The following is a 57,047-nucleotide window of genomic DNA, read 5'->3' on the forward strand; positions in this document are numbered from 1 at the left end:
CCTGGAGTGCGGCGTCGCCGAGGGCGCGGTCGACCTGGTCGGTGCCGGCGATTTTGGCCAGCGTGACGGCTTCCGCCATTTTCACGTTCATCCGTGCGGTCCCGGCCGCGGCGGCCTCGATCAGCCAGGTCCTGGCTCCTTCGCCGATGGCCAGGAACGCTGCCTCGTCCGCGCTGCGGGCCCTGACCTCGTAGTCGCCGGGGACCTTTGCCCGGGTGCCGGGGAAGTGGTCATCATTGATGGCGGGGCTGCCGGGCCGTGCCCGCCCGTGGCGGGCGACTTCGACCGGCCCGGCGGTGCCGTGGTGGACGATGATGACCTGCTCGTCCGGTCCGGTCCCGTGGGCGCGGACAAACACCCGGGCCCCGAGCAAGTGGGCCGGGAGCGAGTATTGGCCGTTTTCGAAGGTGACCATCGGGGTGTTCTCCGGAACGGTGCGGGCCAGCCCGAACGCGACCGTGTGGGCGGTGTCCGGGATCCGGTGCAACCTGGGAGCTTCCTCGGCGAGCACCGCCGCGGGTTTGCGCCGCGTCACCCGGTGCTCACGGTTATTCACCTCATCCATGAACGCCAGGCAGGCCGCCTCGAGTTCGGCGAAGGTGCGGTAGTCGCCGCGGAGGTTGGTCTCTTTGGGCACGAGGTCGGCTTTGGCGAGTTTCACGGACGCTTCGACGCCGCCCTTGGTCGCCGGGTCTGCGGGCTGGCAGGTCAGCACCGTGATTCCGTAGTGCCGGGCGAAGTCCAGGGTCTGCTGGTTCCGGACCGGGACGCCGGCGACATGGGTAGTTGTGACGGTTTTTTCGTTGTCCGTCAGCACGTAGGTCGGTGCCCCGCCCAGGATCCGGAAGCACCGGTCCAGGGCCGCGAACACGCTCGGCACCGTCCGGTCCCGCAGCGGAATCACGATCCGGAAACGGGAGAACGCCAGCCAGGCCACGAACAGGATGGTCTTGACCCCGCCGATCCGAGGGCCGTCGCCGAAGTCGTACTGCAGCCACATCCCCGGCTCGGTGATCCAGGGCCGGTGAACGCGGGTATGGCCCAGCCGCCACGCGGCTTTAACCTGTGCGATCGCGCGGCGGGTGGACCGTTCCGAACCCGTGTAACCCAGAGCGAGGAGCTTCTCGTGGGCCTTATCGGCCCGGATCCGGCCCTTGGATCCTGCGATCCATTCCTCAATCTTGGGCAGAAACGCGTCGGTCACCCGGCCGCGGGCCGCGGGTTCCCCGATCGGCCGGCCTGCGTCGCGGGCCTGGACGTGTTTGGCAACGGTGTGGTGCGAGCAGCCCGTGAGCTCCGCAGTGGCGCGCAACGACCCGGTCAGATCGTAGGCAGCAAGAATTTCCATGATTTCTCCGTCAGACTTCATACAGGGCCTCTTCCTGGTTCGCTTTTGGTGCGCTTAGACACCGTCATCAAACCCCAGGGAGAGGCCCCCACCGCTTAAGACGCGGTCGGTTCAGTAAGGAAGTGGGCAGATCTCATGGCCACCGGCGGGCAGTTTTACTGGCCGTCAGTGGGCACTTTCGTGGCCGCCTATGGGCAGTTTTTCATGGCCGCTAACACCCCCGCCGGCACACCGCCACCGCGCACCGCCCTCGAACACCCACAACAACCGCGAGAGCGTCCCCCCGAAACCCGCAACAACCGCGAGAGCGTCCGGCAATAACGTGCGGCAACTGAGAGAGCGTATGGATGGGGCCGCGTAGAGTTGACGTCCATGGACAACCTTTTCAGTCACCCGGATGACGTCGCGCCCGTACCTTCGGACACAGCGGAGGGCCTCGACCCGGTGGTCTGTACGGTGACGGTACCCGGCCCGGTGGCGCAGGCGTTTGCCGGATTTACGGATCACACCCACCTGTGGTGGCCGCTTGAATCCCAAGGAGTCTTCGGGGCGGGTTCGTACGTCGAGTTCGAAGAGAACTTCATCATGGAAACGGCTGACGACGGCAGGACTGCGGTCTGGGGCACTATCGATGACTGGCAGCCGCCGCTGTCCTTCCACGCCTCCTGGTATCCCGGAACCACCGCCTTGTGGTCAACCGAGCTCAGGCTGGCCTTCAGGGCGATTCCGGACGGCACTGAAGTGCGCTTGGTACACGACGGCTGGGAGGGAGCCGAAGACCCGGCCGCCGCTCGGGCTTCCTATGTCGCCGGCTGGCCCCAGGTGTTGGACCGATTCGTCAGGTTCATGGGCGGGACCGGTAAATGACCGCGGACAGCCGCGTGGGCAGCCTGGTGTCGGATCTGCGGAACGCCGTCGGCGCCGAGCAGGTCAGCACCGAACAAGCGGTTCTGGAAGCCTACGCCGTGGACCAGGCCCCCGTCCTCGACTTCCAACTCCCTGCGGCCGTGGTCTTTGCCCGGTCGGTGCCGGACGTGCAGGCAGTGATCCGGTTGTGCAGCGCGCTGGGGGTTGCCGTTGTGGCCCGCGGCGCCGGGACCGGCGTTTCCGGCGGAGCGCACGCGAGCAGGGGCTGCATTGTCCTGTCACTGGAACGGATGAACCGGATCCTGGACCTGAACGCCGACGACGAGACGGCCGTCGTCGAACCCGGCGTCATCAACGCCACCCTCAACGAAGCCGCCGCCGGTCACGGCCTGATGTATGCGCCGGATCCGGCGAGCTTCCGCACCTCGACGATCGGTGGCAACGTCGCTACCAACGCCGGTGGCCTGCGCTGCGCCAAATATGGCGTGACCAGGGACTCTGTTCTTGCGCTGGACGTGGTGCTGGCGGACGGCTCCTTGATCCACACCGGCCACCAGACCTTCAAAGGCGTGGCCGGCTACGACCTCACGGGCCTGTTTGTTGGTTCGGAAGGGACGCTGGGGATCGTCGTCGGTGTGACGGTCCGACTCAAGTACCTGCCCCGCGACGTACACACGATCGCCGCGTTTTATCCGGACTTCAGGCAGGCCGCTTCCGGGGTGCTGGCCGTTGGCCGCGCCCGGGTGCAGCCGGCCATCATGGAACTGCTCGACGGCGGCACGCTGGCCCAGCTGGACGAACTGCACGGCTCGGACCTCAGTACCCGGGGCGGCTCGCTACTCCTGATCCAAACGGACGGATTCGGCGCCGCGGCGGAGGCCGCCGTCGTACGTTCTGTCCTGGCAGCCGGAGGAGCGCTGGTGAGTACGGAGGCCACGGCGGAAGCCGAGCGCCTTGTGGAACTCCGCCGGAACAGCAGGGGCGTGGAAGTGGACGACCAGTACCGCGTAGGGGAGGACGTCGCGGTGCCGCGTTCCCGCCTGGTGGACTACGTGGCGGCGCTCGAAGCGCTGGCGGCCAAGCATCTGGTGAAGCTGAAGGTGGTGGCCCACGCCGGGGACGGCAACCTGCACCCCACCTTCTGGATCGACCGAGTGGATAGCGCCGTCGACGCGGACGCCATGGCCCGGCTGAACCTGGCCCTGGATGCCTCTGTGGCCGCGGCGCTGGAAATGGGCGGCACCATCACCGGGGAGCACGGCATCGGCCAGTACAAACTGCGATGGCTGGGCATGGAACAGCCGGAGCCGGTCCGCGAACTACAGCGCCGGATCAAGGGACTTTTCGATCCGGCCGGCATCCTGAACCCGGGCAAGGCCATCTAGGGGCACCAAGCAACTGGGTAGCAGCAGGTGTCGTTCCGGGCGCTCATAACGTCATCTACTGCTACCCAGTTGCTTTTTAACACAGGCGCGCTAAAGTTCCCCGCCGGGTGCGGGCTAGTCGTCGACGTCGGGGTACTCGTCTTCGGACTCGTCCTCCCCGTACCGGGACTCCTCATTCTCCACTTCGAGGATCTTGAGCATTGCCGTGTCAGGGTTGAGCATGATGGCGGCCTCGTCGCGGCGGTGGCGCAGGACCGAATCAATGTAGGACTGCACAGCCTCCGCGAGCGGGATGTGGCGGGCCTGTTCCTCGGACATGTACCAGCGGTGCTCCAGGACCTCGTGGACGGCCTCAGCGGGCTCCAGCTTGCGGGACAGGTCGCGGGGGATGGAACGGACGATCGGTTCGAACACCTGGCTGACCCACAGGTGCGCGCTGTATTCCTCATCCATCCCCGGGTTGTTGTCCGCCCGGAAGGTGTCCATATCATTGAGCAGGCGCCTGGCCTGGTTTTCCTGGGCGTCCAGGCCGGTAAGCCGCAGCAGCCGGCGCATGTGGTGTCCGGCGTCGACCACCTTGGGCTGGAGCTGGATGGTGGTCCCGTTCTGGGTGGTCTTGATGGCGTATTCCTCGACGTCGAAGCCGAGCTCGTTGAGCCGCCGGATGCGTGCTGCCACGCGCCACCGCTCGCCGAGCTCGAAGGATTCCTTCTCGGTCAGTTCGGCCCAGAGCCGGCGGTAGCTCTCCATAATGAGTTCGCTGGTGGCCACGGGGTCCACCTTCTCCTCGATCAGGCCGCCGTCCAGGAGGTCCATCAGTTCACCGGCAATGTTGACCCGGGCGATTTCGAGATCGTACTCGCGCTGGCCCGTGGACAGGTCCGGGTACAGCTCGCCCGTCTCGGCGTCCACCAGGTACGCCGCGAACGCGCCGGCGTCACGGCGGAATAGTGTGTTGGACAGCGAAACATCGCCCCAGTAGAAGCCCACGAGGTGCAGCCGCACCATCAGGAGCGCCTGGGCGTCGATGAGCCGGGTCAGCGTGTCCTTTCGCAGCATCTGGGAAAAGAGGGCGCGGTATGGCATGGAGAACTTCAGGTGGCGGGTGACCAGCACCGGGTTCAGCGGCCGGCCGTCCAAGGTGGTGCGCCCGGTGATGACGGCCACCGGGTCAACGCACGGGACATCAAGGCGGGCCAGCTTACGGAGCATGTGGTATTCGTGCCGGGCTATGTGCTCGGACGTTTCCTTGATGGCGATGACGGAGCCGCCCAGGTGTGCGAAACGCACAATGTGCCGTGAGATACCGCGGGGGAGGGCCGCGAGGTTCTCGGCGGGCCAGTCCTCCAAGGCGACGTGCCAGGGCAGATCAAGGAGTTCTGGATCCGCGGCCGCGGCCGTGATGCTCAGCGAACTTGAGACCGCGGCGAGTTTGGAGTCGTTGGCGCTTGCCGCCTCGAACCGGGGCAGTTTGCCCACCTGCGCGTAGTCGGTGGGCTCGTCGTGCCACTGGGCGCTGTTTTCATCGGTCATGAGTCAATTCTTCCGTACATCAGGGGGCCAGGGGCAAAATGCCCGCAACGAACGACGGCGGCCCTCCCGTTGTGGGGGAGGGCCGCCGTCGTTCAGTGGATCTCGGGCCCCAGCCGGTGGGGAGCCGCTGTCACCGGGTGGTCAGGGCGCCGGGGTGGTCAGTCGCCCAGGCGCAGGCCGGTCTTGGTGTCGAACAGGTGCACGTGGCCCGACTGGGGACGGACGTAAATGGCCTCGCCCTTCATCGGAGGGCGGCGGCCGTCGACGCGTGCCACGATGTCGTGGTCCTTGCCGTCCAGCGTGGTGTGGCCGTAGACATAGGCGTCGGCGCCGAGTTCTTCAACAACGTCAACTTCGACCTTCAGGCCTTCGCCCTGCGGTGCGGCTTCAAGGTCTTCCGGACGGCTGCCCAGGGTGACGGTGCTGCCATGGGCTTCCTCGAGGACGTTGCGCGGCACGGGGTAAACCGTTCCGCCGAACTGGACGCCGCCGTCGACCACGGGCAGTTCAAGCAGGTTCATGGCCGGTGAGCCGATGAAGCCGGCAACGAAGACGTTCTTGGGCTTGTCGTACAGGTTGCGCGGGGTGTCCACCTGCATCAGCAGGCCGTCCTTCAGCACTGCGACTCGGTCGCCCATGGTCATGGCCTCGACCTGGTCGTGCGTGACGTAAACCGTGGTGACACCCAGTCGGCGGGTGAGGGACGCGATCTGCGTACGCGTCTGGACACGGAGCTTGGCGTCCAGGTTGGAGAGCGGTTCGTCCATGAGGAAGACCTGCGGATTACGCACGATGGCGCGGCCCATGGCAACACGCTGGCGCTGGCCGCCGGAGAGTGCCTTCGGCTTGCGGTCCAGGTACGGCTCAAGGTCAAGAAGCTTGGCTGCTTCGCGGACGCGCTCGGCACGCTCCTCCTTGGAGACGCCGGCGATCTTCAACGCGAAGCCCATGTTGTCCGCAACAGTCATGTGCGGGTAGAGCGCGTAGTTCTGGAAAACCATCGCGATGTCGCGGTCCTTCGGCGGAACGTCGGTGACATCGCGGTCGCCAATCAGGATCCGGCCGGCGTTGACGTCCTCGAGGCCTGCGAGCATGCGCAGGGAGGTGGACTTACCGCAACCGGAGGGTCCAACGAGGACCAGGAACTCGCCATCGGCGATTTCAATGTTGAGCTTGTCAACAGCGGGCTTCTCTGTGCCCGGGTACAGACGCGTAGCGTTATCAAAAGTAACTGTAGCCACAGTTATCAATCCCTTCACCGGCAGGTACGTGCCGGACGATCCGTAGTGAATGGTTCATGTAATTCAGTTATTCACGGCATTGCAGCCGTGTACTCCCCGGCCGAAGCTGTGCCGACACGGGGAGTATCGCGTGACGCCGCACGGTTCTGTGCGCCACATCACAACCAAGAGTATGTCAGACGACTTGCTTATTGTTGCAAATGTTACGGAGGTCACATGTGAGGTTGGGCATGCTGTCCTGTCAGTCGGCGGCCGGGCCCTCCTCGGCGACCACCAGGCTCCGCTCCTGCAGCAGCGCCTCCAGGAGCTCGGCCACGTGAACCGGCGCCTCCACCCGGAACTCCGCCTGGGTGAAGTCCAGGCCGACTTTGACGCCCACGTCCCCGGGCTCAAGGCGGGCCAGGGCGTCCTCGTCCGTGACGTCATCGCCAGCGAAAAGGACCGCGGTGGCCCCTGTGATCTGGCGCAGGAACGTCAGGCCCTCCCCCTTGGAAGCGTTCACCACGGAGGTTTCCAGGACGCGTTTGCCTTCCTTCAGGAAGACACCTTTGCGGTTCTGGAGGACCGAACGGGCTGCCGCGACCGCGTCCTCGGCAACATCGTCCTCAGCGAGCCGGGTGTGCAGGACCACGCCGGCGGGCTTGTCTTCGAGGAGCGTGCCCGGGGCCTGCTCCACGATGTCCTCGAGGACACCGCGTACCTGGGCAAGCAACAGGCGCTGGCCCTCATCCAGTGTCAGCTCCGCGGAGCCGGGGCCCAGCCAGGCCTCGGCCCCGTGGCTGCCGATCAGCAGAGTGTTCACCGGCGGCGAAGCCACCGCGCGCAGCGAGGCGAGTGCGCGGCCGGACAGGAGTGCCGTCGTCGTGCGTGGAAGGGCCGCCAGCCCGGCAAACGCGGTGGCTGAGCGCGGAAGGGGACGGGCATCCCCGGCGCGGTCGACGATCGGTGAAATGGTGCCGTCGAAGTCCAGGGCCACCAGGAGATGTTCAGTCCGGGCGATGCGGCGCACGGCCTCCCGGAGTTCCGGGGACAGGGCGAGGGGTTCCTTGGCGGGGCGGCTGTCAGGAGTCATCGCGGACAACCTTTTCGTTCAGGGCGGCGAGGAAATCGGCTGACCAGTGGTCGACGTCGTGCTCGAGGATCTGCTTGCGCATGGCGCGCATGCGGCGCGCGGCGTCCCGGGGTGACATGTTGACGGCGCGCATGATGGTGTCCTTCAGGCCGTCGATATCGTGCGGGTTGATCAGCAGGGCCTGCTTCAACTGGTCCGCCGCGCCGGCAAACTCGCTGAGCACCAGGGCGCCGTCGTTGTCCTTGCGGGCGGTGACGTATTCCTTGGCCACAAGGTTCATCCCGTCCCGGAGGGCGGTCACCAGCATGACGTCGGCGGCGAGGTACAGCGCCACCATTTCCTCCACGGGATAGCTGTGGTGCAGGTAGCGGACGGCCGTGTTCTGAATGGTGTCGTACGTGCCGTTGATGTGGCCGACCTTGCCTTCGATCTCTTCGCGCAGGAGCCGGTACTGCTCCACCCGTTCCCGGCTGGGGCTGGCCACCTGGATCAGCGTGGCGTCGGTTACGGCCAGCTTGCCCTCGTTGAGGAGCTCTTCAAAGGCCTTGAGCCGGTGCCGGATGCCCTTGGTGTAATCGAGCCGGTCAACCCCCAGGAGGATGGTCTTGGGGTTGCCGAGGTCCTGGCGGATCTGGCGGGCGCGCTCGATGATCTCCGGTTTGTGGGCCAGTTCGCTGATCTGGGCCACGTCAATGGAGATGGGGAAGGCCTGGGCCCTGGCGATGTGGGTGATTTCGCCGTCGGCCCCCTTCACATGCACCTGCTGCTGTTTGACGCTGGCACCAAGGAACCGGCGTGCGGACCGCATGAAGTTCCCGGCGTCACTGGGACGCTGGAAGCCAATGAGGTCGGCGCCCATCAGGCCGTCGATGATGGCCTTGCGCCATGGCAGCTGGGCGAAAATTTCCGGCGGCGGGAAGGGAATGTGGTTGAAGAACCCGATCTTCAGGTCCGGCCGGGCTTCGCGGAGCAGCCTCGGCACAAGCTGCAGCTGGTAATCCTGGACCCACACCGTGGCGCCCTTGTCCGCGTGGTGTACGACGGCGTCCGCGAACCTTTGGTTGACCTTGCGGTACACGTCCCACCAGGTCCGGTGGAACTCCGGCGGGGCGATCACGTCGTGATAGAGCGGCCACAGCGTGGCGTTGGAGAATCCCTCGTAGTAGAGCTCGACGTCGTCCGTGCTCAGCTGGACCGGGACCAGGTCCATGCCGCCGTGGCTGAACGGCTTGACGGTTTCATCGGGAGCGCCGTGCCAGCCCACCCAGGCGCCGTCGGTCTTGGTCATCATGGGTGCGAGGGCCGTCACCAGCCCGCCGGGGGAGCGGCGCCAGCCGGAGCCGTCGTCGCCGCTCTCGCCCGGCGTGCTGCGGTCAACGGGCAGCCTGTTGGACACCACCATGAAGTCGTACTTTGTGGGCGCCCTGTGGCTGTGCGAGTGCGGGCCTTCTTCTGGTGCGCCTGTGGGTTTTTCTTGGACGGGTGTTTGCATTGCGGCCCCCTGGGGTTGCTTGTGCCTTTAAGCCACCTTAATAGGATGGGTACGTTGGGGCCATTCGTGCGTTGGATTTCAGGCCCTGATACTTGAAAAGGCAAGCTCTCAGGTTTCTGTCCTAAAATGGGCGGAGTCGCCACAGAGTGGTCCCCCTATGTCGATCGACCCTAGGAACACATGAGCCCCGCAAATGAAATACGTAAGTCCAAGGCTGAGCGCACTTCGGAGGCGCGCGAGAAGGCCCGCCTGATCCGGGAGGCACAGGTGAAGAAGGACAAGCGCAACAAGATGCTGATCGGCTGGGGCATTGTTGTAGCTGTGGTGGCCATCCTTGCGGTGGTGGCCCTTGTGGTGACCACAACCATGCGCCAGAACGCCCCGATTGCCGACCAGGGACCGACGCCGGCCAACGGCAATGTCAACGGCGGCGTCACCCTGCTTGCCAACACGGACGTCGTGAAGCTGGATCCGGCCACCGTGGACGCCGCTTCCGTGGGGGATGCGCCGCAGAATCCCCCCGCCGAGGTAGTAGCGCCGGGAGCCCAGGCGGAAGCCGGCAAGCCCGTCAAAGTGGTCCTGTACGTTGACTTCATCTGCCCGGTTTGCAAGAACTTCGAAGCTCAGTACAACGACCAGCTGACGTCGCTGCGCAACGAGGGCAAAATTTCGGTCGAATACCGGGCCCTCGGCTTCCTGGACAGCCGGTCCTCCACCAACTACTCCTCGCGCGCGGCCAATGCAGCGGCCTGCGTTGTCAACGAATCCCCGGAAAAGTACGCGGAATTCGTTGATTCGCTGTTCGCCAAGCAGCCGGCCGAAGGCTCAGCGGGTATCTCTGACAACGACCTGAAGAAGATGGCCACGGACATCGGTGCCAAGCCCATTGACACCTGCGTCGATGACAAGACCTACCGCCCGTTCGTGAAGTTCACTACCAAGCAGGCCACCGCCATCGGCGTGACCGGCACACCCACCGTGTTCGTTGACGGCCAGCAGTGGGGCAAGGGCGCCAGCGCCCAGACCCCGTTCCCGGACTTCCTGCAGGCTGCGATCGCCGCAAAGGGCTGATCTGCCTGGGTTTCTGAAGATACAAAGATGGCCCGGCCCCGGATTCACTCCGGGACCGGGCCATTTTTTGTGGTCATTTCAGCGTCTGATTGGCGCCGGGGACGCCTCATTTTTACGAGCGGGCGGAGTTGGGCTAACCTTATCTAGCGCCGTTCAGGCGCACACCCTTCATAGGGTGCGCCTCCTTAGCTCAGTTGGCCAGAGCACCGCTCTTGTAAAGCGGGGGTCGTCAGTTCGAATCTGACAGGAGGCTCCACGGGTCAGAGATCCAAAACCAGCCTGGCGCCGCGGCAACGGGAAACACAGATCATCATGGTGGTCCCTTCGTCGCGTTCTTGGGGCGAAAGCAGCGTGTCCCGATGATCGATTTCTCCGCTCAGGACGGGTGTCTCGCACGTACCGCAAATGCCTTCACGGCAGGAGCTGACCGGATTGACGCCCGCCGATTCCAACGCTTCGAGAATGGACAACTCCGGCGGGACGGGCACTTCTGTTCCGTCGACCAGCTCGACGACGAACGTTGAGTTGGGCTGGACAGTGGCTGTCCCGGCGGGGCCAAGTGAAAACCTCTCGCAGTGGAGGGCTGCCGGATCGGCCCATCCGTGCGATGCCGTTTCAAGAGCGTCAAGGAGTTTCTGCGGTCCGCAAGCATAAACCGCCGTGCCGGAGGCGAGCTGGTCTACGAAGTCGATCAGGGGGTATGGTCCGGAATCCTCGCTGGTGTGGATCCGAGCGTTGTCCCCGAACGCGTTGATTTCGCTGACCAACGCCATGGAGTTCCGGGAACGGCCGAGGTAGACCAGATCCCAAGGGATTTTCTGTTGGACAGCGCTCCGGATCATGGACACAAGGGGTGTGATGCCGATGCCTCCGGCGATGAACAGGTACCGCTTAGCAGGGCGCAGAGGGAAGTTATTGCGGGGTCCCCGGACCTGGATTTTTGTGCCGGGTTTCAGTTCGTCGTGGACGTAGGCTGAACCGCCCCTCCCTTCGGACTCGCGAAGCACGGCGATGCGCCAGCTGCGTTCTTCCGCCGGGTCCGAACAGAGCGAGTACTGGCGAACCATGCCGTTGGGAAGCTGAACATCGACGTGTGCGCCTGGCTGCCAGCGGGGCAGGTCGTGTCCTAGAGGGTGTTCCAACGTGAGCGAGACGACATAACGGGACTGACGGTCCACAGAGCGGACCACAACATCAAAGAATCCCTTCTCCACGTCAGTTCCCTGCCTTGTCCGAAAGGACTGAGGCCAGGAAGGCTTTTGTTCGTTCGTTCGCCGGACGGGTGATCACATCGCGGGCAGGCCCTTGTTCGACCACATAGCCGCCATCCATAAAGACGACGCGGTCGGCGACGTCCCGCGCAAAGTTCATCTCATGGGTCACCACGATCATGGTCATCCCGGACAGGGCCAGGTCCTTCATGACCCTTAGTACTTCCCCCACCAGTTCGGGGTCCAGGGCTGATGTCGGCTCGTCGAACAGCATCAGCTTGGGCTCCATGCATAATGCCCTGGCAATCGCGACGCGCTGCTGCTGGCCGCCGGAGAGCTGGCGCGGGTAGGCGTTGGCCTTATCACTCAACCCCACCTTTTCGAGCAGATCCAGGGCGCGGGCCGTCGCAGTCGCTTTCTTTTCCTTCCGGACCAAACGCGGCGCCTCGATCAGGTTTTCCAGAACGGTCATGTGGGGGAACAGGTTGAATTGCTGGAAGACCATGCCGATGTCCATGCGCTGGCGGCACGCGTCGCGGTGGTTTTGTTCGTGGAGCCGGGTGCCTTTGAGGTCGTAGCCCACAATGGTCCCGTCCACCCACATCCGGCCGCCATCCACTGTTTCCAAGTGGTTGATGCAGCGCAGGAACGTGCTCTTCCCTGACCCTGAGGGGCCGATGAGGCACACCACCTCGCCGGGTGCGACTTCCATGTCGATCCCCTTGAGGACTTCGTTACCTGCGTAGCTTTTGTGGATTGAATTCGCTCTGACCATTGGTTCAGGCGCCGTGTGGGCCGTCATCGCGGACCGCCTTTCAAGGAGCTGCCCTTCAGCGCCAGGGCATCATGTGTGCGGAAGAACCTACTAAGCTGCTGAAGTGGCGTGGGCGGCAGGCTGCGCTGGTTGCCGCGTGCGAACCTGCGCTCCAGGTAGTACTGGCCGATGGTGAGGATGGAGGTGATGAGGAGGTACCAGAGGCTGGCAACGATAAGCATCGGAATGGTCTCAAACGTCCGGGCGTAGATGACCTGTGCCGAGTACAAGAGTTCGGGAACTGCTATGACGCTGACGAGCGAGGTCGATTTGAGCATGCCGATGGTTTCGTTGCCTGTAGGAGGGATGATGACGCGCATGGCCTGGGGCAGTACGATGCGCCGAATGGTCTGCAGGCGGGTGATGCCCAACGCCTCGGCAGCCTCTATCTGCCCGTTATCCACCGATAGGATTCCGGCCCGGACGATTTCCGACATATATGCGCCCTGGTTGAGTCCAAGGCCCAGGATGGCCGCAGTGAGGGGGGTTATGAGCTGGTTTGCGTCCAGCTCGACGCCCGGAATGCCGAGAGTGATGACGGGGTACAGTGCAGCCAGATTGAACCAGAACAGCAGTTGGACGAGCACCGGGGTTCCGCGGAAGAAGCTGACGTAGGTGAACGCAGCGGTACGCACCACAGGGTTGGGTGAGAGCCGCATGACGGCGAAAACCACTCCAAGAAGTGTCCCGATGATCATGCTCGTCGCGGTCAGTTCAAGGGTGACGATGATCCCCTGGCCGATGGAAGCTGCACTGAGGTAAGTCATGACCACATCCCAACCGAAGTTGGCATTGGTCAGCACCGACTGCAGAAGCAAGCCTCCGATGAGCGCGATCACGGCGGCAGAAGCCCAGCGCCCGGGGTGTTTGGCCTTGACGACCGTGTACTCGTCGCCGGTAGCCTGCGCGGCGAGCTGCGGTGTTGTTGTTGTCATGAACATGTCCGCCTACTTTTGCGCCAGCACGTCAGCCGTGACCAGGACGCTGGCGGGGACGCCCCACTTCTCGCTGATCTCCGGGTAGTGTCCGCTCTTGAGCACTTCCCGCACAGCCTCTGTAACTGCTGCCTTGAGACCGGATCCCTTGTTCAGCGCAAGCCCAATCGGTTCCGGGTTGTAGTCGTTACCCTCGGCCAGCACGAACTTGTCGTTAGCATGCTTGCCTTGATAGGAGAGCGTGACACTGTCCGCGACGACGCCGTCCACGCGACCGGAGACGAGGGCGAGATTGGCATCGGACTGCCCGGGGAAACTTTGGATGTCGACGGCCGCGTTGCCCGCCTCGATGCACTTGGCAGAGAACGCGGGCAGAACTTCCATTGCCTGGATGGAGCCCTTTTGCGCGCCAAGGGTCTTGCCGCACATCGTCAGGAAGTCCATGGTGATCCTTTTGGGGTTTCCCGCCAGCACGGCAACTCCGGAGCCGCTGCTGATGTATTGCACGAAATCAACGATCTTTTCGCGCTCGGGCGTTACGGAGAAAAAGGAGGCGGCCATGTCGTACTTGCCTGAGGCCAGCCCGGGCAAGATGGTGTCAAAGGATGCGGCGACGTGCTCGACCTTCAGTCCCAATGCCGCCCCCACTGCATCGGTGAAGTCAACATCCCAGCCGATCATAGTCTTGTTGTCCGTATCGAAGTACTCAAACGGCGCGTAGGTGGGATCCGATGCAACCCGGAGGACCCCCGCGCTGCGGTAGTTCTCGGGGAGAAGACCGCGGGCAGTGTCGTTAGCGGGTACAGCCGGGCTGCCCGGTGCACGTCCGGAGGCCCCGGCGGGGTTTTGCGGGGCGGCCTCTGAAGCTGCAGTGCAGGAGCTGGCGGACAGAGCCAGCGCTATGGCTCCGGCGAGAATGAGGGGAATGCGGTGGTGGCTCATGGTGATACCTTTCGACGCTGAAACGTATGTGGACCCGGCACAAGTCGGGCGGTCAGGGGACCCATCGGAGGACTTTGGCGCGCAAGGGGGAGAGGGTGATGACCTGCACGGCTGATTCGCCGGCGGTCAGGGAGAGGCGTATCGACTCCTGGTCTTCACCTTCGACGATGAAGGTGTCGCCGGGCCTGAGCCATCGTTGCCAAGGCCCGTCTTCAGCGGAGACCAGCGCCTCACCGGAAAGACCGGCCATCACGATCTGCTCACCGGCACCGCGATGGACGACGCCGGTGTAGTTGCCTTCATAGCGTGTGCTGCGGGAATTTATGTGGGCAGGGTTGGCCGTGACAGCTGCAAACGGTTCAGCCGTTGTCTCGTCGAGCTCGACCGTCCAACGCCAGGGATCCCCGCGTTCGGCAGAGTCAGGGTTGGCGGCAAGGATGCGGGCCCCGGATGATGCTCTGACGGCGCCGACGTCGTTGGCCCGGATAAGCATCCACATGCCTAGCCCCTCCCTTGGCCGGCGGGTACCCGGACAGTGTCTGCGGCGAAAGCCTGCTGTTCCTTACGAAGCAGCGCTGAAAGGATGCGCCGGGCCTTGGCTACCCCGCCGTCCTGGGCGATGAGCACATCGTGTTCTCCGGATGGCCTGGTGCCCATGCCGATCTCCTGGGCCTCAAGGGCGGCGGCGTCCTCGTCCAGGACGGTGCTGAGCCCCACCCGGAGATCCTCGGTGGCCTGGGCATTGTGGACGGCAAAGTTGCGGCTGAAGGCGTAGTAGTACCAGCTGTTGTGCTCGTCTATAGGGGTGATGCCGTTGAGCACCTTGATCAGGAAGCCTTCTTCCCGGGGCCGGCCCTCGCCCGTGATGCCCGAGTGCAGAACGTGCAGGTTGGGTACGAAGAATTCTGTGCAATGGAACCGGTCGAAGAGGCCACGCGCATCCATGGTCTCCGCGTAGAGGGGAGGGGCCTCCACCGAGGGCATCAGGCGGTCAACGCTGACGACGTTGCCGTCGACTTCAACCGTGATGCCGTGCTCGTAGATGTAATCGTCACCGACGGTGGTCTGGTGCAGGAATGATTCGTGGGTAAGGTCCAGGAGGTTGTCGTGGATGAGGTCCGCGCGGCACTTGAAGTGGTACGAATGCGTGACGGTGGCCCATTCCGGGTCGACCATCCAGTGTGTGTCCGGGATCAGCGTTGGGTCGGCCAGTGCAGCGTCGCCCGTCCAGAGCCAGATCCAACCGTCTTTCTCGACCAGCGGATACTTGCGTACCCGGGCGCGCTCCGGGATAGAGGTCTGAGCCGGGACGCGGGTACAGGCACCATCAGGCCCGTAGGTGAAGCCGTGGTAGCCGCACTCGACGGAGTCGCCGACGGTTCGCCCTTCGGAAAGGGGGAAGGCCCGGTGGGCGCACCTGTCAGCCAGGGCCACCGCCTCGCCGTCCTGGGTCCGGAATAGGACGATTGGCTGTTCACAGATGACGCGGCGTACAGGTTTGCGCGAAACGTCCGCAGACCACGATGCCACGTACCAAGTATTCAAAACGAACATCTTTGTTCTCCTCAAATTTGACTGTATACAGTGTATTCAGAGGGTCAGAAAGCGTCAAGGGTTTCTTCTGGAAGATCGCAGGGGATCAAAAGTCGCCGCCGCGCGGCCCCTGCGCAGCGCCTCCGGACCATTCGAATCGTGTGGTTCATGTCAAAATTGCAGGAAACTGAAAGCAGAGGTTCCATGGCCCTACAACCGAAGGATCTCCGGCCACTGGCCGAGCGGGTCTATGAACAGATCACCGCCGACATCGCCACTGGCCGCATCATGTCCGGGAGTGCTTTGGTTCAGGAGCAGGTGGCTGCCCAGTACGGCGTATCGCGCACTCCGGTCCGGGACGTACTTACGCGCCTGACGCTGGAAGGGTTGACTACGCTGGTGCCGGGGCGTGGTTACATCGTCAACCAGCTCGACGAACGCGAAATCGCGGACGTTTTTGACGTTCGGTACGCCCTTGAGGCTTTGGCCGTCCAGCGTGCGTGCGGGCACTACACGCCCCAGCAGATTCTCCGGATGAGCGGCCTGACGGAGGAGACGGCCATCATCGACCCTTCGGATAATCTCGAATTGTTTCGGCTGGGCCAGGCATTCCACCTGGCGCTCGTGGAACCGGCGGGAAACAGTTTCCTGCTCAGCGTGCTGACGTCGGTCTGGAACCATCCCATCCAGAAGCGCATCACCATGACGTACAGGCAGGGCGCCGATTACCAGAAGAAGGTCGTGGACGATCATCGTCAAATCTTGGCGGCGCTGAAGACGGGGGATGCTGCCCGGGCAGTCGACCTGCTGCGTCACTGCCATGACGTGACTGACCCCACCCGCTCCCAGCTGCCGGAGGCCTGAAACACGCCCAGGCCGTCCGCCAGCCGACTTCAGCCCGTCATGCGGCAGGCGTCTGCCGACCAGCCCGGCCGTTGCTTCAACGGCGGGCCGCTCGCTGCGGGCGCCCGTCAGGCGGCCGGGGATCCCGTAGCGCTGATCCAGGTCCCGATTTCACTCAACGTCTGCGCTGAAATCTGGTGTCCGCCGGGGTCGCGGCGGGTGCGGACGCTCGCGCCAGACTCGGTGGTCAAGTACTCCCAGGTCCGGGCGAGGAGCTCAGCCGGGATGACCCGGTCCTGCTCCCCGTGCGCGACCAATACGGAAACGCCGGACAGCCTTTCCGGCGTCACCGGCACGCCCGCGTCGAACGGCAGGGTGCCGTACAGGATGGCCGCTCCCGCGAAGCGCTCCGGATCATCCAGGACAAGGCCGCCGGCAAACGCGGCGCCGCCGCTGAAGCCCACCAAAATGACAGGCCGGCCCGCCACGGCGTAATCATCGAGCCAGCGCCGGAACCACGCCATTTGTTCAGCAAGGGATTCGGCAGTTGGCCTGCCGATGCCCCGGTTGGCAAACCACGCATAGCCATGGCCCTCCCCGATCGGAGCACGAACAGCGGCGTAGGCGAATTCCGGCGGCAGGTGGCTTGCCAGGCTGAGGATTTCGCGCTCATTGGAGCCACGCCCGTGGAGCAGCACTACCAACGGTGCCGACGGTTCGGTCGACCCGGCCGTCGCCACAACATGCGGGGTGCTCGGCGAGGTAAGGCCGGAGGCGCCGGGGTCAGCGGGGAGGTTCACGTGTATTCCTTAGGCAAGGGGCCGGGATCGGTTAGTTGAAGATACAACTATTAGATCGCCTGCAAGGAGAACTGTCAAGGGGCCTAATCTCAGGTGCGTCCGGACCTCACTGCGAATCCATGAGTTCCAGCAGTTTCTTTGCCGCATCCCGGATATCATCGTGCCCGTGCTGAGCGGCCCGGCTTTCCAGGGAGATGACGGCGCAGCGGTGAATCTTCTTGAAGTCGCCGAACGGGAAGCTCACCCTCCCCTTGGTGCCGTCGGATCCTTCATCATCGCGGCCCAGATGCCACTCGGCGAATGCGGCGAAGCCGTGCTTTTCGATGTATTTGTTCTCGTCATCCGCAGAGGGGGCGTGTTCGCTCCAGTCGTCACGGACATCGTGTTCAACTTTTCCACTCTCGATCAGCTTGCGAGCGTGCGTGAACGCTTTGCGGTTGAGTTTGGCGGCCATGGTGCCCTCCTGCGGGTTCAGTGTGGAATGCCGGCCAGTTCAGCGTAACGCCGTGGAAGGCAGCATGATCTGTCAGTTTGCCCACACTATTGCCTAAGTAGTGGGGCTATGACCTAAACTGCTTCACTGAGGCGCCTGAAATGGTGCCGCGCAGCAACGAAAGTGAACCCCGCTATGGCTACCGATTACGACGCTCCACGCAAGACAGATGACGAGTCTTCCGCAGAGTCGCTGGAGGCACTTCAGGCATCCCGCGGCGGCAACGCCCAGACCGCCGTCATCGACGTCGAGGAGAACGATACGGCCGAGGGCATCGACCTGCCCGGCGCCGATCTTTCCGGCGAGGAACTGACTGTTGTGGTTGTTCCGGAGCAGTCTGACGAGTTCACGTGCTCGTCCTGTTTCCTGGTCCGCCACCGCTCCCAGATTGCCCGCGAAAAGAACGGCATGAAGTACTGCATCGAGTGCGAAGGCTAGGGATTTCCCGCGCCCTCAAGAGCGATCACAGCCCCGTCAGCCTAGCGGCCGGACGGGGCTTTTGCGTCTCCGCGGCGCAACCGGAAAACGGCCGCCCGGCGGCTGGTCCGGCGTCGTTATGATGCATAACGGCCGGGTGCAGAAGTGGTGTTAAAAGCGTTTCTTTGGAACGCAAAAACCAGTCGGAATTACTCCGGCGTGACCGGCGAAGGCCGCCATTAACGGTTCCGCGCCGAAGCTGCAACAACCCTTATTTACGGCCCGTGGGACTCCTACGCTTGAGGTACCTCATCACTCGAAGGGTGGCCGCAATGAAAAAGGTTCATGCATGGCTGGCAGTCATTTTGGTGGCTGTCGGATTGGGGTTTGTGGCTCCGGCGCCCGCCTCGGCAGCCACATCCTATTGCGGACTCGTCTGGGGGTCGCTGGCGAAGGCAGCGCCGCAGCTGAGCACCGCATCCGTCACAAATGTCAGGACGGGGCAGCATTACTGCTTCGACCGGATGGTGGTTGATCTCAACGGCCCGGTCAAGGGCTACACCGTCCAGTACGTTCCCGCGGTTGTCCAGGACGGTTCGGGTAGCGAGATTCCCCTGCTCGGTTCTGCGTTCCTTCAGGTAACAGTGAACGCGCCATCCTATGACAGTAGCGGCAACGCCACGTTCAGCCCGGCGCCCGGGGCCAAACTGTCTGACGTCTCCGGATACCAGACCTACCGCCAGGTGGCCTACGCTGGCAGCTTTGAAGGCTATACGAGCCTGGGCCTGGGCGTGCGTGCCCGGCTACCGTTCCGGGTCATCGCCCTCGACGGCCCCGGCGCCGGTTCCCGTCTGGTAGTGGATGTAGCGCACTTCTGGTGACCCGTGAGAGAGGAAACCGCACTGGCGCCCCGGCCGGATACCAGCCGCCGGGGCGCCCCTGTGCGCCTGCTGGGTCCGGCCGATTCCTGGTGGCCAAAAGCAATTAGTAAGCTTACTGTGAAACTTGGGGCGCCGGCCGGGGAGGGCTGATAGCGTCGGCATTACTGGACCAATCGAGGAGGACTCATGAAAGCTTCACCGACCCTGACCAACAACCTGCAGGCCGTTCTGGCGGACCTGATCGAGCTGCATATCCAGGGCAAGCAGGCCCACTGGAATATTGTGGGAACCAACTTCCGGGACCTTCACCTGCAGCTGGACGAAATAGTTGATGCCGCCCGGCAGTTCGCGGACGACACCGCCGAGCGGATGCGTGCACTGCATGCCCTGCCGGATGGCCGGAGCTCCACCGTGGCCAAATCAACGTCCCTGGCCCAGTTCCCCGAGGGCCTCATTACGACCAAGGACGCGATCGACCGGATTGTTGCCGCCCTCGAGGCCGCTGTTGGGACCATGCGCAAGGTCCATGACGAGGTGGACGAAGAGGACCCCACTTCCGCGGACCTGCTCCACGAATTCATCGCCAAGCTGGAGCAGTATGCGTGGATGGTCAACGCGGAGACCATGAAGGCCTCGGCCAGCGTCACCGCCCCTGACACGAAATAGGTGCTGCTCACCCGCCGGAAGGCCCGGTGGCCAGAAAGCCCGGCGTCGGAATTCTCCGACGCCGGGCTTTCTTGTGCGCGTCTGTGGCGAGTTGCCCCGGTGCCTAGTCCGCCGTCGGAACCTTTCGGAGGACGACGGCGGTGACGGCCGCCGCGCCCGCCATCAGTACCATCGCGATTGCCGCAGTGATCTGGACTCCTGAATCGAAGGCAAGGCGCGCCGCAGCGCGGAGCCCGTCGCCGAGCGGGGCGGGCAGGCCGGCGGCCAGTTCCGTGGCCCCGGCAAGGGTCTCGCCCGCCTGGTGCACTGCGCTCGCGGACGCCGACCCTTCCAGCCCTGCGGGGAAGTGCAGGTTGTGCTGGTAGGACGCGGTCAGGATGGATCCGAGGATGGCGGTGCCCAGCAGGGAGCCCAGCTCATAGCCGGTTTCCGAGATGGCCGCCGCCGCGCCGGATTTCTCGGCGGGAACGGAGCCCAGGATGAGATCGTTGGAAATCGTTTCCGCGGCACCTACGCCCAGGGCAAGAATCAGCAGTGCGGCCAGCAGGAGAACCGGTCCGGACGTGTGGTCACCCAGCACCACGAGGGCGTAGCCGGTAGCGCTAAGGGCCAGGCCTCCGGCCACCACGAAGCCGGGCCGCACCTTGCGGACCAGTGGGACCACTGCCAGGCCGGCAACCACCGTAGCCACCAAAGCCGGGATCATGGCCACCCCGGCCGTCGATGGCGTCATCCCGTCCAGGAGCTGCAGGTGCTGGGCCAGGAATAGGATGAAGCCGGTAAGGGAGAACAGTGCCAGCACGTTGGCCGCGATGGCCGTGCTGAAGATCCGGTTGCGGAAGAGCGATACGTCCAACATGGGGCTGGCCAGCCGCTGCTGACGGCGGACAAAGACGAATCCCATGGCCAGGCCGAGGGCCATGAGCGCCGCCGGAACGGTGCCGAATCCTGCCGTGGCCAGCTCCTTGATGCCGCATACCAGGGGAACCATCACCAGCAGGGACAGGGCGATGCTTGGCACGTCCAGGCGCCCGGGATGCGGATCCTTGGACTCCGGGATGAAGGAGGGGCCGAAGGCCACCAGTGGAAGCATGATGGGCACGGCGACCAGCAGGACGGCGCCCCACCAGAAGTGCTCCACCAGCCAGCCGCCAAAGGTGGGCCCCAGTGCCGCACCTCCGGAAAAGCCCGCCGCCCAGATGGCTACCGCCAGCCGGCGCCGGTTTGGCTCGGGAAAGATATTGCGGATCAGGGACAGCGTGGAGGGCATCAGCATGGCGCCGAAGAAGCCAAGGGCGGCCCGTCCGGCGATCAGCCACTCAGCGCTGGGGGCGAAGGCTGTGGCCGCGGAAACGGCAGCGAATCCCACACTTCCGATCAGGAGCAGGCGGCGGCGCCCGATCCGGTCGCCCAGACTGCCCATGGCCACCAGCAGACCGGCGAGTACCAGCGGATAGGCATCCACAATCCACAGCAACTGAACTCCCGTTGTCTGCAGGCTGCCCGCGATCGCAGGGAGCGCGAACGTCAGGGCCGTGTTGTCCACCGCGACCAGAAGCACCGGGAACATCAGCAGGATCAGTGCCAGCCAGTCGCGCCACTCCACCTGTTTCGGGCGCGGCGGCAGGGTGCGGGCCTGTGGTTGCTTTGTGCTCTTCGGGGAAACGTCGGACAACATCATTCAATAACTATACCGTCCAGACGGTACAGTTAAGAAACGCGGCGTTGACCATGCATGATGGGAACCATGCCCAGAAAACCAGTAGCCCGCGATGCCGTCCTCGATGCGTTTGAGGAACTCCTGATCGGCGTGGGGGAGCGGGCAGCCACGCTGGATGCCGTGGCCAGGCAGGCCGGAGTGTCCAAGGGCGGCCTGCTCTACCACTTTCCCAACAAGGAGGCGCTGATCGCGGCCATGCTGGAGCGCCTTGATGTCCTGGCCGGCCAGGACATTGCCCGCATGGCAGCGGCGCCGGAAGGCGCGGCCACGTACTTCATCCGGACGTCGCTCTGGTCCGGTTCGCCGATGGACCGGTCCTTCCTCGCGGCCAGCCGCCTCGCGGAAGTAGCCCACGTGGAGGCCCGGCGCCGGTTCGCAGCCATCCAGCAGCAGTGGCTGGACCTGATCGCCGCCGACGTTGGAAGCGCCATGGCCAAAGCCGTCCTGTATATGGGGGACGGGCTGTACCTGAACGCCATGTGGGAAGGCGGCCCTGCCTCCAGCACTGACGGCAGGCAGGGCGACGTGGAGGTCCTGCTTGCCGCAGTGGAGCGGCTCCGCGGCTGATTCTGCCCCATCATTCCGGCGGGCCGGGGCACAACCCGCGTGTTTCCGCGCCGCCTGTATGTCCGGACCTGAATGATGGCGCAAAATCCGACGGCGAGACCCGCAGCTAGGGCCGACGGCCGTGCCACGCCCGGACGCCGGGTGCCGGTGCTGCGGCTAGTTGTTCAGCGCTGCCCACAGGTTGAGGGACGAGGCGAACACAATCCAGGAGATGTAGGGGAGCAGGAGGAGCCCGGCGATACGGCTGATCGGGCCGAACCGGACCACCGTTACGGTCACGGCCACGATTAGCGCGAGGATGATCGCAAAAGCCAGCCAGAGCGCCGCTGTGCCCATCATCGGATACAGGCTGAAGAACGTCGGAGTCCATAACAGGTTGAGGAACAGTTGGACCCCGTAGGCAACGAGGGCCGGCCTGGACCCCGGAACGCGGCGGCGCCACACCAGCCACGCCGCGACGGCCATCGCAGTGTAGAGCACCGTCCACACGGGCCCGAACAGCCAGTTGGGCGGTGACCACGGGGCTTTGTCGGCGCTGACGTACCAGCCATTCACGTTGCTGACCGTGGAAAAGGCGCCCAGCCACGCGACGAAGGCGGAGGCTGCCAGGAAGACCGCGAGGGCAGCCACCTGGGCGGCGGGCCCGGGTTCCGGGCGGGCGCCTTCAGGGCTGTGGGTGGCTTTGTCCGGCAGTGACTCCATGGATCAACCCTCGCGAAGGGAAGCCCCGCGGTCAAGCCGCTCGCCACCCGCTGAAACGGCCGGACCGGTTCAGGCTTTAGACTTGTGGCTACATGTCCGCACGCAGCCACGAGTACAGAACCGCCTACGAAACCCTGAGATTGGACACGGCCCCCTTGCGAGAATTCACCGCCCGCTTTGCCACAGCGGAGGAAATTGAGAACTGGGACAAGCACGTCACGGCCAACCCCAACGGCGGCAACATGTTGCAGTCCGCGGCTTACGCGTCCGTCAAGAACGGCAGCGGCTGGAATGTCCGCTTCCTGGTCCTGGAGTCCGGAGCAACCTCCAGCTACAACCTGGTCCTGGAGAAGAAGTTCCCCGTCCTGGGCCGCCTCTGGTACCTGATCAAAGGACCGGACCTGGACTCGGTCGCGGACCTCAAACCGGCACTGGAGGCCTGCGCAGCATTCGCCCGCAGCCGCAAGCTCAAGGTCTTCAGCATCAAGATCGAACCGGACATCATCGCCTCAACGGACGTCCAGGCGCAGTTCGCCGCGGCCGGCCTGGTGAAGGCGCCCAACATCCAGTCCAACGACTCCACGGCACTGCTGGACATCACCGCACCGGACAACGAGGTGCTTCGCGCCATCTCGTCCCGCGCCCGGAACGCGATCCGCCGCGCCCAACGCGAAGGCTGCGAAGTGGTGGAGCGCGAACAGAGCCCGCAAACGTACAAGGCGCTTTATGACCTCATGGCGGACACCGTGAACGCCAAGGGCTCCATGCCGCTGCGCAGCTACGATTACTACGCCCGGTTCTGGGATGAGTTCTGCAACCGCAGCCAGGGCCGCTTCTTCTTCGTCTACGAGGACGGCAAACCCAGCGTCGGGGCCTTCGTCATCAACTACGGTGCCAAAGCAACCTACAAGGACGGCGGCTCCACCCAGAACCGCAAACAGTACGGCGATTCCCACCTGGTGCAGTGGGCGGCGATCCGCCGCATGCAGGAGTTGGGCTGCACCGAGTACGACTTCTGTGGAACCCCGCCCGCGGCGCAGATCAAGGACAAAACCCATAACCTTTACGGCATGGGCATGTTCAAGACCAGCTTCACCAAGACGGTCACGGACTTCGTCGGCTGCCACGATTATGTCCTGGCGCCGCTCAAGTACGCCCTGTGGGTCAAGGGGGCCGAACGCGTCTTCCGGCGGCTCGAAACCGCCCGCACCGGCCAGCAGTTCTACTGACCGCGCCACGCAACAAACACCCACCGACCACACACAGACGAACGCAAGCGCCTCCCAGCCGGCGGCGCAGCCACAGATGAGGTTACTTCCGTGAATCCAACCAAGGCCGGGGCCGAACTCGAGCCCGGCGTCCTGAGCGATGCCGAATTCGAAGCGTTCGCCCGCCAGCACCCGCAGAACAACTTCATCCAGTCCGCCGACTTCGTCCGGTTCCAGCGCGCCCGCGGCCAGGTGGTGGAGCTGTTCGGTGTCAGGCGCGACGGCGAACTCATCGCCGCGGGCAAGCTGAACTACACCACCAACCGGTTCGGCTACAAGGTCTGCGAGTGCGCCAAGGGCCCCCTCATGGACTACACGGACGCCGCATTGGTGCGTGACGTCGTCGGACTTCTCAAAGCGCGCGCCGCGGCCCGTAAGGCTGCCGAACTGCGGATCTCCCCGAACCTGCCGTACATCGCCCGCAATGAAGACGGCGCCGAGCACCCCGAGCTGGCAGACAACAGGCCGCTGGTGGCCGCCCTCGAGGGCCTGGGCTTTGAACACCAGGGCTTGGAGATGGACTTCGTCAACGTCAACTGGATGTTCATCAAGACGCTCGAAGGCATCAAAGATTCCGAAGAGCTCATCATGAGCACCAGCTACCGGACCCGCAAGGCCATACGGAAAGCCGAAAAGAACGGCGTGTTCCTGGAACAGGCCACGCTGGAAACCCTGGATGAGTTCTACGGCGCACTGAGCACCGCCGGCGACGAGAAGGGCTTCGTGTACCGCGAACGCGCATACTACGAACACCTCCTGCGGACCACGTCGCCCGAGTTCACCAAACTCATGATGGCCAAGATCGACATCCCCGCGTACCGGAAGTCCATCACCGAACGCCTGGAAGCCGAGTCCGCGGCCGCCGCCGAACTGCGCCGCGAGGTTGAGGAAACCGGCAGCAAGAAGAAAGCCAACCGGCTTAAAGTGGTCCAGGACCTGGCGGACAGCTACGAACGCAGCCTCAAGGACATCGAGCGCTTCCCGGACTCCGTGGGCGTGGCCACCGTGGCCGCCATCCACTTTGTCTGCTTCGGCGACGAGGTGGTGTGCGTGATCGGCGGGACGGTACAGGACTACATCTACTTCAACGGGGCCACCTCCCTGTACTGGGGCATGATGCTCCACGGGCTGGAAAAGGGCTACTCCCGGTACAACTTCTACGGCACCTTCGGCATCGAGGGCCAGGACGAGGAAGGCCACGGCGGCTACCAGTTCAAGAAGGGCTTCGGCGGGAACGTGGTCCAACTCGTGGGCGACTTCGTGATGCCCGTCCGGCCCCTCGCCTTCCGGGCCAACCGCTTGGGCCGCTCTGCAGTCGCCGCGGCCCGGATCCTGCTCGGCAAACTGCCGCTGAAGCGGCAGGCGTAACACCACCCCACAAGCGCCAACCACGGAGGAGGGACCACATGACCAAACGTCATGAAAACACCCGCGGCAGGCCTCATACCGACGGCCTGCCCAAGACGGAACCGTTGTCGCCCTCCCAGCTCCGCCAGGACGCTGCCGCCAAGCGGATGCTGCGGCGCCTGGTCCAGGGGGAGAACCCGCCGACGGCGCCTCTGAGCATCGTGGACAGGCTCGCCGGGAGCCCCTACGCCAACCCCATGATCCAGGTGGGCGGCGTGGACACCTCCGCGCGCAAGACCCTCGACTTTGCGCTGCACCTTGCCGAGACCATGTTCCGGTACGGGGCCGGCGCCCTCGAGGTGGAGACGAGCATCATCGCCGTCACGGCCGCGCTGGGCCTGAAAAACATCGAAGTGGACATCACCAACCAGTCGGTGGCCATCAACTATGCCCCGAAGGACCAGCCGCCCATCGCGCTGCTCCGGGTGGTGCGGTCCTGGACCAACAACTACGCCGGGCTCGCCAAAGTGCACCGGCTGGTGACGGACATTGTGGCCGGGGGAGTGGGCCGCGATGAGGCCATCCGCCGGCTCGACGAGGCCATCACCAGCCCCAAACCGTTTCCGCGCTGGATGGTCACCATGGCCTTCGGCGTGTTCGCCGCGGCCTTTGTGGGCGTCCTCGGCGGCGGTCCGGCGTCTTCGGCCATCGCCTTCGTGGCCAACCTCGGGGTCAGCCTCCTGGCCCGCCAGTTGGGCAAGTGGCGGGTTCCGGACTTCTTTACGACGGCGGCGTGTGCCTTCGGTGTCACGCTCACCGCGCTGCTGTTGTGGCGTTTCGGCCTCACCAATGCGCCGGCGATCGTGGTGGTGGGCGGCATCCTGCTGCTCCTGCCCACCGGGCGGCTGGTTTCCTCGGTTCAGGACGCCATCAATGGGTTCCCCGTGACAGCAGCGGGCCGGTTCCTGTCCACACTCCTGACGTTCGGCGCCATCGTGTCAGGCATCGCCGTGGCCTTCGTCGTGGGGGCGATGACCGGCATGCAGGCCATCGACGTCACCGAGACGTTCCCCCCTGCCTACAACCTCTGGGTGCTGGTGATCTTCATAGCCCTGGCGGTGATGGCCATCGGCATCACCGAGCAGACCTCCTGGGACCTGCTGCTGCCCACTGCGGGCGTGGGCGTAGTGGGCTACTTTGTCCTGCTGGGCGCCGGTTCGCTCGGCGTCGGCGACCGGTTCGCCCCGGCGATCGCCGCCGTCGTCATCGGGCTGCTGGCGAGGGTGGTGGCCCTGAAGATGGGCGCGCCGCAACTGGTGGTTGCCGTTCCTGCGGCCCTGATCCTGCTGCCCGGACTGACCATCTTCCGCTCCATGTACGTCCTGACCATCGAGGAATCCGAGATCCTGTTCGGGGCCGGAGGGATGCTCAACGCCGGCGCCATTGTCCTGGGCACAGCCGCCGGCATTGTCCTCGGCGACACCCTGGCCCGGCCGCTGACCCGCAGCCTGGCCAGCAACGAACGGCGGCGCGCCCGGCGACGGTAGGCTTCCCGGCCAGCTGCCTGTCAGATCTTCCCGATGGGCAGCTTTTTCTCAGCCTGGAAATCGTCCTCTACACGGCCCTTCGCCCAGTACCCGGACAGCGAAACCTGGCTCCGTTCAAGGCCGCGCTGGGCAAAGAGCACCGTCCGCATGGCCTTCATGTAGCCGCGCTCACCGTGGGCAAACACGTCTACCCGTCCGTCCGGCCAGTCGGCGTCGGCCACTGCTGAGACCAGCAGATCGCCGTCGCCGGCGGGTGCGCCGTTCCGGCGGAGCCAGGTGAGCTGCATGCCTGCGGGGGCCGCGATGTGCTGGATGTCGGCGTCGCTGTCCACCTCGATGAACGCCAGGCCGCGGGCGTCCGCTGGCAGGGATTCGATGGCTGCGGCGATGGCCGGCAGGGCGGCCTCGTCCCCGGCGAAGAGGTACCAGCCGGCGTCAGGTGAGGGGTTGTAGCCGCCGCCGGGACCGGTGAGGGTGAACGTGTCCCCGGGTTTTGCGGCAGCTGCCCACGGTCCGGCCAAGCCTTCGTCCCCGTGGATCACAAAGTCGATGGCGAGTTCCCGCGCCGCCAGGTCCACCCAGCGGACCGTGTAGGTGCGGGTGAACGGCCACTCCGCCCGGGGCATGGTTTCGCGGACGGTCCACAGGTCCAGCGGCCGGGGGTACTCAACGCCGGGTTGCGGGAACACAATCTTGACGTAGCGGTCCACAAAGTCGTTGTTCACGTACGAGGAAAAGCCAGGCCCACCCGCGACGATCCGCACCATGTGCGGGGACAATTCTTCCCGGCGGATGACGGTCAGGTCAATCTGCGGGCGGGTGTTCTTGGTTGCGCTCGTGGCGGCCGGGACAGTGCTCATAAGGCAACCCTAAGCTAAACCAGCGGGGGGAGCTCCCAGGTTACGCCCGTGGTGCCTTGCTCCAACAGCAGGTCATTGACAGCGCTGAAAGGCTTCGAGCCGAAGAAACCGCGCGACGCCGATAACGGGCTCGGGTGCGCACTGGAGACCACCGCCGCTCCGTCCAGGAGCGGTCTGACGCTCTCGGCGTCCCTGCCCCAGAGCACTGCCACCAGGGGGGACCGGCCGCCGTCGGGGGTGCGCCGGCGGGCAACCGCGGTGACTGCCGCCGTCGTAATGGCCTCCCAGCCCTTGCCCCGGTGCGAGCCCGCCGCACCGGCCCGGACGCTCATGACCCTGTTCAGCAGGAGGACGCCCTGGCCGGCCCAGGCGGACAAGTCGCCGTGGACGCGCGGCGGAATGCCGAGGTCGGACTCAAGTTCGCGGTAGATGTTCGCCAGGCTCCGGGGGATGGGGCGCGTCCGCGCGTCGACGGCGAAGGAAAGGCCAATTGCGTGGCCGGGCGTCGGGTAGGGGTCCTGGCCCACGATGAGGACTTTGACCCCGGCCAGCGGCTGCCTGAACGCCCGCAGAACGTTCGACGGCGACGGGAGCACCGTGTGCCCGGCATCCACTTCTGCGGCCAGGAACGTGAGGACCTGCCGGAGTTCAGCGGCCACCGGTTCCAGCGCCTCAGCCCAGTCCGGGGCCATCAGCTCAGCGAGCGGCAGGCGGGCGAGTTCGGCGAAGCCAACGGCGTCCGCCGGATCCGCCGCCAGCTCAAACAGTGCGTCGGGTTCAAACACCGTCCTATTCTCGCAGGGATCCCCCGCCACCCCCGGAGTTTTTGTCCAGATATAGGCCGTGTCCGGGCCTAAAAGCGGTAATAAGCGGACAAAAACCCGGCGGGGGTGGAAATGACAACCCTGTGATTCACGCCGTAGCATGGAATGAGATTTCCAACCTGATCATCGAAGGGATGTGCCGTGGCGGAGCCTGCTCGCGAACACGTGCCGGACACCGCGGACCAGAGCCCGCTGCTGGCTGATTTCACCCTCCGGGACTCTCCGCTGAGTGAGCGTGACCAGCAAATGCTGGCTTTGGAACGGCAATGGTGGAAGTACGCCGGAGCCAAGGAACAGGCCATCCGGGAGCTCTTCGACCTCTCTGCGACGCACTACTACCAGCTGCTGAATGCCCTCATTGATTCCGAGGCGGCGCTGGCCCACGACCCCATGCTCGTCAAGCGGCTGCGTAGACTACGTACGTCGCGTCACCGGGCACGCACTGCTCGCCGCCTGGGCTCCGACGCCTGACCAATTCTCGTGCTGAGCCATCAGCAGCAATCCACAAGGACGTCACTGCACCATGACCAAATACGCTCGCGATGAATTCGATAAGGTACCGGAGACCGCTTCGCGGCAAGGCGTCCACCGCACGGCATCGGCGCCTGCCGGGCGCCGGCTCTGGCCGGTCCTCGCCGTCGGCATCGCGGCGCTGGCCATTGGGCTTGTCTCCTTCCTGATCCTGCCCAAGCTTGGTTTCACCCAGGCCGGCAGCGAGCTGTCCACAAGCCTCGAGGGGTCTGCGTCATCGGCATCCAGCGCAGCCCCGCCGGCCAGTCCTGCTACGTCGGGCAGCGCGGAACCGACACCCAGCGCCGGGCCCTCGGAAAGTGCCCGGCCGTCATCGGAGCCTTCGGCCGTCCCGTCCGCCACCGAGACGCCTGCCGCCGTGCTGAACAAGGCCCAGGGTGTTGCCGTGTACAACGCCGCCGGCACCGCCGGGCTGGCCGGGCGCGTCGGCTCTGTGCTGCAGAACGACGGCTGGACGCTGGGGCAGGTAGGCAACTGGGCCGGTGCGCCGCAGCAGGTGTCCAGGATCTTCTACGCGGGTGCGGCCCAGCGGCCCCACGCCGAAGCGCTTGGCACCCTCCTGGGCATCCCCACGCTGGTCAGCAGCCAGGAATTCCAGGTTCCCGTCGTGGTGGTTCTGGGGCCGGACTACCGGTAACGCCCGCGGTCACGCGTCCATAACTTTCGGGCGGCGCAGTGCCGCCCGGCTCGGCCACCCGGGCCAGTTGTGGCTAGAGTGAAATCAGGCTTCGGTCCCCTTCGCGGTGCTGCTGCAGACGGCTGTATCCGGTTCACAGCGAAGTGGACCGTCGGCACTACGGAAAGAGTGGACATCATGGCATTGGGAACCGTCAAGTGGTTCAACGCCGAAAAGGGCTATGGCTTCATTACCGTGGATGGGTCCGGGGATGACGTCTTTGTGCACTGGTCGGCCATCGACGGCGAAGGCTACCGGGCCCTCGACGAAGGCCAGCGCGTCGAGCTCGAAATCGGCGAAGGCGAGAAGGGCCCGCAGGCCGAAAGCGTCCGGCCCGCAGAGTGAGCTTCGGCCGCCTCGCCTCAGCAATCCTCCGTTGCACCACCACGGCGGCCCTCCTGCTGGCACTCGCCGGGTGTGCCGGTGCCGCCGGCGGCAACGCCCGGCTGGACACTGTGGAAGCCTCCGGCGACGGTGCCCTGCGCATCGGCCTGATCCTGGACAACATGGGGGAGCGGAGCTTCCTCAACGATTCACAGCGTGCGGCCGCCGAAGCCGCCGTCAAGGACATCAACGCCGCGGGCGGCCACAAGGGCAAGCCCGTCGAACTGATCATCGGGGCCGGCGACGACACCCGGGCGCAGGCCAGGAACCTCGTGGACGGCAAAGCCGACGTGGTGATTGGGCCCACGGACTCCAGCCACGCCGCCGCCGCCATCGACGTGCTGTCCGCCGCAACAACACCGCTGATCTCGCCGGCCAACTCAGCTGGAGCCCTGAGCACCTATAAAAGCGGCGGCTACTATTTCCGGACCGCGGCAGCGGACGTTGCCCAGGCCTCCGTCCTGGTGAAGCTGGCCAAAGACGGCGGGGCCCACAGCATCGCCGTAGTGAACCAGGACAGTGCCTATGGCAGGGACGTCGCCGCCGCTGTGGCGGGTGCCGCGACGGCCGCCGGCCTGGAAACTGTCAGCACCTCAGCCTACAAACCCGGCGCCGCGCAGAAGGCAGCCGCAGCGGCGCGGGCGGCCAACTCCGATGCCGTGGTCCTGATCGCGCGGGACGACGCCCAGGGTGCCCTCGCGGAACTCAACAATGCCGGCCTGTCCGGCGCCAGGATCATCCTCAGTGACGGTGCCTTCGCGCAATACGGTTCGGGGCTCGGCGCCAAGGCCCTGGAAGGTGCCCGCGCCGTGGTGCCCGGTGTGTTCGCGTCGGCGGCCTTCCAGGCGCGGCTGCTGGAAGTGAACCCCGCCTTGAAGGACCTGACCTTCGCGGCCGAGACTTACGATGCAGTGACCCTTGCGGCGTTGGCCGCGGCTAAGGCGGATGACGACGCCGGCCGCTCCATTGCGGCCAACCTGATCGCCGTCTCCGGGGGTACTCCGGGCGGCGCTGCCGGCACAGGGGCCGCTGATGCCGGGAAGCCGTGCCTGTCCTACGCGGACTGCCTCGCCGTCCTCAAGTCAGGGGCAAAAGTAAATTACGACGGCGAATCAGGGCCGGTTGCCTTCGATGCCCACGGGGATATCACCACGGCGAACTTCATGGTGTTCACCTATGGTGCCGACAACCGCGCCGTGCTGAGCGGACGCGAAGCGGCGGGCAGGGCATCGGGCTGATCGCCGGTGGCGAACGGCCGCGCGGGGAACAGTGGTTTCGGAGGTCATTCGCTTGCACTCTCACCGGGGGAGTGCTAATTATTGAGTTAGCACTCCTACATGCCGACTGCTAAAGCATCGTCCGGTTTTGCCGGGTCCGGGGCTTGGGGCCGGCAGTGGAGCGAAAGAAATACCTAGCTGGAGTGAGATCCCCAGCCGCGGCATACAGAGGCCGCCGGTCAAGGATCGTCCGTCGCGGGCACTGCAGTGAGGTTCATTCTTAACGACTGTCCCGAAAGGACTACTGCCGTTATGGCCAAGATCATTGCATTTGATGAAGAGGCACGCCGCGGTCTTGAGCGGGGCCTGAACATCCTCGCCGACGCCGTCAAGGTCACCCTCGGCCCGCGTGGACGCAACGTCGTCCTCGAAAAGAAGTGGGGCGCCCCCACGATCACCAACGATGGTGTTTCCATCGCCAAGGAGATCGAACTGGACGATCCTTACGAGAAGATCGGCGCGGAGCTGGTCAAGGAAGTTGCCAAGAAGACTGACGACGTCGCTGGCGACGGCACCACCACGGCAACCGTGCTGGCCCAGGCCCTGGTCAAAGAAGGCCTGCGCAACGTTGCAGCCGGTGCTGACCCGCTGTCCCTTAAGCGCGGCATCGAGAAGGCCGTAGAGGCCGTCACCGTTGAGCTGCTTGCCTCCGCCAAGGAAATCGAAACCAAGGAAGAGATTGCGGCCACCGCCTCCATCTCCGCCGGTGACGACGAAATCGGCGCCCTGATCGCCGAAGCCCTGGACAAGGTGGGCAAGGAAGGCGTCATCACGGTCGAGGAGTCCAACACCTTCGGCCTGGAGCTGGAACTCACCGAAGGCATGCGCTTCGACAAGGGTTACATCTCCGCCTACTTCGTGACCGACACCGAGCGCCAGGAAACGGTCCTTGAGGATCCGTACATCCTGATCGTCAACTCCAAGATCTCCAACGTCAAGGAACTGGTTGCTGTCCTGGAAAAGGTCATGCAGTCGTCCAAGCCGCTGCTGATCATTGCCGAGGACATCGAGGGCGAGGCCCTGGCCACGCTGATCGTCAACAAGATCCGCGGCACGTTCAAGTCTGTTGCCGTCAAGGCTCCGGGCTTCGGCGACCGCCGCAAGGCCCAGCTGGCCGACATTGCTGTCCTCACCGGTGGCCAGGTCATCGCCGAGGAAGTTGGCCTCAAGCTCGAGACCGCCGGCCTGGAACTCCTGGGACGCGCCCGCAAGGTTGTTGTCACCAAGGACGAGACCACCATCGTTGAAGGTGCCGGCGACGCCGACCAGATCGCTGGCCGCGTTTCCCAGATCCGTGCCGAGATCGAGAACTCCGATTCGGACTACGACCGTGAGAAGCTGCAGGAGCGCCTGGCCAAGCTGGCCGGCGGCGTTGCAGTCATCAAGGCCGGTGCCGCAACTGAAGTTGAGCTCAAGGAACGCAAGCACCGCATTGAGGACGCTGTCCGCAACGCCAAGGCTGCTGTTGAAGAAGGCATCGTCGCCGGTGGCGGCGTGGCCCTGATCCAGGCCGGCGCCAAGGCGTTTGCCAACCTGCAGCTCCAGGGCGACGAAGCAACGGGCGCGAACATCGTCCGCGTTGCCATCGACGCTCCGCTGAAGCAGATCGCCTTCAACGCCGGCCTCGAGCCCGGTGTTGTGGTGGACAAGGTCCGTGGCCTGCCTGCAGGCCACGGCCTGAACGCAGCATCCGGCGAGTACGTCGACCTGCTGGCTGCCGGCATCAACGACCCCGTCAAGGTAACCCGCTCTGCCCTGCAGAACGCGGCTTCCATTGCCGGTCTGTTCCTCACCACCGAGGCCGTTGTGGCCGACAAGCCGGAGAAGAACGCTCCGGCCATGGGTGGCGGCGACGAGATGGGCGGCATGGGCGGCTTCTAGCCCCCGGCTCTCCCCACGCACCACAGCACAACGCACGACGGCGGTCCTCACCAACGGTGGGGGCCGCCGTCGGCCGTTAGAGTGGCTGCCCCCCTGCTCTGGCAGATTTGCTCTATCAGGTTTGGTCCTCAAAACGCCGCCATAGCTACCACATCTGATAGAGCATCCCGGCCGGCGTCGGCGCGGGAGTGCGCCGGAACTCTGGCAGGATGGAACCGTGACAATTACAGCAGCAGCCGACGGTTCGGCTTTAGGAAATCCGGGCCCGGCCGGTTGGGCCTGGTACGTCAACGACGACTGCTGGCGGGCAGGCGGGTGGCCGCACGGCACCAACAACCAGGGTGAGCTGATGGCCGTGCTGGACCTGTTCCGCGCCACCGCCCACGTGCCGGACGAGCACCTGAGGGTCCTCTGCGACAGCCAGTACGTCATCAACTCCATCACCAAGTGGATGCCGGGCTGGAAACGGAAGGGCTGGCGAAAGGGCGACGGCAAGCCCGTCCTCAACCTGGAACTGCTCAAGGAACTGGACCGTGAAATCGCGGGCCGCAAGTACACGTTTGAATGGGTCAAAGGCCACGCCGGCCATGACCTCAACGAGGCAGCCGATGAACGCGCCCGCGCTGCAGCCACCGCCTACCAGCAGGGCGTCGCGGCCCGTTCCGGCCCCGGATTCGCCGGGGCTCCGGTGGCGGCTGTGCCGTCCCAGGCTGAAGCATCCCGGGCTGATGCAACACCCCGTGCGGATGCAATGACGGGCAATGCTGCGGGCAAGGACACTCGCACCGCCACCCCGGCCGCCACAGCCACCCGTAACGGGGCCGTTCCGGCCGCCGGTGCAGGCCCCTTCGGGCAGACCCTCTTTGGCGAGCCGGACCTGTTCAGCGAACTGGAGGCCGAGGCGTTCGTCGGGACGGAGGCCAGCGGCAAGGAACCGAGCCCGGAAGAGATTGTCGAGGCCCTCGAACGCGAGCTGGCCGGTCCGGACGCCCGTGGCGATATCGGCCGCACCGGGGTCCTGCTGCACCCGGATTTTATGGAGATCGGAAGTTCAGGCAGGGTCTGGACGCGGGACGCGATGATGATGGCATTGGAGGAGGGCCCGGGACACCCGGCAGAGCTCGAAATCCTGGGTGCCGACCGCATCGGCACCAGCGCGGTCCTGCTGACGTACCGAAGCTATGCGCGCCAGGGTACGGTGCTCCGGAGCTCGCTGTGGGTCTTGGATGGCACCAAATGGCGGCTCCGGTTCCATCAGGGCACGCCCGAAGCCTGACCGGGTCCTGGGGCTGGGATCCGCCCGCGCAGGACTCAGCTGAAGCGCTGCGTGTTGCCCTGCTCGGCCTGGGCGTAGGTGTTCGCGGCGGCGGCCAGAGCCATGGTGATGGATGCCAACGATGCCTCCACCTTGCTCTGGGTGAGGGTCCATTCCGTGACGAGAGCCTGGAAATTGTTGGCGGCAGAACCGCGCCATGTGGCCTGAAGCTCGTCCAGGCCCCGCTTCATGGTTTGGACGTCGGAACTGATCCGATCCACGGTTGCTTTGACGTTGGCTGACTTGAGCTGGAGAAGTTCGGTATCGACGGAAATGATGCTCATGGCTGTGCCTCTCGGGGTAAGTGGGACAGCCTCCGCTGCCCGCCCGGCTCTGTTCCGGGCCACTGACACGAGCCTACGGAGAGCCGAACCGGCACGCGACGCCCGTTTGCTATATGTGGATAACCTTGCCGTCACCCGGACCGCCGCCCAGTGCGTCGCCGTCATCCGGACCGTCCAGGTGTTGCCCGTCATTCCGGTCGTCCCCATCCTGCAGCTCCGTGCGCTCCGCACGGTCTTCGGGGACGGCGTCAGCTTCCTGGCTCAGGGGAAGGCTGACCACCAAAGTGGCACCGCCGCCGTCGGTAGTGGCCACCCTGACGGAACCGCCGTGCGAACCGACGATGGCGGCCACAATCGCGAGCCCCAGCCCGCTCCCACCCGTCTCACGGGTCCGCGACGTGTCGGCCCGGTAGAAACGCTCAAAGACCTTGGCTGCTTCCTCTTCCGGGATACCGGGACCGTGGTCCCGGACCTCAACCACGGCCCGGCGCTGCCCGTCATCGGAGGTGCGGATGCCGACGGCCAGTTCGATGGGGCTGCCTTCGGGCGTGTAACGGAGCGCATTCCCGACGAGGTTTCCCACGACTTGACGCAGTTTGGCTTCGTCGCCCCGTACCGGCGCGGGCACCGCCGGGCCGCCGTCGAGCCCGGTCAGGGAGATGGAGCGGCTCCGGTCACTGGCCTGCGTGTCCACCACGGCATCGTGCGCGATCAGCTGCAGGTCAACGGGTTTCTGCTGAAGGGGACGCTGCTCGTCCAGGCGTGCCAGCAGCAGGAGGTCCTCCACCATGGACCCCATCCGTTTGGCTTCGCTTTCGATCCGTCCCATGGCCGTGGCCACGTCCTCGTCAGTGGCCAGGGCACCGTGGCGGTACAGCTCGGAGAAACCCCTGATGGTCACCAGCGGTGTGCGCAGCTCATGGGACGCGTCGGCTGCGAACCGGCGCATCCTGGCTTCGGACGCGGTCCTCGCAGCAAAAGCCGACTCGATGTGGGCCAGCATGGCATTCAGCGAACTGCCAAGCCGTCCCAGTTCAGTGTGTTGGTTGTCAATGTCCACACGCCGGGAGAGATCGCCGGCGGCGATCGCGGCGGCCGTCTTCTCCACCCTCGCCAGGGGCCGGAACGACCTGGACACCGTCCAACTGGCGATCAGTGAAGCCAGCAGGAGGGTGAGCAAACCTGCTACGCAGATCACCAGGGTGCCGTGTTTGAGGACGTCGTCTACGCTCTGCAGCGGCAAACCGATGACCACCACGGCCAGGCGGCCGCCGCTGAGGACTGTCACGGCAACGACGCGCCAGTTCTGTCCGTCCGTGCCCCTGACCTGGTAAGGCTGGCTGCCGCGCTCCTGCGCCTCTTCCAAGGAAATGCTGTTGATGTCCGGCCGGATGTTGGCGTCTCCGCCGAACGGATAAGGCGCTTCGCCAGGAACAAAAAGGGTCAGCGAGTAATCGGTGGGGACCATGATCGGGTTGGGCGCCTGCAGCGGTGTGAACGAACGCTGCTTGCTCGCGAGGTCGACGGCGGCGTTCAGCTTGTCATCCACCTGCCCTACCAGGTAGCTGTGCAGCAGCGTCAGGGTGCCCGCGCCCGTGGCGGTCAGGGCAATAATCAGCAGCGCCATGATGATGGCGACCAGCTGTGACCTGAGGGAGGCCGACTTCCACCGCTGCAGCAAGGTCAGCGCTTCTCTGCCGTCCGCAGCACGTATCCCACGCCGCGTTTGGTCTGTATCAGGGCGGGGGCGTCCGGATCGATGTCCACCTTGCGCCGCAGGTAGGAGATGTAGGACTCCACGATGGACGCGTCGCCGTTGAAGTTGTACTCCCAGACGTGGTCAAGGATCTGGGACTTGGACAGGACCCGGTTGGGGTTAAGCATCAGGTACCGCAGGAGCTTGAACTCGGTGGGGGAGAGTTCGATGACGGTGCCGCCGCGCCGCACCTCGTGGGCGTCGTCGTCGAGCTCCAGGTCGTCCACGCGGATGATGGCGTCGTCGTCGTCCAGCAGCGGCTGGGTGCGGCGGAGGACCGCCCGGATGCGCGCCACTACCTCGTCGAGGCTGAAGGGCTTGGTGACGTAGTCGTCCCCGCCCACGGTAAGGCCGGTGACCTTGTCCTCGGTATCGTCCTTCGCCGTCAGGAACAGGACAGGGAAGTGCTTGCCCGAGGCCCGAAGCTTGCGGGTGACGGTGAAGCCGTCCATGTCCGGAAGCATCACGTCAAGCACTGCGAGGTCAGGGGCGTGAAGCTCGGCCGCGGCCAGGGCGTCCCGGCCGTTGGCAGCCGAGACCACATCGAAACCTGCGAAGCGCAGGGACGTGGACAGCAGTTCGCGGATGTTGGGTTCATCGTCAACAACGAGGAGCTTGGCTTCAGGGCCGGTCTTCTTCATGCTCCCATCATGCTCCCAGAATCTGTGAGTTTTCTGGATGACAGCTGTGGGTTGCGTGGGGCTTATGCCGCGCCCACATCCTTCGCGTCCAAGATGCGGTAGGCGTATCCCTGCTCGGCGAGGAAACGCTGCCTCTTGGCCGCGAAATCCTGGTCCAGGGTGTCCCTGGCCACCAGCGAGTAGAACCGGGCTGCACGTCCGTCCTTCTTGGGCCGGAGCAGGCGCCCCAGCCGCTGCGCCTCCTCCTGGCGGGACCCGAACGAGCCCGACACCTGGATGGCCACCGAGGCCTCCGGCAGGTCGATGGAAAAGTTGGCCACCTTTGAGACCACCAGCGTGCGCACCTCGCCCGCACGGAAAGCGTCGAAGAGTTTTTGCCGCTCCTTGACGGAGGTATCACCCTTGATGACAGGCGCGTCGAGGCGCTCGCCGATCTCGTCCAGCTGGTCGATGTACTGCCCGATCACCAGCAGCTGCTCGCCTTCGTGCTTAGCCACGAGCTGCTCCACGATGAGGGTCTTGGACTCGGAGGTCGAGCACAGCCGGTACTTGTCCGCGTCCTCGGCCATGGCGTACGCCACCCGCTCGTCCCGGGGAAGGTCGACGCGGACCTCAACACAGTCGGCGGGGGCGATGTAGCCCTGGGACTCGATGTCCTTCCACGGCGCGTCGTACCGTTTGGGACCGATGAGGCTGAAGACCTCGCCTTCACGGCCGTCTTCCCTGACCAGGGTGGCCGTCAGGCCCAGGCGGCGCCGGGCCTGGAGGTCGGCCGTCATGCGGAAGATGGGCGCCGGCAGCAGGTGCACTTCGTCATAGATGATCAGGCCCCAGTCGTGGCCGTCGACGAGCTCCAGATGCGGGTACAGGCCACCGCGCTTGGTGGTGAGCACCTGGTAGGTGGCGATGGTTACCGGCCGGACCTCCTTGACCGCGCCGGAGTACTCACCGATTTCGTCCTCCGTCAGGGACGTGCGCTTGAGCAGTTCATCCTTCCACTGCCGGGCCGCCACCGTGTTGGTCACCAGGATCAGGGTGGTGGTGGAGCTTGTGGCCATGGCCGCGGCGCCCACCAGGGTCTTGCCCGCTCCACAGGGGAGCACCACCACCCCGCTGCCGCCGGACCAGAAATTCTCGGTGGCAAGCTGCTGGTAGGGCCGCAGCTTCCAGCCGTCCTCGTTAAGGGCGATCAGGTGCGGCGTGCCATCCACGTAGCCGGCCAAATCCTCGGCCGGCCAGCCGATTTTCAGGAGCAGCTGCTTGAGCTGGCCGCGCTGGGAGGAATGGACCACGATGGTTTCGCCGTCGATCCGGGGCCCTAGCAGGGGTTGGATCTTCTTGGCCCGGATCACTTCCTCCAGTACCGGGTAGTCATCGGTGCGCATGACCAGGCCGTGCTGGGGGTCCTTTTCCAGCCGCAGCCGGCCATATCTGGACATGGTTTCTTCGACGTCGATCAGCAGCGAATGCGGCACCGGGAACCGCGAGTACTTGAGCAGCGTGTCCAGGACCTTTTCGGCATCGAGCCCGGCCGCGCGTGCGTTCCAGAGGCCCAACGGCGTCAGCCGGTAGCTGTGCATGTGTTCCGGGGCGCGTTCGAGTTCGGCGAAGGGGGCGATCGCGTGGCGGGCCTCGGTTGCCAGATCGTGGTCCACTTCGAGCAGGATGGTTTTGTCGCTCTGGACAATCAGCGGGCCGTCGTTCACGTAAGGCAATCCTTCACTGGCGCAGTTCCTCTGCGGCCTCTACATCGATGATGCGGTGGATGGAGAGCACACGCTCGGTTTCCTTGGCCGGATCGAAGACCCTGACGCGGCCGCCGCTTACGGAGAGGGGAACAACCGTTTCCAGGTTGGAATTCCCGTGGCTGTCCACCACGTTCATGCTCACCAGCTGCTTGAGCCGGATGGCCCGCTGCAGGGTCTCCAGACCCAGTTGGGTGGCTGTTTCGCCGGCACCCATGGCGGCCGGATGACTTCCCTTGCCGTCCGAGCGGCCATCTTCGCCGCCCTTGGCGACCGCCCGGCCGTCGGCGCTTCCGTTCCGCAGGACAGAAAGCTGGGCGGACACGTCCTCCGCCGCAGGCGCCGTCCGCGGCGCAGTGTAGACAGGCCGGGCGCTCCCGGGGGCGCCGGTGGTGCGCCGGAGCCGGACCAGCGCCGGCTCGGATTCTGCCACCGAAGGGGAGAAGCCCAGCCCGCGCAGGACATGGGCCGTCTCCCGCGGCGAGGCCGTGGAGACCAGCACAGTAGGGGCGATGCGGGCCAGCCCCAGGGCGGCAGCCCTCGATTCTGAGGCGAGCTCCAGGACCGCGGCCTCGTCATCGCTTTGGATAAAGCTGGCGGCCGGCCCCACCCTGAGGCGGCCATGCCGGGAGGCCGTGTCCTCCACAAGGTATTCGAGTGGCTGCGGCACGGCGGTGGCGGAATGTTCACGGAGAAAGCCGAGCAGGGCGGCCGCGTCATGCCCGGCGTCGAGCGCGCGCCTGATGGAGTTGGTGGAGAACCGATAGATGGTGGCGGGACCCTGGCCTTCCGCGTCGGCCATCAGCAGGAGTTTTTCACTCAGGTCGGGAGCCAGGTAGCCCGGGGCGACGGCTGTAAGGTCCGCCTGGAGCAGGACGTGGTTGAGCGCGGCCGGCAGGTGTTCGCCGAGGATGCCCAGGGCCTCGTCCGGGTTGTCGTCGGCGATGGCGCTGCCCAGCTGGGTCAGGGCCCCGGAGCCCATCAGCCCCAGCAGTTCCGCTTCGGCCAGCACACCTTTGATCAGGGAGCTGAAGCGCCGGGCCATCCGGGGCTGTGCCCATTCGGCCCGCTGCAGCACGGTTGCCGCGTCCAGCACCGGAGCCGTGCCGTCTTCCGCCCCCGCCTCGAGCGTGAGTTCGTTCAGTATCTCCAGGATCCGTTTCCGGACAATAGGGGCGTCGGGCCGCTGCGCCTCGGCGGAGAGCGCATTGACCGTGGTTCCGGCCAGGCCACGGTGTGCGGCGGAGGTGCCGGCTGGCCCGCTGACGGGCTGCCCCACCAGCGAAGGCACACGCTCGCTCGCGAGCCAGGCGTTGACCAGCCACAGCCATTGTTCCTGGCGGGTCAGCTCCAGCCATTCCAGTTGCGGCGGCTGCACCCAGGTGGAGGAGTCAACATCCAGGCGCAGCAGGCCGGCGAGTGCACTGAGTTCCAACAGGAGGCCGGCCGGGTGCTGTTCGATGCGCAACGTTTCGGCCAGCCGCTTCATTTCGCGGACCCCCACGCCGCCGCTGCGCAGCGTGGCCAACGGCTGCGCCCTGACCGCATGGAGGAGTTCGGCCACCAGCCGAAGCGTTTCGGCGATGGCGCCCAGCGCCGCATTCCGGCGCAGCGCAGCGGTGGTGCTGCCGAGTTCCGGAACCGGGGGCACAAGAGCGAAATCATTAATGATGGCACCGCCGCGCAAGGACAGGCCCACACTGTGCGGGAGCTCAACATGGGCGGCATCCAGCGGAACAAGGAGCCCCCGCGCCAGCAGCCAGTCGACGGGCCCGACGTCGGCGCCCTGGTGCGCCACGGACACTTTCCGTTGCGCCTGGGGCACGGCACCCATGGCCCAGTTTCGGAATTTGGCGAGTAACGCCGTCGTCCGTTCCGGGGCTCCCGCCAGGGCTTGGGCGAGCGCCTCCGGCGAGGACGTCCAGTGCTGCAGCGCGAGCGCTGCCTCCATGGGCGTAGTTGCCTCCTGGATGGCGACGCCGCTGCGGCGGAGTTCGGCCACGAGCTGAACCACGCGCTGGGCAAACGCCGGCTGCAGCCGGACCAGTTCGGTGTAGCTGCGCCCCAGCCCGGCAGGATAGATGCCCACTACATCCTTGAGGCAACCCACGGGCAGATAGTAGCGCTGCCGGTGCCCCGCAACAGGTGTTCCGTGCGGCGGTTCAGCCCGGTGAATCAGGGCCAATTCCTCGAGCGAGGCCAGAATGCGTTCCACCGCCGCGAGTTTGGACCCGGCAATGAGCTTTCGCACCCCCGCGGCCGACGCACTGTGTTCGGTGTCCGTATTAGTGCACAGGTGGAGTGTCTCCAGCACCTGCATCTGGGGTCTGTTCAGCCGCTCCAAAGCGCGCTGGACGCTGACCCGGGCGCTGGCCCTCGCCGCCAGCGCGGAAAAATCGGGGACCGGGGGAGACATCAGGTCCGGCCGCGCCGCAAAGAGAGCCCGCAGCGAGTCATCGCTGCGTGCCTCCAACTCTTTGCTGAGCGCGCGGATAAGGGACATCAGTCCAACGTTACAGCCCGCCGGACTTTCCCGCCCGGCGCTTGCCGGCCACGCTGTCCAGGACCAGGAAGAGCATCAGGAGGAAGGCGACAGGCAATCCGTACAGGGCGGTGGACGTGACCCACACAGGGGCCGCGGCGCCGGCGAAGGCCAGGGCCATCACCGCCCCCACTGCCACGAGGGAAAGGACGGCAACTACCGCTGCGGAGATCATCAGGAGGCGCCGGTAACGCGAGGGTGTCATGCACGTAACGCTAACAGGGCAGGGCGCGACGGCGGGGGTTGCCTACCGGTCTGACCTGCCGGTCTGACCATTCAGGCAGGGAGCCGCGACGGCGGGCGTGACGCAGCGCGCTGAAAGCGGTAATCCGCCCCCGGCAGGATAACCTTGAAGGAACAGACCAACACGGTCCGTCGCTGTCATACCCTGAACCCGCACACAGGTGCGGATGCGGTGACTGCCGGCCGTGTCTCAAGACGCAGAACGAAGAAGGTTGATTACGTGCCTACCGGCAAGGTCAAGTGGTATGACAAGGAAAAGGGTTTCGGATTCCTCGCGGGCGAAGACGGCCAGGAAGTTTTCCTGCCCAAATCGTCGCTTCCCGAAGGCGTCACGGAACTGAAGGCCGGCACCCGCGTTGAGTTCGGCGTCGCCGACGGCCGCAAAGGCGCCCAGGCGCTGGGCCTGCGGGTCCTGGACAAGACACCGTCCATCGCCAAGGCCAAGCGGCCCAACGCCCGGGACCTGGCGCCGCTGGTGCAGGACCTGGTGAGTGTTCTGGACAACCTCTCCGGCACCCTGTCCGCGGGCAAATACCCGGAAGGCAACAAAGGCAAAGCCATCGCGGCGGCCCTGCGCAAGGTTGCCGACGAGCTGGACGTTTAGGCTTTGGCGATGAACCCGGAAGCTGAACAGCCGGACACCATGGCAGGGGAGCAGGCGCCCGCTGGGGAGCATGCCGCTACGGCGCAACCACCCGCTGCTGCGCAGCCGGGCGCCAAGCCTGAGGCCAAACGCCGCGCCGGCGTGCCCGTGTGGCGGACCGGCAAGCCGGATGCTTTCCTCGCGGCTGCCGTCGACGTGGCCCGGACCGCCATCGAAGGCATCACGGCGGCATCGGACATCGGGGCGCACATCGCGGCCAAGAGCGAGGGCGACCGTCTGGTCACCCACCTCTTCGAATCAAAGTTGCCCGGCTACCAGGGCTGGCAATGGTACGCGGTGGTGACCCGGAACTCCCGCTCCAAAGTGGTTACCGTCAGCGAGCTGGGCCTTCTCCCGTCCGCGGACTCCATCCTCTCCCCGGAGTGGGTGCCGTGGGCCGAGCGCGTCCGTCCTGAGGACGCCCAGGCCATGGAAGAAGAACCAGCCGGCCACGAGGAACAGGACGCGGACACAGCAAGCGATCCCGAACCTGCAGGCGATACCGAACCTGCCGGCGAGGCTGACTAGGCAGTTGGCGACGCGCAGGGTTGAACAGCACGGAGGCCGGCCATGATGTCCACCTTCAAATCCCTGCACATCCTCAATTACCGGATCTGGTTCCTCGGCGCCCTGGTCTCCAACATTGGAACCTGGATGCAGCGGACGGCCCAGGACTGGCTGGTGTTCGACCACCTGACGGATCAGGACGCAGGTGCCATGGGCATCACCATGGCACTCCAGCTGGGACCCCAGCTCTTCCTGGCTCCCGTTGCCGGACTGGTGGCGGACCGTTACAGCCGCAAACAGCTGCTCATCATCACCCAGTCGGCCATGGCCCTGCTGAGTACCGGGCTGGGCGTCCTGGTGGTTCTTGGCCTCGGCCAGTTGTGGCATGTCTATGGCTTCGCCCTGCTGCTGGGCATGGTGTCCGCGCTGGACGCGCCGGTCCGGCAGACCTTCGTTTCCGAGCTCGTCCGCGACGACTACCTGCCCAACGCCGTCGCCTTGAACAGCGCCTCGTTCAACGTTGCCCGCATGATCGGGCCCGCGGTGGCAGGGATCCTCACCGTGGCAGTCGGCCCCGGTTGGGTGTTCCTGATCAATACGGCCACGTTCCTGGCCATGCTCGTGAGCCTGTGGCGGATCCCGACGGCGTCCTTGCGGCAGCTTCCCCGCGCAGCGGCCGGCAAGGGGCGCATCCGGGAGGGGCTGCGCTATGTGCGGTTCCGGCCGGACATCGTGGTGGTCCTGGTGGCGGTTTTCATTGTGGGAACGCTCGGGCTGAACTTCGTGCTGTTCATCGCCGCAATGGTGGGCACTGAATTCGGGCTGGATGCCAGCGCCTTCGGCCTGATGAATTCGATCATGGCGATCGGATCCGTCACCGGCGCCCTGCTGTCCGCCGGCCGGGGCAAACCCCGGTTGCGGATGATCTTCGGCGCGGCCGCTGCGTTTGGTGTGACCTCCGGACTGGCCGCGCTGGCCCCGGATTACTTCTGGTTCGGCGTAGCTTTGGTGCCGGTGGGGCTGTTTGCGATCACCATGATGACCAGCGCGAACGGTTACGTCCAGACCACCACCGATCCGGTCATGCGGGGCAGGGTCATGGCCCTGTACATGGCCATCTTTATGGGCGGCACGCCCATCGGGGCGCCCCTGGTGGGGTGGGTGGCCAACGTGGCAGGGCCCCGCTGGTCGCTGTCCGTGGCCGCTGCCTCGGGGATCACCGCCGCCCTGATCGGCATGGTGTGGATCATCCGGGCACAGCAGCTCCGGCTCACGTTCAATAAGCGCGCCCGCGGCCTCCGCTACTTCCGCATCGTCTCCCACCTGGAGGAGTCCGGCGGCTCCGTCACCCATATGGGGGACACAGCAAACGGCGCCGCCCAGGACCAAAACCCGGACGACGCCGTCGAACGCTAGCGAGTGCGCCTCACGACGCGCGGAACTTACTTGCGCAGTCCGCCCACCACGTAGTCGATGCTTGCCAGCAGGGCGGAAACATCGTCCGGTTCGATGGCGACGAACGTGGCGATCCGGAGCTGGTTGCGGCCCAGCTTGCGGTACGGCTCGGTGTCCACCACACCGTTGGCGCGCAGCACCTTGGCGATCGCGGCGGCATCGATCGAGTCGTCGAAGTCGATGGTGGCGATGACGTTGGACCGGTCCTCGGCCCTGGCCACGAACGGGGTGGCGTATTCGGATGCCTCGGCCCACGCGTAGATCCGGCCGGCAGAGTCGGCGGTGCGCTTGCTGGCGAAGTCGAGTCCGCCGTTGTTGTTCAGCCACTGGACCTGGGCGTCCAGGGTCACCAGCGTCGTGAGCGAGGGTGTGTTGTACGTCTGGTTCAGCCTGGAGTTATCGATGGCCGTCTGCAGGTCCAGGAAGTCCGGGATCCAGCGGTCGCTGGCCTTGATCCGCGCGGCACGTTCCAGGGCGGCGGGGGAGAACAGGCCAAGCCACAGGCCGCCGTCGGACGCGAAGTTCTTCTGCGGGGCGAAGTAGTACACATCCGACTCGGCAACGTCCACATCCAGCCCGCCGGCGGCCGAGGTGGCGTCCACGAGCACCAACGAACCGGCGTCGGCACCTGCAACGCGCTGGACGGGAGCCGCGACGCCAGTGGACGTCTCGTTCTGCGGCCAGGCGTAAACGTCGACGCCGGCCTCGGCCCGGGCCTCCGGGCGGGTGCCCGGCTCGGACTTGATGATGGATGAGGCATCCAGGAAGGGCGCCTTGTTGGTCGCGGAGGCGAACTTTGAGCCGAACTCACCGAAGGACAGGTGCTGTGCTTTTTTGTCCACCAGGCCGAAGCTGGCGATGTCCCAGAATGCGGTGGACCCGCCGACGCCCAGGACAACCTCATAGCCCTCCGGTGCACGGAAGAACTGGCTGAGGCCCTCGCGGACCGAACCCACCAGGTTCTTGACCGGGGCCTGGCGGTGGGATGTGCCCAGGATGGTCTTGGACGCTGCCGCGAGTGCCTCCAGCTGCTCCGGCCTGACCTTGGAAGGTCCCGCGCCGAAGCGTCCGTCCTTGGGCAGGAGATCGGCAGGAATAGTGATGCTGGTTTCGCTCACAGGGGCTCCAATTTCGGCATGGACGCGGTCGGCGTCCGGGACGGTGGGGTGGCCGGCAGTCAGCGGCGACTGCAACGAGGGCCGTGTTTATTCTGCCTGAAACCCTGGAACGGGCGGCAACCGGCACCGTCATAGTCTGCCCAATGAGACGATTCGCGGCTTCCGGCAATTATTCGGACAAACTCAAAATAGGCTAAGCTTTTTACTGGACCTCGATGCGGCTTGAACGCGATACGGTGGGTCAACGCAAGGTACTGTGCTCGAGGAGCTGAGCTGGATGACGGATCTGATCGATACCACGGAGATGTATCTTCGAACCATTTTGGAGCTTGAAGAAGAGAACATCGTTGCCCTTCGTGCCCGCATTGCCGAGCGGCTGCGCCACTCCGGTCCCACCGTGTCCCAGACCGTCGGCCGGATGGAGCGTGACGGGCTCGTGGTGGTGTCCGGGGACCGCCATTTGGAACTCACCGAGACCGGGCGCAAGCGCGCCACCGAGGTGATGCGCAAGCACCGGCTGGCGGAACGGCTCCTGGCTGATGTGATCGGCCTGGACTGGGCCTACGTACATGATGAAGCGTGCCGCTGGGAGCACGTGATGAGCGAGCGGGTGGAACGGCGCATTTACCAACTCCTTGACCATCCCACCAAGTCGCCGTACGGAAACCCCATCCCCGGGCTTGCGGCGCTGGGCGGAGCAGCCGCCCTCCCCGAGGACGGTGTGATTAATCTCGTTGACGCCATGCGCGGCTACGGGCCGACGTCGAGCGTTACGGTCAGCAGGCTGGCCGAACCCATCCAGGTGGAGCCCGAGCTGCTGGTGCAGCTCGACGAAGGCGGAATCAGGCCCGGAGCGGCCGTCTCCCTGGAGCGGGTAGGCGAATACATTTCCGTGCGGGTTCCGGGGATCGAAGGCGCGCTCGAACTGCCGCCTGAAGTTGCGGCCCACGTTTTCGTCTCAGTCAGCTAAGGTCCGTCAGCCAAAGCCTGTCAGCCAAAGTCCGCCAGCTAAAGCCCGTCACAGCATGGCATAGCGGGCCTGTGGCGCTGCCGATCCTCTCCGGCGTTAGCGCACTTTCTGCCGTTCCGCAAATATAACGGAATTGTTACTGCCCGTTATGATCGCCTATAGTTTTAACCCAAGCGTCGATATAAAAGCGTTACCTGATCCGGAGCCGAGCTCTGCCAGCGGATCAGGTGCACGAATCACCAACTGGCAGAGGCGGGGGAACCACAACCGGCAGTCGCAAGGCTGCCTTGGGGTGAAGTCCGTCAGCAGCAAGCCACTTTCAGCGAAGAGTCCCCACGGGGTACTTCTGCGCCGAGTGCTTGCACCGGCGGACCGGGTCTTTGAACTCTCTGACCCGAATCCGACAGCTAACTTCGCAGGCTTTCCAGAGAGGAACATTCTTGACCACGCAACACTCCAGGGGCCGCCGCCGTGCGGCGGGGCCCGTGCCGGCGCCACGTGCGGCCGGGGACCCCACCGCGGAGAGGCCCCGCGATCCGCAGCGCGAAGCGCGCCGGGGACGCCGGGGTGCTTTCCGGCAGGTCACCGATTTCGCGGCCGCCAGTGGTGTTGGGCAGAAGGCCGGCATCGCCCTGGCCGCAACGGGCCTGCTGCTGACCGTGACCGTTCCGGCAACAGGCCCGGTGATGGCAGACCAGCAGGCCGGCCACTCCGTTTCGGCCGTATCCGCTGCTCCGCAGCCTGAAGTTTCGGCCGCGGCTGCCGCCCAGATTGACTTCAGCCGCTCTTCCGTTGTCACGCAGGGCGACCCGGACGGCAAGCTGAAGCAGCTATTGAGCGCGCAGTCGGTCGGCTCCATCACCCGCGCAGCCTCCGCCGGCAGCCTGGGCGCACCCCTGGCGCAGCTAATCACCGCCTCACCGTTCGGCTACCGCGTCAGCCCCATCACCGGCGGCACAGGCGATTTCCACCGTGGCCAGGACTACGTGGCCCAGTGCGGAACGCAGGTCCTCGCTGCGGCCAGCGGCACTGTGACGTTCGTCGGCTGGCATCAGTATGGCGGCGGCAACCGTGTGGTGATTGACCACGGCAACGGCCTGGAAACCACCTACAACCACCTGTCTTCGGCTTCCGTCAAGGTTGGCCAGACAGTGACCCGCGGCCAGGTTGTGGCCCTGAGCGGCACCACCGGCGCCTCCACCGGCTGCCACCTCCACTTCGAGGTCCAGGTCAACGGCGAAGTGGTTGACCCCACAGGCTGGCTCTAAGCCAAAATGATGGCCTGCTCTCAAATCGCCGGGACATGCCGTGACCTGAATGTGACATTGGCTCCGAACTCCTGTACCGTCTAAAGCGCGTCAACTTTTCCGAAGTTGACGTTCTTGAGTGGATTGCCTAGCTCTGCCACCGCTCAAGGTCCGTTCGCATGACATCGTCTGGCAGGGGCGGGGGAACCAATTTTGGTCTTCGAATCTGAAGGCCTTGGGGTTAAGTCGCAAAGCTTCCCAGGAAGCGGCGCGGCCGGGTGAACTCCCATCCGAATCCGACAGCTCACCTCGCAGGCTTTGGGAGAGGCTACCTTCGTGTCTTCACGCCATAATTCTGCGCGCCACCGCGCGCAACCGGTTCGCACCAATCCGTTGGGCTCCGTGTCCAAGGCTGTCAGTGCGAATGCCGGGACCGTAGGTCGCCAGGCTGCCGTCATCGCAGCCGCGTCAGGTCTCATCCTGACCATGGGGCTTCCGGCCAACGCCGCGGACACCACCGCCGGTGTGTCCGCATCCACCGAGTCGGGATCCGCACAGGCCGCGCTTGCCGTGACCGCCGCACCCACCGCCACCGTTTCCTTCGAGCGCCCGGTAGTCAAGACCACCGCCGCGCCCGTTATTGAGCGGGTCCGTGCACAGTCCACGGCGACGGAAACGGCAGCCCAGGCCGCCGACGTCACCAAGGACGCATCGGCCAAGCTCGCGGATTCCGTTTCCTCCGCGGCGGCGTCGGGTCTGGCAGCCATTGCCTACACCGGCATCGGCCACCCCTACCTGTGGGGCGGCACCACTCCCAATGGCTGGGACTGCTCCGGCTTCACCCAGTGGGTCTACGCCCAGGCCGGGATCAGCATTCCCCGCACCAACGCCTGGACCGTTATGCGGCCCACTTCCACCCCCTCCCCGGGTGACCTGGTCATGCAAAACGGCGGCGCCCACGTTGGCATCTACGTCGGCAACGGCATGATGATCAGCGCGCTGAACCCGTCGCAGGGCACCATGCTGCACGCCGCGGCGGCTACGGGCACGTCCTCGTACTTCACCCTGGCGCGCTAACTTCCCTGCATCTTTGTCCCTGCGGTCTTGCGCCGCAGGGACACTTCCTCGCGGAAACCCACACTGAATCCCCGTTCGGGGCGTGCCGGCCTGCCCCCAAGATGCCGGCGCGTCCAAAGCCCTTATGCCTGCTACCGCGGTCCTGAGGAACACGAAAGAGAGAAATATTAATGACTACTCGTGCAACTGTTGCACGGCACCGCGCCGAGGTCACCAAGACCAACTCGCTGGCTGTCATTGCCAAGGCAGTCGGCGACAACGCCGGCGGCATGGGCCGTCAGGCCGCGGTTATCGCCGCTGCTTCCGGCCTGGTCCTGACCAGCGGGATCGCGGCCAACGCCGCTGACACGAATGTTCAGCGCGAAGCTGCTCCGGCCTCCAGCATCGGCGTTGAGTCCGCGGCTCCGGCTGTCATTTCGGCCGAGTCCACCATTGCCATCTCCTACGAGAAGCCGGCAGTCAGCACCACGCCGGCTCCTGTTGCAGAGCCCGAGCCCGTGGTTGAGGCTCCGGCAGCACCGGCCGTCCAGACGGCCCGGCCCGCAGCCGCCATCAAGGTAGCAGCGTCCACTCCCTCCGCCCCGGTGGCCGCGAGCAGCAAGGGACAGGCCATCCTCGCCGCAGCGTACGCCCAGCTGGGCGTCAACCAGGACTGCACCATGCTGGTGACCAACTCCTTGGCAGCCGTGGGCATCCACTTCCACGACTGGCCCGCAGGCTACCTGTCCCTCGGCACCCGGGTCAGCGCAGCTGAAGCCCAGCCCGGCGACCTGATCTACTACGCAGACGGCGGCGCCGGCATGGCCCACGTCGCAGTGTATGCCGGCAACGGCCAGGCAGTGCATGGCGGCTTCAACGGCAACCAGACCGTTGTGTTCAGCGCCAACGTTGGCTCGGGACCGGTCTTCATCCGCGTGTCCTAGCAGCAGCTTAAACTTTCAAAGGACCCCCGCCTGACGGCGGGGGTCCTTTGCTGTCTCCTGCCCGGCAGGGACGGGGCGGGGAGCCGCCGGTCCGGACACGTCAGAAAAGTCAGAGCGGGCGATTAGTTTATCCGGGTATTTTTTGTTTACTCTTGTGGTGTCGATCCATAGCCCGGATATGCCGGGGGCAGCCGGCCCTCGTGCCCCTGACGGGTGCGGCCACGAAGAGGTAAGTGCATGCGCACTCTCGTTCTGAATGCTGGGTATGAACCGCTGGCGGTAGTCACCTTCCGCCGGGCGCTGGTGCTTGTGCTCACGGGCAAGGCCAGCGTGATCGCCGAGGGCGATGACCCCGTGGTGGGACCGCAGGAGATCCTGGGCCGCCCGTCCGTGATTCTCCTGAACCGCTACATCCGCCCGCGATATAACCAGAGCACCGCGGTCAGCCGCCGTGGTGTCCTCCGCCGGGACGGTCACCGGTGTGCTTACTGCGGCAAGGGCGCCCACACCATCGACCACGTCCAGCCCAAGTCGCGTGGCGGTGCCGACTCGTGGGAGAACCTTGTGGCCGCGTGCCTTCGCTGCAACAACAGCAAGGGCGATCACACCCCTGCCGAGATGGGCTGGAAGCTGAGGTTTGTGCCTGAACCCCCGCACGGCACCATTTGGCAGATCAAGGAACTCGAAAAGCCGACGCCGGCGTGGGATCCGTTCCTGCTGCCGGAGCGGGCGGCCTGAACCCTTCCTAAGCAGCCGCGCTCTTGAACGAGCGGTGCTCCTGCACCGCAGGCAGGTTCCAGAAGGGCGGCGTCCAGTACTTTGGGTGGTCCGGCACGGCTAGGCTGGGCACGTGGATGCGAACCCGGTGGACTTTGATGCCCTCATTCTTGCGGGCGGCCGTTCGGCGCGCCTGGGCGGTGTCCCCAAGCAGGCGCTGACGTACGACGGCGAAACGCTGTTACGCCGTTCGGTCGCCGCTGCCGGAGGCGCCCGGGCTGTCGTCGTCGTGGGTCCGGACAGCGGGCAAAATCCGCCTGGAACCCTCACCTGCCGCGAGGAACCGCCGTTTGGCGGTCCGGCCGCGGCCATCGCCGCCGGGCTCGCAACACTCGGGAAAGCCGGCGGCAGCAGGCCGCCCTTGACCCTGCTTCTCGCCTGCGACATGCCCAATGTCCGCCAGGCCGTGGCGGCCCTGCAGGAGGGGCTGCGCACGGCCGGTCCGGCGGGGGAGCGGGACGGGGTGGTGGCTGTCTCGGAGGACGGCCGCCGGCAGCCACTGGTGGGTTTGTATAGCACAGCTGCGCTACAACGGGCGGTGGCAGAACTGGCCGCCAACGGTGACTTAATCAACGGCTCGGTGCGGGCACTCCTTGCTAGTCTTGAGCTAAAGCCTGTCGCCGTTCCGGCCGGCTCCACGGCAGACGTGGACACCTGGGACGATGCCGCCACCCTTGGGGTGGCCGGCCCTGATCCACTCGGTGGATTCCGGAGCAATGCGGCCGCAGAAGAATTGGGAGGCAAAGCGTGAAGAGCCAGGACGAGACACTGGAGGAGTGGTCCAGGTCCCTGCTGCAGGCGTATGACTTGGAGGACGTGCAGATTGACGTCAACGCCATCCTGTCGCTGGCCGGAATTGCGGCCCATTCAGTAGTGCGGCCGGCCGCGCCGCTGACCACTTTCATTGCCGGTCTGGCAGCAGGGCTGGCAGCCGGATCAGGGCGCGCACCCGATCCCGCAGCCATGGCGGCGGTCATGGACCGTGCCCGGAGACTGGCCGCCGACTACGACTCTGATGCCACCGCGGCCGGCACTGCCGCGCCTGCCGCAGCCGCCGAGTCCGCTGCCGACGCGTCCGCTGCCAAAAGCGCCGGGGCCTCCGTCGAATGATCACCGTCGAATGACCACCGCCCCCGGCGACGAAGCCGGGAGCCCCGACCCGCAGAATTCCACGCCCCCGCCGGAGGCCCACGCAACGCACCTGGACCACACGTGGGATGAGGCGCGCCAAACAGCCTTTGACAGTGCCACTCCCATTCCGCCAGGGCGGGTCCCGCTCAGCCAGGCTGTGGGCCGGGTCCTGGTCGAAGACATCACGGCGCTGCACGACATGCCGCACTACGCGTCCTCGGCCATGGACGGGTGGGCGGTCAACGGCAGCGGCCCGTGGATTGTCGCGGAGCCACGCCAGCGGCTGGCCCCGCATCAGGCCAGCCCGATCGTCACCGGAGGATTGATCCCGCCCGGAGCCAAGGCGGTGCTGCGCAGCGAGAGCGCGGTGCTGGGCACTGACGAGGACGGACTGCCCATTTTGTTGACCGGCGGCACCGCCCGCCCCGGCGAACCCCGGAACGGACAGCACATCCGGAAAGCCGGTGAGGAAGCGGCTGAAGGGGACGTCCTGGTGAAGGCCGGCGTGACGCTGAATCCGGCACACCTGGCTGTGGCCGCCCTGGCCGGGCATGACGACCTGCTGGTCCGGGGGAAGCCCGTGGTGAAGCTCCTGCTCACCGGATCCGAAGTGGTGGCCCAGGGTTTGCCCGAGCCGGGGCAGGTCCGCGATACGTTCGGCCCCCAGCTCGCCTCCGTGGTGGACATGCTCGGCGGCCTCTACGCCGGCCAGGAAAGGATCGGGGACTCCTATTCCGACTGGCTGGCGGGGCTCGAGGACCTCGCACCCGAGGTTCCGGACCCGGCCGCGCTGCCCGCCGACGTCGTGATCACCACCGGCGGGACCGGAGTCTCCAAGACAGATCACCTGCGCCGGGCCGTGGCGGAACTGGGCGGCCGGCTCATCATCGACGGCATCGCCATGCGTCCCGGCCACCCGGCCGTCCTGGCCGAATTGCCGGACGGACGCTTTGTGCTGGGACTGCCCGGCAACCCGCTGGCCGCCATGATGGCGCTGTCCACGGTGGGCCAGCCCCTGCTGGCAGCCCTGGGCCACGGCGCCATGCCGCCCCTCCTGCACGTCCCCTGCGGCACCACCATCGAACCGGAACCGGGCCGGACGCGCCTGATGCCTTTCCGCCTCCTCTACGGCATGGCTTCGCCGGCCAAGCACGCCGGGTCCGGGATGATGCGCGGGTTGGCGTCGGCGCACGGCGTGATGGTGGTGCCGCCGCACGGAGTGCAGCTGGGCGAGCCCGTGCCCGCCTTCGCGTTGCCCTGGGGCCCGCCACTGCCGGTGCCCGAACCGGCCGCCAAGCCCAAGACCCGGCCGGCGGCCAAGGGCGCCACCAAGGCCACGGGAAAGGATGCCGCAAAGCCCGGCGGCCCTGTGGATTGGAGCGCCCTGCTCGGCTGAGGGAGGCCGGCGGACTGGTCCGGGCGTTCTGCGCCGGATCATCCGTGGTGCGATGATTGACCTATGAACAGCTTGGAGGCCCGCTGATGGGACGCGTCACCCAACGCCGCAAGGTGCACAAATACGTCCTGGACGGTTCGCCCAATGCCCTGGAGTTCCCCATCCGCCACCGTGAGGACGTCCTCGCCGTAGAAGAGCCGCTGGAGATCCGGCTCGGCCAGCTGTCCTTCTCCGTGACGATGCGGACGCCCGGTGACGACTTTGACCTGGTGGCCGGATTCCTGGTGTCCGAGGGAATCATCTGGGCTCCCGAACAGCTGGTCTCGCTCCGGTTCTGTGCCGGTGAGGATGAAAATGGTGTTCAGACCTTCAACGTGGTGGAAGCCCAGTTGCGCCCCGACGTCGAACTGCCCGCCACCGGGCGGAACGTCTTCACCTCAAGCTCCTGCGGCATCTGCGGCACGGATTCCATTGAGGCCGTACGGAAATCCTCCCGCTACAGCCCCGCAGCCGACCCCCTGACCGTACCCGCCGACGTTCTGGCCAGCCTGCCCGACCGGCTTCGGGAGGCGCAGGCGGTTTTTGACACCACCGGCGGCGTCCACGCCGCAGGCCTCTTCCGGATAGGGGACGACGGCGGCGTGGAGCTGTTGTGCCTGCGCGAGGACGTGGGCCGCCACAACGCCGTGGACAAGGTAGTGGGCTGGGCGCTGCGGGAGCGGATGCTGCCCCTCAAGGGGCTGGTCCTGCAGGTATCCGGCCGGGCATCGTTCGAACTGGTCCAGAAAGCGGCGCTGGCCGGGATTCCGATCCTGGCGGCAGTAAGCGCGCCGTCGAGCCTCGCCGTGGAGTTGGCGGAGGCCAGCGGGATGACCCTTGCAGGGTTCAGCCGCGGCACGAGCATGAACGTCTACGCCGGCCAGGCAAGGGTCACCGTACCTTCCCCCGAGATGGCAGCGGACACCGCAGCCGGGGTCGCCGGATAAGCTGGCGGCTGCCGCCCCGGGACGCGGAACTGGTACTTGGCTATTGGGCTACCAGCCGGTAGATTTTATCCATCGATTGGACGGCGTTGTCCGCATTCGACTACCCCAATTCACGTATTTGAGAGGGTTCACAGTGCATGACGACCGCCGGATTACCGAAGTCCGACTTGCCCGGTTTGTCCGCGAACGGATCAACCCCGCCGTCTACAGCCGCAGCGTTCCCCTCACCCTGAGCAGCTGGGACGCGCCGGGCGAGCCGGTCACCGTGATGGAAGCGCTGCGTCACGACTTCCAACCGCAGGAACACGGAGCGGCCTGGGGCCGGCCGTGGGGCACCAAGTGGATCCGGCTCCAGGGCGATGTTCCTGAGGGCTGGGGCACCGGCCCGGACACCACGGCGGAGATCGTGGTGGACCTCGGGTTTATCAACGAAGCCCCCGGCTTCCAGTGCGAAGGCATCGCGTGGCGCCCGGACGGCACCATCATCAAGGCGATTTCGCCGCGGAACCAATACATCCCGCTCAAGCTACTGGGCAGCGGCATGGCCGTTGACTTCTACGTTGAGGCCGCAGCCAACCCCGACATGGCCCAGGGCTGGACCTTCGCGGCCACCCCGTTGGGGGATAGGGCGACGGCCGGCACGGCACCCCAGTACCGGCTCGGCGGGATCGCCATTGCGGAGCTGAACCAGTCGGTCTGGGAACTGCAGCAGGACGTCTGGACCCTCTCCGGGCTGATGCATGAGCTTCCCATGGAGCTGCCCCGCCGCCACGAGATCCTGCGCGCGCTCGAACGCATGATGGACTGCATGGACCCGGACGACGTCGCCGGTACTGCCGCCGCCGGCCGGGCGGCCCTGGCCGGAGTCCTGTCCCGGCCTGCCTATGCCTCGGCCCACCAACTGGTGGCCACCGGTCACGCCCACATCGACTCCGCATGGCTGTGGCCGGTTCGGGAAACCATCCGCAAGTGCGCCAGGACCTTTTCCAATGTTGTGTCGCTGATGGATGAGGACCCGGATTTCGTGTTCTCCTGTTCCTCGGCGCAGCAGCTGGCGTGGATGAAGGATTTCTACCCCGAACTGTTCGGCAGGATCCGGGAGAAGGTCACGGCAGGCCAGTTTGTTCCGGTGGGCGGCATGTGGGTTGAGTCGGACACCAACATGCCCGGCGGCGAGGCCATGGCCCGCCAGTTCGTTGAAGGCAAGAGCTTCTTCCTGCAGGAATTCGGCGTCGAATGCCGCGAAGCCTGGCTGCCGGATTCCTTCGGCTACTCCGCGTCCCTGCCGCAGATCGTCAGGGCAGCCGGAAGCCGCTGGTTCCTGACGCAGAAGATTTCGTGGAACCAGGTCAACCGGATGCCGCACCACACCTTCAGCTGGGAAGGCATCGACGGCACTCGGCTCTTTACGCACTTCCCGCCGGTGGACACCTACAACGCTGAGCTGAGCGGCCGGGAGCTGGCCCATGCCGAACGGAATTTCCGCGATCATGGGCGTGCCAACACCTCGCTGGTGCCTTTCGGCTACGGCGACGGCGGCGGCGGACCCACCCGTGAAATGCTGGCCGCCGCCCGCCGCACCGCGGACCTGGAAGGTTCCCCCAAAGTCAGGGTAGGTTCCGCCGAAAGTTTCTTCACCGACGCCGAAGCAGGCTATGCCGCCCTGCCCGTGTGGGTGGGGGAGATGTACCTTGAACTGCACCGTGGCACCTACACCAGCCAGGCCAAGACCAAAGCGGGTAACCGGCGCAGCGAACACCTGCTGCGGGAGGCCGAGCTCTGGTGTGCCACGGCCGACGTCCGCACGTCCTTCACCTACCCTGCCGCCGAACTCAAACGCCTTTGGCGGCTGGTACTCCTGCACCAGTTCCACGACATCCTGCCAGGCAGTTCCATTGCCTGGGTCCACCAGGACGCGGAACGGAACTACGCCGCCATCAGCGCCGGCCTCGAAACGATCATCGGACAGGCGGCCGCCGCCCTGCTGGGCGAAGGTTCACGGACCTACCTGCTGAACGCCGCACCGCACCTGCGCAACGGCGTCCCCGCGCTTGGGGCCGCCGAGCCTGCGGTCCACGGCCAGCCTGTGCAGGCTGCCAGGGTGGATGACGGTTTTGTGCTGGATAACGGCATCATCAGGGCTGTCCTGGACGGCGATGGCCTGCTCGCGTCGCTCACAGACTACGCCTCGGGCCGCGAAGCCATCGCCCCCGGATCGCGCGGCAACCTGCTGGAGCTGCACCGGGACACCCCCAACGAGTGGGACGCCTGGGACATCGATGAGTTCTACCGCCGCAACGTCACGGCCCTGACAGACGCTCAGGATGTCCGGCTGGAGCACGCCGGAAACAGCGCCGTGCTGGTGGTGCAGCGGATGGCCGGCTCGTCGCCGGTCACCCAGCGGATTTCCCTCGACCGCGGCAGCGACTCCCTGACAATCACCACTGCCGTTGACTGGCAGGAAAGCGAGAAACTCCTCAAGCTGGGTTTCCCGCTTGACGTCAAGGCGGACCGCTCCGCCGCCGAAACGCAGTTCGGGCATGTCTTCCGGCCTACGCACACCAACACCTCCTGGGAGGCGGCGAAGTTCGAGATCTGCGCGCACCGCTGGATCCACGTGGCCGAACCCGGCTACGGCGTGGCGATATCAAACTCGGCCACCTACGGCCACGATGTCACCAGGAATGTCAGGGAGGCCGACGGCGGAACCACCACGTCGGTGCGGCTCTCCCTCTTGCGGGCGCCCAAGTACCCCGACCCAGCTGCGGACCGCGGACACCAGGAACTGACGGTCACCATCCGTCCCGGAGCCGGAATCGCCGACGCCGTGGAGGAGGGGTACCGCACCAACCTGGCGCCGCGCCTGGTTCGGGGCGGCCATGCGGTGGAACCGTTGTTCACGGTGGATAACCGTGCCCTGGTGGTTGAAGCCGTGAAGCTTGCCGAGGATGGTTCGGGCGATGTGGTGGTCCGGCTCTACGAATCCCTGGGCCAGCGCTCGGCCGGCGTGGTCCAGGCAAACTTCCCGGTGCAGGACGTCCAGGCGACGGACCTCCTGGAACGCCCTCTTGACCCGCCCGGGGTGTCGCTGGCCGGGCAAGGCGCTGTCAGCCTGGCTCTTCGCCCGTTCCAGCTGGTGACGCTGAGGTTTTCCCGGTAGCAC

At 65.6% G+C, this 57,047-nt stretch carries 54 protein-coding genes, 1 tRNA gene and 2 riboswitches; of the genes, 31 read left to right on the top strand and 24 right to left on the bottom strand.

Annotation, left to right across the window (positions count from 1 at the left end; all coding sequences use genetic code 11):
* Positions 1-1,369, bottom strand: a 1,369-nt coding sequence (gene istA / locus NQJ30_RS12940) for an IS21 family transposase (protein ID WP_255770345.1), incomplete at its 3' end; no start/stop codon positions are given.
* Positions 1,370-1,720: 351 nt separating this feature from the next.
* Here istA and NQJ30_RS12945 point away from each other — a divergent pair.
* Both NQJ30_RS12945 and NQJ30_RS12950 read left to right on the top strand, forming a co-directional pair.
* Positions 1,721-2,215 (top strand): SRPBCC domain-containing protein, encoded by a 495-nt coding sequence (locus NQJ30_RS12945; RefSeq protein ID WP_255770346.1) that lies wholly within the window; start codon positions 1,721-1,723, stop codon positions 2,213-2,215.
* Positions 2,212-3,600, top strand: coding sequence for an FAD-binding oxidoreductase (locus NQJ30_RS12950; RefSeq protein WP_255770347.1), 1,389 nt, complete (start codon positions 2,212-2,214; stop codon positions 3,598-3,600). Before NQJ30_RS12945 ends, NQJ30_RS12950 begins: the two co-directional genes overlap by 4 nt.
* 114 nt (positions 3,601-3,714) lie before the next feature.
* Here the strand turns inward: NQJ30_RS12950 and NQJ30_RS12955 are convergent, their stop codons facing one another.
* The 4 genes from NQJ30_RS12955 to NQJ30_RS12970 all read right to left on the bottom strand — a co-directional run bounded on the left by NQJ30_RS12955 (position 3,715) and on the right by NQJ30_RS12970 (position 8,938).
* A complete protein-coding gene (locus NQJ30_RS12955) occupies positions 3,715-5,133 on the bottom strand; it encodes a DUF4032 domain-containing protein (RefSeq protein ID WP_255770348.1) in 1,419 nt (472 codons plus the stop codon).
* A 158-nt stretch (positions 5,134-5,291) separates the two neighbouring features.
* Positions 5,292-6,374 (bottom strand): ABC transporter ATP-binding protein, encoded by a 1,083-nt coding sequence (locus tag NQJ30_RS12960; RefSeq protein ID WP_255770349.1) that lies wholly within the window; start codon positions 6,372-6,374, stop codon positions 5,292-5,294.
* Positions 6,375-6,615: 241 nt separating this feature from the next.
* Entirely contained in the window at positions 6,616-7,446 is an 831-nt protein-coding gene (gene otsB, locus NQJ30_RS12965) for a trehalose-phosphatase (protein WP_255770350.1), read from the bottom strand.
* Positions 7,436-8,938: an alpha,alpha-trehalose-phosphate synthase (UDP-forming) gene (locus NQJ30_RS12970; protein ID WP_304664105.1), complete on the bottom strand. Its 1,503-nt coding sequence runs from the start codon at positions 8,936-8,938 to the stop codon at positions 7,436-7,438. Before NQJ30_RS12970 ends, otsB begins: the two co-directional genes overlap by 11 nt.
* A 180-nt stretch (positions 8,939-9,118) precedes the next feature.
* Here NQJ30_RS12970 and NQJ30_RS12975 point away from each other — a divergent pair, with 180 nt between their 5' ends.
* Complete coding sequence (locus NQJ30_RS12975) at positions 9,119-10,009, top strand: DsbA family protein (RefSeq protein ID WP_255770351.1); 891 nt, start codon at positions 9,119-9,121, stop codon at positions 10,007-10,009.
* Between the two features lie 179 nt (positions 10,010-10,188).
* Positions 10,189-10,265, top strand: a tRNA-Thr gene (locus NQJ30_RS12980).
* Between the two features lie 4 nt (positions 10,266-10,269).
* Here NQJ30_RS12980 and NQJ30_RS19070 read toward each other — a convergent pair.
* The 6 genes from NQJ30_RS19070 to NQJ30_RS13010 are packed head-to-tail and all read right to left on the bottom strand — an operon-like array spanning position 10,270 to position 15,441.
* Positions 10,270-11,223, bottom strand: coding sequence for a PDR/VanB family oxidoreductase (locus tag NQJ30_RS19070; protein WP_255770352.1), 954 nt, complete (start codon positions 11,221-11,223; stop codon positions 10,270-10,272).
* 1 nt (position 11,224) lies between these two features.
* Complete coding sequence (locus tag NQJ30_RS12990; RefSeq protein ID WP_304664106.1) at positions 11,225-12,022, bottom strand: amino acid ABC transporter ATP-binding protein; 798 nt, start codon at positions 12,020-12,022, stop codon at positions 11,225-11,227.
* Complete coding sequence (locus NQJ30_RS12995) at positions 12,019-12,969, bottom strand: amino acid ABC transporter permease (RefSeq protein WP_255770353.1); 951 nt, start codon at positions 12,967-12,969, stop codon at positions 12,019-12,021. The genes NQJ30_RS12990 and NQJ30_RS12995 overlap by 4 nt, the downstream gene beginning before the upstream one ends.
* Positions 12,970-12,981: 12 nt before the next feature.
* A complete protein-coding gene (locus tag NQJ30_RS13000; protein ID WP_255770354.1) occupies positions 12,982-13,911 on the bottom strand; it encodes an ABC transporter substrate-binding protein in 930 nt (309 codons plus the stop codon).
* A gap of 52 nt (positions 13,912-13,963) precedes the next feature.
* Positions 13,964-14,410 (bottom strand): hypothetical protein, encoded by a 447-nt coding sequence (locus NQJ30_RS13005; RefSeq protein ID WP_255770355.1) that lies wholly within the window; start codon positions 14,408-14,410, stop codon positions 13,964-13,966.
* A gap of 2 nt (positions 14,411-14,412) precedes the next feature.
* The gene (locus tag NQJ30_RS13010; RefSeq protein ID WP_255770356.1) at positions 14,413-15,441 is read right to left on the bottom strand and encodes a Rieske 2Fe-2S domain-containing protein; all 1,029 of its coding nucleotides are present in this window, start codon (positions 15,439-15,441) and stop codon (positions 14,413-14,415) included.
* 207 nt (positions 15,442-15,648) lie between these two features.
* Here NQJ30_RS13010 and NQJ30_RS13015 point away from each other — a divergent pair, with 207 nt between their 5' ends.
* Positions 15,649-16,308, top strand: a complete 660-nt coding sequence (locus NQJ30_RS13015; RefSeq protein ID WP_255770357.1) for a GntR family transcriptional regulator — start codon at positions 15,649-15,651, stop codon at positions 16,306-16,308.
* A 107-nt stretch (positions 16,309-16,415) separates the two neighbouring features.
* On the opposite strand, the gene NQJ30_RS13020 is transcribed toward NQJ30_RS13015, so the two are convergent.
* Positions 16,416-17,087 (bottom strand): alpha/beta hydrolase, encoded by a 672-nt coding sequence (locus NQJ30_RS13020; protein WP_255770358.1) that lies wholly within the window; start codon positions 17,085-17,087, stop codon positions 16,416-16,418.
* A gap of 106 nt (positions 17,088-17,193) precedes the next feature.
* On the bottom strand, positions 17,194-17,541 hold the full coding sequence (locus NQJ30_RS13025; RefSeq protein WP_255770359.1) for a hypothetical protein: 348 nt from the start codon (positions 17,539-17,541) through the stop codon (positions 17,194-17,196).
* 174 nt (positions 17,542-17,715) lie between these two features.
* Here NQJ30_RS13025 and NQJ30_RS13030 point away from each other — a divergent pair, with 174 nt between their 5' ends.
* From NQJ30_RS13030 to NQJ30_RS13040, 3 genes are all read left to right on the top strand, one after another.
* Positions 17,716-18,018 (top strand): DUF4193 domain-containing protein, encoded by a 303-nt coding sequence (locus tag NQJ30_RS13030; RefSeq protein ID WP_164202190.1) that lies wholly within the window; start codon positions 17,716-17,718, stop codon positions 18,016-18,018.
* Positions 18,019-18,329: 311 nt separating this feature from the next.
* Positions 18,330-18,878, top strand: a complete 549-nt coding sequence (locus NQJ30_RS13035; RefSeq protein WP_255770360.1) for an AMIN-like domain-containing (lipo)protein — start codon at positions 18,330-18,332, stop codon at positions 18,876-18,878.
* Positions 18,879-19,064: 186 nt separating this feature from the next.
* Entirely contained in the window at positions 19,065-19,544 is a 480-nt protein-coding gene (locus NQJ30_RS13040; RefSeq protein ID WP_255770362.1) for a Dps family protein, read from the top strand.
* A 103-nt stretch (positions 19,545-19,647) separates the two neighbouring features.
* On the opposite strand, the gene NQJ30_RS13045 is transcribed toward NQJ30_RS13040, so the two are convergent.
* Positions 19,648-21,222 (bottom strand): MFS transporter, encoded by a 1,575-nt coding sequence (locus tag NQJ30_RS13045; RefSeq protein WP_374113263.1) that lies wholly within the window; start codon positions 21,220-21,222, stop codon positions 19,648-19,650.
* Positions 21,223-21,291: 69 nt separating this feature from the next.
* On the opposite strand from NQJ30_RS13045, the gene NQJ30_RS13050 reads away from it, so the two are divergent.
* Positions 21,292-21,831, top strand: a complete 540-nt coding sequence (locus NQJ30_RS13050) for a TetR/AcrR family transcriptional regulator (protein ID WP_255770364.1) — start codon at positions 21,292-21,294, stop codon at positions 21,829-21,831.
* 156 nt (positions 21,832-21,987) lie between these two features.
* Here NQJ30_RS13050 and NQJ30_RS13055 read toward each other — a convergent pair whose 3' ends face one another.
* Positions 21,988-22,533 carry a TspO/MBR family protein gene (locus NQJ30_RS13055; protein WP_255770365.1) on the bottom strand — a complete coding sequence of 182 codons (546 nt, stop codon included), beginning with the start codon at positions 22,531-22,533 and terminating at the stop codon, positions 21,988-21,990.
* Positions 22,534-22,625: 92 nt separating this feature from the next.
* On the opposite strand from NQJ30_RS13055, the gene NQJ30_RS13060 reads away from it, so the two are divergent.
* The 3 genes from NQJ30_RS13060 (at position 22,626) to NQJ30_RS13070 (ending at position 26,695) form a co-directional block, all read left to right on the top strand.
* Complete coding sequence (locus NQJ30_RS13060; RefSeq protein ID WP_255770366.1) at positions 22,626-23,762, top strand: lipid II:glycine glycyltransferase FemX; 1,137 nt, start codon at positions 22,626-22,628, stop codon at positions 23,760-23,762.
* Positions 23,763-23,852: 90 nt separating this feature from the next.
* On the top strand, positions 23,853-25,169 hold the full coding sequence (locus NQJ30_RS13065) for a peptidoglycan bridge formation glycyltransferase FemA/FemB family protein (protein ID WP_255770367.1): 1,317 nt from the start codon (positions 23,853-23,855) through the stop codon (positions 25,167-25,169).
* Positions 25,170-25,207: 38 nt separating this feature from the next.
* A complete protein-coding gene (locus NQJ30_RS13070) occupies positions 25,208-26,695 on the top strand; it encodes a threonine/serine ThrE exporter family protein (RefSeq protein ID WP_255770368.1) in 1,488 nt (495 codons plus the stop codon).
* A gap of 20 nt (positions 26,696-26,715) precedes the next feature.
* Here the strand turns inward: NQJ30_RS13070 and NQJ30_RS13075 are convergent, their stop codons facing one another.
* The gene (locus NQJ30_RS13075; protein ID WP_255770369.1) at positions 26,716-27,555 is read right to left on the bottom strand and encodes a siderophore-interacting protein; all 840 of its coding nucleotides are present in this window, start codon (positions 27,553-27,555) and stop codon (positions 26,716-26,718) included.
* Positions 27,556-27,569: 14 nt separating this feature from the next.
* A complete protein-coding gene (locus NQJ30_RS13080; RefSeq protein WP_255770371.1) occupies positions 27,570-28,340 on the bottom strand; it encodes a uracil-DNA glycosylase in 771 nt (256 codons plus the stop codon).
* A gap of 180 nt (positions 28,341-28,520) precedes the next feature.
* On the opposite strand from NQJ30_RS13080, the gene NQJ30_RS13085 reads away from it, so the two are divergent.
* From NQJ30_RS13085 to NQJ30_RS13110, 6 genes are all read left to right on the top strand, one after another.
* Complete coding sequence (locus NQJ30_RS13085) at positions 28,521-28,850, top strand: DUF3263 domain-containing protein (protein WP_374113260.1); 330 nt, start codon at positions 28,521-28,523, stop codon at positions 28,848-28,850.
* 52 nt (positions 28,851-28,902) lie between these two features.
* A complete protein-coding gene (locus NQJ30_RS13090) occupies positions 28,903-29,547 on the top strand; it encodes a LytR C-terminal domain-containing protein (protein WP_255770372.1) in 645 nt (214 codons plus the stop codon).
* 177 nt (positions 29,548-29,724) lie between these two features.
* Positions 29,725-29,931, top strand: a complete 207-nt coding sequence (locus NQJ30_RS13095) for a cold-shock protein (RefSeq protein ID WP_255770373.1) — start codon at positions 29,725-29,727, stop codon at positions 29,929-29,931.
* On the top strand, positions 29,928-31,208 hold the full coding sequence (locus tag NQJ30_RS13100) for an ABC transporter substrate-binding protein (RefSeq protein ID WP_255770375.1): 1,281 nt from the start codon (positions 29,928-29,930) through the stop codon (positions 31,206-31,208). The genes NQJ30_RS13095 and NQJ30_RS13100 overlap by 4 nt, the downstream gene beginning before the upstream one ends.
* Before the next feature lie 291 nt (positions 31,209-31,499).
* Positions 31,500-33,128: a chaperonin GroEL gene (gene groL, locus NQJ30_RS13105; RefSeq protein WP_255770376.1), complete on the top strand. Its 1,629-nt coding sequence runs from the start codon at positions 31,500-31,502 to the stop codon at positions 33,126-33,128.
* A gap of 217 nt (positions 33,129-33,345) precedes the next feature.
* Complete coding sequence (locus tag NQJ30_RS13110; protein WP_255770377.1) at positions 33,346-34,404, top strand: RNase H family protein; 1,059 nt, start codon at positions 33,346-33,348, stop codon at positions 34,402-34,404.
* A gap of 35 nt (positions 34,405-34,439) precedes the next feature.
* Here the strand turns inward: NQJ30_RS13110 and NQJ30_RS13115 are convergent, their stop codons facing one another.
* The 6 genes from NQJ30_RS13115 to NQJ30_RS13140 form a co-directional block, all read right to left on the bottom strand.
* A complete protein-coding gene (locus NQJ30_RS13115; RefSeq protein ID WP_255770378.1) occupies positions 34,440-34,727 on the bottom strand; it encodes a WXG100 family type VII secretion target in 288 nt (95 codons plus the stop codon).
* Between the two features lie 109 nt (positions 34,728-34,836).
* A complete protein-coding gene (locus NQJ30_RS13120; RefSeq protein WP_255770379.1) occupies positions 34,837-36,408 on the bottom strand; it encodes a sensor histidine kinase in 1,572 nt (523 codons plus the stop codon).
* A gap of 2 nt (positions 36,409-36,410) precedes the next feature.
* Positions 36,411-37,124, bottom strand: coding sequence for a response regulator transcription factor (locus NQJ30_RS13125; RefSeq protein ID WP_255770380.1), 714 nt, complete (start codon positions 37,122-37,124; stop codon positions 36,411-36,413).
* 62 nt (positions 37,125-37,186) lie between these two features.
* Positions 37,187-38,830 carry a DNA repair helicase XPB gene (locus NQJ30_RS13130; protein ID WP_255770381.1) on the bottom strand — a complete coding sequence of 548 codons (1,644 nt, stop codon included), beginning with the start codon at positions 38,828-38,830 and terminating at the stop codon, positions 37,187-37,189.
* Positions 38,831-38,843: 13 nt separating this feature from the next.
* Positions 38,844-41,372 carry a helicase-associated domain-containing protein gene (locus NQJ30_RS13135; RefSeq protein WP_255770382.1) on the bottom strand — a complete coding sequence of 843 codons (2,529 nt, stop codon included), beginning with the start codon at positions 41,370-41,372 and terminating at the stop codon, positions 38,844-38,846.
* 10 nt (positions 41,373-41,382) lie between these two features.
* Positions 41,383-41,616 carry a hypothetical protein gene (locus tag NQJ30_RS13140; protein WP_255770383.1) on the bottom strand — a complete coding sequence of 78 codons (234 nt, stop codon included), beginning with the start codon at positions 41,614-41,616 and terminating at the stop codon, positions 41,383-41,385.
* A 258-nt stretch (positions 41,617-41,874) separates the two neighbouring features.
* Here NQJ30_RS13140 and NQJ30_RS13145 point away from each other — a divergent pair, with 258 nt between their 5' ends.
* Genes NQJ30_RS13145 through NQJ30_RS13155 form a run of 3 tightly spaced genes read left to right on the top strand, consistent with a single transcriptional unit; the run spans position 41,875 to position 44,220 of the window.
* Positions 41,875-42,258 (top strand): cold-shock protein, encoded by a 384-nt coding sequence (locus tag NQJ30_RS13145; protein ID WP_190991490.1) that lies wholly within the window; start codon positions 41,875-41,877, stop codon positions 42,256-42,258.
* Positions 42,259-42,267: 9 nt separating this feature from the next.
* Positions 42,268-42,825 carry a DUF3027 domain-containing protein gene (locus NQJ30_RS13150; RefSeq protein WP_255770384.1) on the top strand — a complete coding sequence of 186 codons (558 nt, stop codon included), beginning with the start codon at positions 42,268-42,270 and terminating at the stop codon, positions 42,823-42,825.
* A 45-nt stretch (positions 42,826-42,870) separates the two neighbouring features.
* Entirely contained in the window at positions 42,871-44,220 is a 1,350-nt protein-coding gene (locus NQJ30_RS13155) for an MFS transporter (RefSeq protein WP_255770423.1), read from the top strand.
* 26 nt (positions 44,221-44,246) lie between these two features.
* On the opposite strand, the gene serC is transcribed toward NQJ30_RS13155, so the two are convergent.
* Entirely contained in the window at positions 44,247-45,377 is a 1,131-nt protein-coding gene (gene serC / locus NQJ30_RS13160; RefSeq protein ID WP_255770385.1) for a phosphoserine transaminase, read from the bottom strand.
* Between the two features lie 277 nt (positions 45,378-45,654).
* Between serC and NQJ30_RS13165 the strand changes: the two genes are divergently transcribed.
* The 10 genes from NQJ30_RS13165 to NQJ30_RS13210 all read left to right on the top strand — a co-directional run bounded on the left by NQJ30_RS13165 (position 45,655) and on the right by NQJ30_RS13210 (position 57,044).
* On the top strand, positions 45,655-46,347 hold the full coding sequence (locus NQJ30_RS13165) for a metal-dependent transcriptional regulator (protein WP_255770387.1): 693 nt from the start codon (positions 45,655-45,657) through the stop codon (positions 46,345-46,347).
* A 218-nt stretch (positions 46,348-46,565) separates the two neighbouring features.
* A riboswitch (cyclic di-AMP (ydaO/yuaA leader) is annotated at positions 46,566-46,784 on the top strand.
* 3 nt (positions 46,785-46,787) lie between these two features.
* Positions 46,788-47,615: a M23 family metallopeptidase gene (locus NQJ30_RS13170; RefSeq protein WP_255770388.1), complete on the top strand. Its 828-nt coding sequence runs from the start codon at positions 46,788-46,790 to the stop codon at positions 47,613-47,615.
* Positions 47,616-47,753: 138 nt separating this feature from the next.
* Positions 47,754-47,926: riboswitch (cyclic di-AMP (ydaO/yuaA leader) on the top strand.
* 70 nt (positions 47,927-47,996) lie between these two features.
* Positions 47,997-48,671 (top strand): C40 family peptidase, encoded by a 675-nt coding sequence (locus NQJ30_RS13175; protein WP_255770424.1) that lies wholly within the window; start codon positions 47,997-47,999, stop codon positions 48,669-48,671.
* A 170-nt stretch (positions 48,672-48,841) separates the two neighbouring features.
* Positions 48,842-49,594, top strand: coding sequence for a C40 family peptidase (locus NQJ30_RS13180; RefSeq protein ID WP_255770389.1), 753 nt, complete (start codon positions 48,842-48,844; stop codon positions 49,592-49,594).
* Positions 49,595-49,831: 237 nt separating this feature from the next.
* On the top strand, positions 49,832-50,332 hold the full coding sequence (locus tag NQJ30_RS13185; RefSeq protein WP_190991504.1) for an HNH endonuclease: 501 nt from the start codon (positions 49,832-49,834) through the stop codon (positions 50,330-50,332).
* 112 nt (positions 50,333-50,444) lie between these two features.
* Positions 50,445-51,122, top strand: coding sequence for a molybdenum cofactor guanylyltransferase (gene mobA / locus NQJ30_RS13190; RefSeq protein WP_255770390.1), 678 nt, complete (start codon positions 50,445-50,447; stop codon positions 51,120-51,122).
* Complete coding sequence (locus NQJ30_RS13195) at positions 51,119-51,481, top strand: DUF6457 domain-containing protein (protein WP_255770391.1); 363 nt, start codon at positions 51,119-51,121, stop codon at positions 51,479-51,481. The genes mobA and NQJ30_RS13195 overlap by 4 nt, the downstream gene beginning before the upstream one ends.
* A 10-nt stretch (positions 51,482-51,491) precedes the next feature.
* Positions 51,492-52,898 carry a molybdopterin molybdotransferase MoeA gene (locus NQJ30_RS13200; RefSeq protein WP_255770392.1) on the top strand — a complete coding sequence of 469 codons (1,407 nt, stop codon included), beginning with the start codon at positions 51,492-51,494 and terminating at the stop codon, positions 52,896-52,898.
* A gap of 86 nt (positions 52,899-52,984) precedes the next feature.
* Positions 52,985-53,884 (top strand): formate dehydrogenase accessory sulfurtransferase FdhD, encoded by a 900-nt coding sequence (fdhD, locus tag NQJ30_RS13205; protein ID WP_255770393.1) that lies wholly within the window; start codon positions 52,985-52,987, stop codon positions 53,882-53,884.
* Between the two features lie 133 nt (positions 53,885-54,017).
* The gene (locus tag NQJ30_RS13210; RefSeq protein ID WP_255770394.1) at positions 54,018-57,044 is read left to right on the top strand and encodes an alpha-mannosidase; all 3,027 of its coding nucleotides are present in this window, start codon (positions 54,018-54,020) and stop codon (positions 57,042-57,044) included.
* Positions 57,045-57,047 lie beyond the last annotated feature (3 nt).

Origin of the sequence: Pseudarthrobacter sulfonivorans, from assembly GCF_024391045.1 — a bacterium.
Taxonomy (GTDB): Bacteria; Actinomycetota; Actinomycetes; order Actinomycetales; family Micrococcaceae; genus Arthrobacter; species Arthrobacter sulfonivorans_B.

Bases quoted from the DNA above. Each gene is read 5' to 3' on its own strand.
- NQJ30_RS13045 (WP_374113263.1), bottom strand. From the start codon at position 21,222: ATGTTGTCCGACGTTTCCCCGAAGAGCACAAAGCAACCACAGGCCCGC.
- NQJ30_RS13005 (WP_255770355.1), bottom strand. From the start codon at position 14,410: ATGTGGATGCTTATCCGGGCCAACGACGTCGGCGCCGTCAGAGCATCA.
- NQJ30_RS13150 (WP_255770384.1), top strand. From the start codon at position 42,268: ATGAACCCGGAAGCTGAACAGCCGGACACCATGGCAGGGGAGCAGGCG.
- NQJ30_RS13070 (WP_255770368.1), top strand. From the start codon at position 25,208: ATGACCAAACGTCATGAAAACACCCGCGGCAGGCCTCATACCGACGGC.
- NQJ30_RS13140 (WP_255770383.1), bottom strand. From the start codon at position 41,616: ATGACACCCTCGCGTTACCGGCGCCTCCTGATGATCTCCGCAGCGGTA.
- NQJ30_RS12945 (WP_255770346.1), top strand. From the start codon at position 1,721: ATGGACAACCTTTTCAGTCACCCGGATGACGTCGCGCCCGTACCTTCG.
- NQJ30_RS13200 (WP_255770392.1), top strand. From the start codon at position 51,492: ATGACCACCGCCCCCGGCGACGAAGCCGGGAGCCCCGACCCGCAGAAT.
- otsB (WP_255770350.1), bottom strand. From the start codon at position 7,446: ATGACTCCTGACAGCCGCCCCGCCAAGGAACCCCTCGCCCTGTCCCCG.
- NQJ30_RS13050 (WP_255770364.1), top strand. From the start codon at position 21,292: ATGCCCAGAAAACCAGTAGCCCGCGATGCCGTCCTCGATGCGTTTGAG.
- NQJ30_RS13115 (WP_255770378.1), bottom strand. From the start codon at position 34,727: ATGAGCATCATTTCCGTCGATACCGAACTTCTCCAGCTCAAGTCAGCC.
- NQJ30_RS13095 (WP_255770373.1), top strand. From the start codon at position 29,725: ATGGCATTGGGAACCGTCAAGTGGTTCAACGCCGAAAAGGGCTATGGC.
- NQJ30_RS12990 (WP_304664106.1), bottom strand. From the start codon at position 12,022: ATGACGGCCCACACGGCGCCTGAACCAATGGTCAGAGCGAATTCAATC.
- NQJ30_RS13035 (WP_255770360.1), top strand. From the start codon at position 18,330: ATGAAAAAGGTTCATGCATGGCTGGCAGTCATTTTGGTGGCTGTCGGA.
- NQJ30_RS12995 (WP_255770353.1), bottom strand. From the start codon at position 12,969: ATGACAACAACAACACCGCAGCTCGCCGCGCAGGCTACCGGCGACGAG.
- NQJ30_RS13185 (WP_190991504.1), top strand. From the start codon at position 49,832: ATGCGCACTCTCGTTCTGAATGCTGGGTATGAACCGCTGGCGGTAGTC.
- NQJ30_RS13125 (WP_255770380.1), bottom strand. From the start codon at position 37,124: ATGAAGAAGACCGGCCCTGAAGCCAAGCTCCTCGTTGTTGACGATGAA.
- NQJ30_RS12955 (WP_255770348.1), bottom strand. From the start codon at position 5,133: ATGACCGATGAAAACAGCGCCCAGTGGCACGACGAGCCCACCGACTAC.
- NQJ30_RS13180 (WP_255770389.1), top strand. From the start codon at position 48,842: ATGACTACTCGTGCAACTGTTGCACGGCACCGCGCCGAGGTCACCAAG.
- groL (WP_255770376.1), top strand. From the start codon at position 31,500: ATGGCCAAGATCATTGCATTTGATGAAGAGGCACGCCGCGGTCTTGAG.
- NQJ30_RS13135 (WP_255770382.1), bottom strand. From the start codon at position 41,372: ATGTCCCTTATCCGCGCGCTCAGCAAAGAGTTGGAGGCACGCAGCGAT.
- NQJ30_RS12975 (WP_255770351.1), top strand. From the start codon at position 9,119: ATGAGCCCCGCAAATGAAATACGTAAGTCCAAGGCTGAGCGCACTTCG.
- NQJ30_RS13165 (WP_255770387.1), top strand. From the start codon at position 45,655: ATGACGGATCTGATCGATACCACGGAGATGTATCTTCGAACCATTTTG.
- NQJ30_RS13155 (WP_255770423.1), top strand. From the start codon at position 42,871: ATGTCCACCTTCAAATCCCTGCACATCCTCAATTACCGGATCTGGTTC.
- NQJ30_RS13090 (WP_255770372.1), top strand. From the start codon at position 28,903: ATGACCAAATACGCTCGCGATGAATTCGATAAGGTACCGGAGACCGCT.
- fdhD (WP_255770393.1), top strand. From the start codon at position 52,985: ATGGGACGCGTCACCCAACGCCGCAAGGTGCACAAATACGTCCTGGAC.
- NQJ30_RS13030 (WP_164202190.1), top strand. From the start codon at position 17,716: ATGGCTACCGATTACGACGCTCCACGCAAGACAGATGACGAGTCTTCC.
- NQJ30_RS13025 (WP_255770359.1), bottom strand. From the start codon at position 17,541: ATGGCCGCCAAACTCAACCGCAAAGCGTTCACGCACGCTCGCAAGCTG.
- NQJ30_RS13040 (WP_255770362.1), top strand. From the start codon at position 19,065: ATGAAAGCTTCACCGACCCTGACCAACAACCTGCAGGCCGTTCTGGCG.
- NQJ30_RS13075 (WP_255770369.1), bottom strand. From the start codon at position 27,555: ATGAGCACTGTCCCGGCCGCCACGAGCGCAACCAAGAACACCCGCCCG.
- NQJ30_RS13060 (WP_255770366.1), top strand. From the start codon at position 22,626: ATGTCCGCACGCAGCCACGAGTACAGAACCGCCTACGAAACCCTGAGA.
- NQJ30_RS13015 (WP_255770357.1), top strand. From the start codon at position 15,649: ATGGCCCTACAACCGAAGGATCTCCGGCCACTGGCCGAGCGGGTCTAT.
- NQJ30_RS13055 (WP_255770365.1), bottom strand. From the start codon at position 22,533: ATGGAGTCACTGCCGGACAAAGCCACCCACAGCCCTGAAGGCGCCCGC.
- NQJ30_RS13000 (WP_255770354.1), bottom strand. From the start codon at position 13,911: ATGAGCCACCACCGCATTCCCCTCATTCTCGCCGGAGCCATAGCGCTG.
- NQJ30_RS12970 (WP_304664105.1), bottom strand. From the start codon at position 8,938: ATGCAAACACCCGTCCAAGAAAAACCCACAGGCGCACCAGAAGAAGGC.
- NQJ30_RS12950 (WP_255770347.1), top strand. From the start codon at position 2,212: ATGACCGCGGACAGCCGCGTGGGCAGCCTGGTGTCGGATCTGCGGAAC.